The 47,442-nt window shown below is 68.7% G+C and carries 44 protein-coding genes and 1 tRNA gene; 9 read left to right on the plus strand and 36 right to left on the minus strand.

Features of this window, described 5'->3' with window-relative positions:
• Window positions 1-671: 671 nt before the first annotated feature.
• Window positions 672-935, minus strand: coding sequence for a hypothetical protein (locus tag ACWKZU_RS13870; RefSeq protein ID WP_449282921.1), 264 nt, complete (start codon window positions 933-935; stop codon window positions 672-674).
• Entirely contained in the window at window positions 932-1,180 is a 249-nt protein-coding gene (locus ACWKZU_RS13875; RefSeq protein WP_449282922.1) for a hypothetical protein, read from the minus strand. Before ACWKZU_RS13875 ends, ACWKZU_RS13870 begins: the two co-directional genes overlap by 4 nt.
• A 122-nt stretch (window positions 1,181-1,302) precedes the next feature.
• Between ACWKZU_RS13875 and tgt the strand changes: the two genes are divergently transcribed.
• Window positions 1,303-2,634: a tRNA guanosine(34) transglycosylase Tgt gene (gene tgt, locus ACWKZU_RS13880; RefSeq protein ID WP_449282923.1), complete on the plus strand. Its 1,332-nt coding sequence runs from the start codon at window positions 1,303-1,305 to the stop codon at window positions 2,632-2,634.
• Window positions 2,635-2,686: 52 nt separating this feature from the next.
• On the opposite strand, the gene ACWKZU_RS13885 is transcribed toward tgt, so the two are convergent.
• From ACWKZU_RS13885 to ACWKZU_RS13905, 5 genes are read right to left on the minus strand one after another with little or no spacing between them, the layout of a single operon-like run.
• Entirely contained in the window at window positions 2,687-3,475 is a 789-nt protein-coding gene (locus ACWKZU_RS13885) for a queuosine precursor transporter (protein ID WP_449282924.1), read from the minus strand.
• A gap of 58 nt (window positions 3,476-3,533) precedes the next feature.
• Window positions 3,534-4,526, minus strand: a complete 993-nt coding sequence (locus tag ACWKZU_RS13890; RefSeq protein WP_449282925.1) for an NAD(P)/FAD-dependent oxidoreductase — start codon at window positions 4,524-4,526, stop codon at window positions 3,534-3,536.
• Window positions 4,523-6,085: a glutamate--tRNA ligase gene (gltX, locus tag ACWKZU_RS13895; RefSeq protein WP_449282926.1), complete on the minus strand. Its 1,563-nt coding sequence runs from the start codon at window positions 6,083-6,085 to the stop codon at window positions 4,523-4,525. The genes ACWKZU_RS13890 and gltX overlap by 4 nt, the downstream gene beginning before the upstream one ends.
• A gap of 6 nt (window positions 6,086-6,091) precedes the next feature.
• The gene (locus ACWKZU_RS13900) at window positions 6,092-7,351 is read right to left on the minus strand and encodes an MFS transporter (RefSeq protein WP_449282927.1); all 1,260 of its coding nucleotides are present in this window, start codon (window positions 7,349-7,351) and stop codon (window positions 6,092-6,094) included.
• Window positions 7,348-8,298 (minus strand): LysR family transcriptional regulator, encoded by a 951-nt coding sequence (locus tag ACWKZU_RS13905; protein ID WP_449282928.1) that lies wholly within the window; start codon window positions 8,296-8,298, stop codon window positions 7,348-7,350. Before ACWKZU_RS13905 ends, ACWKZU_RS13900 begins: the two co-directional genes overlap by 4 nt.
• A 93-nt stretch (window positions 8,299-8,391) precedes the next feature.
• Between ACWKZU_RS13905 and ACWKZU_RS13910 the strand changes: the two genes are divergently transcribed.
• A complete protein-coding gene (locus ACWKZU_RS13910) occupies window positions 8,392-9,471 on the plus strand; it encodes an aminotransferase class V-fold PLP-dependent enzyme (RefSeq protein ID WP_449282929.1) in 1,080 nt (359 codons plus the stop codon).
• A gap of 224 nt (window positions 9,472-9,695) precedes the next feature.
• Entirely contained in the window at window positions 9,696-10,739 is a 1,044-nt protein-coding gene (locus tag ACWKZU_RS13915) for a hypothetical protein (RefSeq protein ID WP_449282930.1), read from the plus strand.
• 138 nt (window positions 10,740-10,877) lie between these two features.
• Here the strand turns inward: ACWKZU_RS13915 and rlmN are convergent, their stop codons facing one another.
• The 9 genes from rlmN to ACWKZU_RS13960 all read right to left on the minus strand — a co-directional run bounded on the left by rlmN (window position 10,878) and on the right by ACWKZU_RS13960 (window position 21,191).
• Window positions 10,878-12,179: a 23S rRNA (adenine(2503)-C(2))-methyltransferase RlmN gene (rlmN, locus tag ACWKZU_RS13920; protein ID WP_449282931.1), complete on the minus strand. Its 1,302-nt coding sequence runs from the start codon at window positions 12,177-12,179 to the stop codon at window positions 10,878-10,880.
• A 49-nt stretch (window positions 12,180-12,228) separates the two neighbouring features.
• Window positions 12,229-13,059 (minus strand): aldo/keto reductase, encoded by an 831-nt coding sequence (locus ACWKZU_RS13925; RefSeq protein ID WP_449282932.1) that lies wholly within the window; start codon window positions 13,057-13,059, stop codon window positions 12,229-12,231.
• A gap of 32 nt (window positions 13,060-13,091) precedes the next feature.
• Complete coding sequence (locus ACWKZU_RS13930) at window positions 13,092-13,601, minus strand: DUF779 domain-containing protein (RefSeq protein ID WP_449282933.1); 510 nt, start codon at window positions 13,599-13,601, stop codon at window positions 13,092-13,094.
• A 239-nt stretch (window positions 13,602-13,840) separates the two neighbouring features.
• Window positions 13,841-15,364 carry an acetaldehyde dehydrogenase ExaC gene (gene exaC / locus ACWKZU_RS13935; protein WP_449282934.1) on the minus strand — a complete coding sequence of 508 codons (1,524 nt, stop codon included), beginning with the start codon at window positions 15,362-15,364 and terminating at the stop codon, window positions 13,841-13,843.
• Window positions 15,365-15,503: 139 nt separating this feature from the next.
• Window positions 15,504-16,847, minus strand: coding sequence for a hypothetical protein (locus ACWKZU_RS13940; RefSeq protein WP_449282935.1), 1,344 nt, complete (start codon window positions 16,845-16,847; stop codon window positions 15,504-15,506).
• Between the two features lie 131 nt (window positions 16,848-16,978).
• Window positions 16,979-18,070 carry a carboxylate-amine ligase gene (locus ACWKZU_RS13945; protein ID WP_449282936.1) on the minus strand — a complete coding sequence of 364 codons (1,092 nt, stop codon included), beginning with the start codon at window positions 18,068-18,070 and terminating at the stop codon, window positions 16,979-16,981.
• Between the two features lie 118 nt (window positions 18,071-18,188).
• Window positions 18,189-18,977: a fumarylacetoacetate hydrolase family protein gene (locus ACWKZU_RS13950; RefSeq protein WP_449282937.1), complete on the minus strand. Its 789-nt coding sequence runs from the start codon at window positions 18,975-18,977 to the stop codon at window positions 18,189-18,191.
• Window positions 18,974-20,077: a branched-chain amino acid aminotransferase gene (locus ACWKZU_RS13955; protein ID WP_449282938.1), complete on the minus strand. Its 1,104-nt coding sequence runs from the start codon at window positions 20,075-20,077 to the stop codon at window positions 18,974-18,976. Before ACWKZU_RS13955 ends, ACWKZU_RS13950 begins: the two co-directional genes overlap by 4 nt.
• 49 nt (window positions 20,078-20,126) lie before the next feature.
• Window positions 20,127-21,191: a 3-isopropylmalate dehydrogenase gene (locus ACWKZU_RS13960; RefSeq protein ID WP_449282939.1), complete on the minus strand. Its 1,065-nt coding sequence runs from the start codon at window positions 21,189-21,191 to the stop codon at window positions 20,127-20,129.
• A gap of 602 nt (window positions 21,192-21,793) precedes the next feature.
• On the opposite strand from ACWKZU_RS13960, the gene ACWKZU_RS13965 reads away from it, so the two are divergent.
• On the plus strand, window positions 21,794-22,111 hold the full coding sequence (locus ACWKZU_RS13965) for an ArsR/SmtB family transcription factor (protein ID WP_449282940.1): 318 nt from the start codon (window positions 21,794-21,796) through the stop codon (window positions 22,109-22,111).
• A gap of 107 nt (window positions 22,112-22,218) precedes the next feature.
• Window positions 22,219-23,049: an arsenate reductase ArsC gene (locus ACWKZU_RS13970; RefSeq protein ID WP_449282941.1), complete on the plus strand. Its 831-nt coding sequence runs from the start codon at window positions 22,219-22,221 to the stop codon at window positions 23,047-23,049.
• Here ACWKZU_RS13970 and ACWKZU_RS13975 read toward each other — a convergent pair.
• The 11 genes from ACWKZU_RS13975 to trxB form a co-directional block, all read right to left on the minus strand.
• Window positions 23,046-23,735, minus strand: a complete 690-nt coding sequence (locus ACWKZU_RS13975) for a winged helix-turn-helix domain-containing protein (RefSeq protein WP_449282942.1) — start codon at window positions 23,733-23,735, stop codon at window positions 23,046-23,048. The genes ACWKZU_RS13970 and ACWKZU_RS13975 overlap by 4 nt on opposite strands.
• Window positions 23,732-24,505 (minus strand): phosphate ABC transporter ATP-binding protein PstB, encoded by a 774-nt coding sequence (gene pstB, locus ACWKZU_RS13980; RefSeq protein ID WP_449282964.1) that lies wholly within the window; start codon window positions 24,503-24,505, stop codon window positions 23,732-23,734. The genes ACWKZU_RS13975 and pstB overlap by 4 nt, the downstream gene beginning before the upstream one ends.
• Before the next feature lie 89 nt (window positions 24,506-24,594).
• Entirely contained in the window at window positions 24,595-25,509 is a 915-nt protein-coding gene (pstA, locus tag ACWKZU_RS13985) for a phosphate ABC transporter permease PstA (protein WP_449282943.1), read from the minus strand.
• Entirely contained in the window at window positions 25,509-26,465 is a 957-nt protein-coding gene (gene pstC, locus ACWKZU_RS13990; protein WP_449282944.1) for a phosphate ABC transporter permease subunit PstC, read from the minus strand. Before pstC ends, pstA begins: the two co-directional genes overlap by 1 nt.
• Before the next feature lie 25 nt (window positions 26,466-26,490).
• A complete protein-coding gene (locus ACWKZU_RS13995; protein WP_449282945.1) occupies window positions 26,491-27,444 on the minus strand; it encodes a PstS family phosphate ABC transporter substrate-binding protein in 954 nt (317 codons plus the stop codon).
• A 273-nt stretch (window positions 27,445-27,717) separates the two neighbouring features.
• The gene (locus ACWKZU_RS14000; protein ID WP_449282946.1) at window positions 27,718-28,128 is read right to left on the minus strand and encodes an arsenate-mycothiol transferase ArsC; all 411 of its coding nucleotides are present in this window, start codon (window positions 28,126-28,128) and stop codon (window positions 27,718-27,720) included.
• Window positions 28,125-28,553: an arsenate reductase ArsC gene (locus ACWKZU_RS14005; RefSeq protein WP_449282947.1), complete on the minus strand. Its 429-nt coding sequence runs from the start codon at window positions 28,551-28,553 to the stop codon at window positions 28,125-28,127. Before ACWKZU_RS14005 ends, ACWKZU_RS14000 begins: the two co-directional genes overlap by 4 nt.
• 3 nt (window positions 28,554-28,556) lie before the next feature.
• A complete protein-coding gene (locus tag ACWKZU_RS14010) occupies window positions 28,557-29,582 on the minus strand; it encodes a metalloregulator ArsR/SmtB family transcription factor (protein ID WP_449282948.1) in 1,026 nt (341 codons plus the stop codon).
• Window positions 29,579-30,685 carry an ACR3 family arsenite efflux transporter gene (gene arsB, locus ACWKZU_RS14015; RefSeq protein ID WP_449282949.1) on the minus strand — a complete coding sequence of 369 codons (1,107 nt, stop codon included), beginning with the start codon at window positions 30,683-30,685 and terminating at the stop codon, window positions 29,579-29,581. The genes ACWKZU_RS14010 and arsB overlap by 4 nt, the downstream gene beginning before the upstream one ends.
• The gene (trxA, locus tag ACWKZU_RS14020; protein ID WP_449282950.1) at window positions 30,682-31,008 is read right to left on the minus strand and encodes a thioredoxin; all 327 of its coding nucleotides are present in this window, start codon (window positions 31,006-31,008) and stop codon (window positions 30,682-30,684) included. Before trxA ends, arsB begins: the two co-directional genes overlap by 4 nt.
• Window positions 31,005-31,979 carry a thioredoxin-disulfide reductase gene (trxB, locus tag ACWKZU_RS14025; RefSeq protein WP_449282951.1) on the minus strand — a complete coding sequence of 325 codons (975 nt, stop codon included), beginning with the start codon at window positions 31,977-31,979 and terminating at the stop codon, window positions 31,005-31,007. The genes trxA and trxB overlap by 4 nt, the downstream gene beginning before the upstream one ends.
• Window positions 31,980-32,150: 171 nt before the next feature.
• Here trxB and ACWKZU_RS14030 point away from each other — a divergent pair, with 171 nt between their 5' ends.
• A complete protein-coding gene (locus ACWKZU_RS14030; RefSeq protein WP_449282952.1) occupies window positions 32,151-33,578 on the plus strand; it encodes an FAD-dependent oxidoreductase in 1,428 nt (475 codons plus the stop codon).
• A gap of 117 nt (window positions 33,579-33,695) precedes the next feature.
• Entirely contained in the window at window positions 33,696-37,154 is a 3,459-nt protein-coding gene (gene mobF / locus ACWKZU_RS14035) for a MobF family relaxase (RefSeq protein ID WP_449282953.1), read from the plus strand.
• A gap of 43 nt (window positions 37,155-37,197) precedes the next feature.
• Here mobF and ACWKZU_RS14040 read toward each other — a convergent pair whose 3' ends face one another.
• Window positions 37,198-37,902, minus strand: a complete 705-nt coding sequence (locus tag ACWKZU_RS14040; protein ID WP_449282954.1) for a hypothetical protein — start codon at window positions 37,900-37,902, stop codon at window positions 37,198-37,200.
• A gap of 119 nt (window positions 37,903-38,021) precedes the next feature.
• On the opposite strand from ACWKZU_RS14040, the gene ACWKZU_RS14045 reads away from it, so the two are divergent.
• Together ACWKZU_RS14045 and ACWKZU_RS14050 are read left to right on the plus strand one after the other, a co-directional pair.
• Complete coding sequence (locus ACWKZU_RS14045; protein ID WP_449282955.1) at window positions 38,022-38,234, plus strand: hypothetical protein; 213 nt, start codon at window positions 38,022-38,024, stop codon at window positions 38,232-38,234.
• Between the two features lie 10 nt (window positions 38,235-38,244).
• Window positions 38,245-39,372 carry a tyrosine-type recombinase/integrase gene (locus tag ACWKZU_RS14050; RefSeq protein WP_449282956.1) on the plus strand — a complete coding sequence of 376 codons (1,128 nt, stop codon included), beginning with the start codon at window positions 38,245-38,247 and terminating at the stop codon, window positions 39,370-39,372.
• A 65-nt stretch (window positions 39,373-39,437) separates the two neighbouring features.
• Here ACWKZU_RS14050 and ACWKZU_RS14055 read toward each other — a convergent pair.
• The 8 genes from ACWKZU_RS14055 to guaB1 form a co-directional block, all read right to left on the minus strand.
• Window positions 39,438-39,510, minus strand: a tRNA-Glu gene (locus tag ACWKZU_RS14055).
• A 147-nt stretch (window positions 39,511-39,657) separates the two neighbouring features.
• Entirely contained in the window at window positions 39,658-41,292 is a 1,635-nt protein-coding gene (locus ACWKZU_RS14060; protein ID WP_449282957.1) for a hypothetical protein, read from the minus strand.
• A gap of 31 nt (window positions 41,293-41,323) precedes the next feature.
• Complete coding sequence (locus tag ACWKZU_RS14065) at window positions 41,324-42,007, minus strand: ABC transporter ATP-binding protein (RefSeq protein ID WP_449282958.1); 684 nt, start codon at window positions 42,005-42,007, stop codon at window positions 41,324-41,326.
• Between the two features lie 11 nt (window positions 42,008-42,018).
• On the minus strand, window positions 42,019-42,429 hold the full coding sequence (locus ACWKZU_RS14070; RefSeq protein ID WP_449282959.1) for a phage holin family protein: 411 nt from the start codon (window positions 42,427-42,429) through the stop codon (window positions 42,019-42,021).
• Window positions 42,430-42,542: 113 nt separating this feature from the next.
• Window positions 42,543-42,701, minus strand: a complete 159-nt coding sequence (locus tag ACWKZU_RS14075; protein WP_449282960.1) for a hypothetical protein — start codon at window positions 42,699-42,701, stop codon at window positions 42,543-42,545.
• Window positions 42,702-42,803: 102 nt separating this feature from the next.
• Window positions 42,804-43,994, minus strand: coding sequence for an AI-2E family transporter (locus tag ACWKZU_RS14080; RefSeq protein WP_449282961.1), 1,191 nt, complete (start codon window positions 43,992-43,994; stop codon window positions 42,804-42,806).
• Between the two features lie 116 nt (window positions 43,995-44,110).
• Window positions 44,111-45,541, minus strand: coding sequence for a threonine synthase (gene thrC / locus ACWKZU_RS14085; RefSeq protein WP_449282962.1), 1,431 nt, complete (start codon window positions 45,539-45,541; stop codon window positions 44,111-44,113).
• An 86-nt stretch (window positions 45,542-45,627) separates the two neighbouring features.
• Entirely contained in the window at window positions 45,628-47,136 is a 1,509-nt protein-coding gene (gene guaB1 / locus ACWKZU_RS14090; RefSeq protein WP_449282963.1) for a GMP reductase, read from the minus strand.
• Between the last annotated feature and the right edge of the window lie 306 nt (window positions 47,137-47,442).

Here is a 47,442-nt window from a genome sequence, read left to right on the forward strand (position 1 = left end):
ACCACAAAAACTGCGATCAATGCCGGGGATTAAATAAATTGGCATATGACAATCAAGTGCACACTATTGAGTTCTCAAAGACCAGACACCACCCGTCACCCCCAAACCCAACGGCCTGAAAGCTCCGAACAGCAACCTGTCTAACTTACCACTGTGATTCGCTCTTCGCAAATCCGCTCCACTCGCAGTGAGTGAGCATGAGAAACTTGACCTCTTCGAGGAAGTATCTCAGTGGTGAGATCGAGAGTCCCACTTTACACACTCGGACAGGACTTTTCAAGTCCCTACCGGGGTGATCTTCGTGAGATCCGATTCGCAACCGATCCGGGCCGCTTTCGCGTCCCGCTCCGTCGCGCTGACAAGGGAATACATTACGCGGATCCTCGGGTGCCTGCAACACGGCCACGGATCCCGGGCGTGTCTCCGCATGATTCCGCCGAATCGGGATCTCAGCGTCCCTCCGCGACATCGCCTCGCATCTGCGGAGAAACGCGGGAAATCGGGGATTTCACCTGCGGAGACCGGTTTCCCGGGCGCGTCGTCCAAGCTTCACCGCGGGGTCGCGCCGCGGTGAAGCCACCGAGACGACCGCCCGGCGGCGAGGCCGCCGAGCATGCCGCCGGCCCCTCGCTGGACCGCCCGCCGCACCCCGCCCAGCACATCCCGCCGCTTCAGGCGGCGGCCGCACCCCGGCGGGCTCGCCGTCGCGCCCGCCGGGCCGGCGGCGCGTAGCCCCGAGGGGTGATCCCCCGCACCCGGAGGGGCAGCGCGGCGGAGGCCGTGCCGATCCCCCGCGCGCGCCAGCGCTCCGCCTCCTCCAGCTCCACCCCGTCGACGAGCCACTCGCGCGCCTCCACCAGCGTGAAGCCGCGGGCGAGCCACTCGCGATACTCCTCGGGGCCCGGTCCGCCCGCGGTCGCCAGAGCCGTCTTCACGATCCCGTTCCCCTTCTCCGCTCGAGCCGCGCACCCCGTCCGTACTTCTGATGCACGGCCTGCTTCGAGACGCCGAGCACCGACGCGATCGCGGCCCAGCTCTCCCCCGCGTTGCGGGCTCGCCGCACGAGCACCGCTTCCTGCCGCTCGAGCTCGCGCCGCATCCGCATTACCGCGTCGAGGGCGATGAGCGCGTTCTCGTTCTCGCTCGCGTCCGCGAGCTCCTGCAGCCTGTCGGGGTTCATACGTCAATGTTGATTGACCGCCTCTCGGAAGTCAAGCAGTATTGACGCTTGTCCGCTCCGGGCGAAGATCCCCGGTCCTCGCTCCAGCCGACCGCACACCCGGGGAGTGCTTAGATGGACGGGTGAACGAGAGCCCCGCACCAGTGCGCACCCTCCCCTCCCCCGCCGATTTCGGATTCGACGTCGACCACCGCCTCGAGCGCGGCAGCACCCGCGGCACCGCAGACCAGCCTCTCGGGCGCGCGGGCACGATCAGCACCCCGCACGGCGAGATCCGCACCCCCGCCTTCATCCCCGTCGGCACCAAGGCCACCGTCAAGGCGCTGCTCCCCGCCACGGTGCGCGAACTGGGCGGCCAGGCCGTCCTCGCGAACGCCTACCACCTCTTCCTGCAGCCCGGCAGCGACCTCGTCGACGAGGCCGGCGGGCTCGGCCGCTTCATGAACTGGGACGGGCCGACCTTCACCGATTCGGGCGGCTTCCAGGTCATGTCGCTCGGGGTCGGGTTCAAGAAGGTGATCTCGATGGACGAGAACATGCACCGGAGCGACGAGGTCATCGCCGAGAACAAGGAGCGGCTCGCCCACGTCGACGAGGACGGCGTCACCTTCAAGTCGTTCCTCAACGGCGACCGCCACCGCTTCACGCCCGAGGTCTCGATGCGCATCCAGCACCAGCTCGGGGCCGACATCATCTTCGCGTTCGACGAGTGCACCACCCTCTTCAACACCCGCGGATACCAGGAGGACTCGGTCGACCGCACCGCCCGCTGGGCCGTACGCTGCCTCGACGAGCACGCCCGCCAGACCGCGGAGCGACCGCACCGCCCCTATCAAGCGCTCTTCGGCGTGGTGCAGGGCGCGCAGTACGAGGACCTGCGGCGCAAGGCGGCGCGCGGGCTGGCCGGGATGACCGGCGCCGAGGCCGGCGAGCAGCGGTTCGACGGCTTCGGGATCGGCGGCGCGCTCGACAAGAACGAGCTCGGCACGATCGTGGGGTGGGTGAACGACGAGCTGCCCGAGGACAAGCCGCGCCACCTGCTCGGCATCTCGGAACCCGACGACCTCTTCGTCGCGATCGCGGCCGGCGCCGACACCTTCGACTGCGTGGCCCCGTCGCGCCAGGCACGAGGCGGCACCATGTACTCGAGCTCGGGCCGGATCAACGCGAAGGCCGCGACGCAGCGGCGGCGCTTCGAACCGCTGGACCCGGAGTGCGACTGCTACACCTGCGAGAACTACACGGCGGCCTACCTGCACCACCTCTTCAAGGCCAAGGAGATGCTGGCCTCGACGCTCGCGACGATCCACAACGAGCGCTTCATCGTGCGCCTGGTCGATCGCATCCGGCAGTCGATCATCGACGACACCTTCGTCGAACTGCGCGACGACGTGCTCGGGCGGCAGTACGGCGCGGAGTTCGCGCGGGAGGCCGCGGCTCGGACGCCACGATAGGCGGTTCGGGATCCCACACGCCCGGGATCCCGAACCGCTCGGCGGGCGGGTGCTAGGCCGCGGCCCGCTCCTCGGCGTCGCGGACGGCGCGGATCACCCGCGTCGTCACGGGCAGCAGTACGACCTCGGCGAGCACCTTGACCGCGTAGCCGAGCACGACGTACATCACGAAGTCGAGGCCGGTGATGATGCCGGCGAAGGCGATCGTGCAGAACAGCAGGGTGTCGATCAGCTGACCGGCGACGGTCGAGGCGATGAGACGGGTGCGCAGGAAGCGCCCGGAGGTGCGGCGGCGCATGCGGTCGAGCACCCAGGCGTTGAGCAGCTGGCCCGCGAGGAAGGCGATGAGGCTCGCCGCGACGATGCGCGGCACGAAGCCCAGCACGGCGGCGAAGGCCTCCTGATTCTCCCAGCCGTCGGCGGGCGGCGACATCTGCACCGCGAGGATGGTGAGCGAGGCCACCAGCGCCAGGGCGAAGGCGGTGAGAATCGCGCGCCGCGAGGCCTTCAGCCCGTAGACCTCGGCGAGCACGTCGCCGAGGATGTAGGCGAGCGGGAAGAGGAAGACGCCGCCGTCGAAGACGAGGGGAAGCGCGAAGTCACCGAACGCGATCGCGCCGAACGCGATCGGCTTGACCGCGACCACGTTGGAGATGAGCAGGATCCCGACGAACGCCGCCATGATGGTGGCGTAGCGGGCACCCGCCTGCGATGCGCGCACCGCGACGGGCTGGGGCTGGCCGGTACCGGCTGCCGGGTCGACGCCCGGCTGCCCAGACCCCTCGGCGTCCGGGCCGCGCCCGGCCTCTCGGTCCTCGGTCATGATGCTTCTCTCGTTCACGGTGGTCTCCTTCGGGATTCCGTTCGGCGGCGAGCGGATCCGGCCGGATCCGCTCGGGTCAGGGATCCGTCTGGCCGACGCCGAGGGCGCCGCGGATCATGTCCATGTTGAGCCTGGCCGCGACCCTGGCGCCGTTGCCGGCCGCGATGATGAGCTGCTGCGGCCCCGGCGGCACGATGTCGCCCACGGCGTAGACGCCGCGGATCGAGGTCTCGCCCCGATCGTTCACCACCACGAGTCCCCAGTCGTCGCGCTCGATGTCGAGGTCGCCGAGGAACTCGACCGGCGCGTGCCACCGCGGGCGCACGAAGCCGCCGACGCGCGGGATCACCTCGCCGTCGGCGAGCCGCACGCCCGTCATCTCGGCGCGCTCGCCCACGATGTCGTCGATCGGCCGCCGCTCCACCCGGATGCCGATCGAGGCGAGCTGCTGCTCCTGCGCGGGCAGCACGGTGTCGGCGCCGTTGGTGAAGACGATCAGGTCCGAGCTGAACCGGCTGATGAGCAGGGCCCGCGCGAAGACGTCGGTGGTCTCGCCGATGAGCGCGAGCGGCTTGTCGGTCTTCTCGAAGCCGTCGCACTCCACGCAGCTGTGGAGCGCGGTGCCGTAGTAGGCGCGGATCATCGGGAACGCCGGGAGCTCCTCGGTCAGCCCCGCGGCGATGAGCACCCGGCGGGACACGAACTCGACGTCGGCGGAGCCGCGGATCCCGGTGCCGCGCACGCGGAACCCGATGCCGTCGGGGAATCCCGCCGCGACCGCGTCCTCCCGGCTCAGCGGGGTCACCTCGCGTGTGAGTGCCTGCGCGTAGATCGCGGTGGGGTACGCCTCGAACTCCTCGCGGCCGAGACGGCGCAGTTCGAGCGGAGGCGCCCCATCTCGGGTCAGGAAGCCGTGGGACCGCAGCGTCGCCGAGTGCCGGGGGCGGTTGCTGTCGAGGATCGCGATGCGCCGGTTCGCTCGCACGAGCTGCAGGCCGGCGGACAGACCCGCCGGGCCGCCGCCGATCACGGCGACGCCGATCGGCGCGTCGCGATCCTCGGCCGTCATGCCCGCGGCTCCGCGCCCTCCGAGAGCTGCGCCTCGAGACGGCGCAGGCGCGCGAGCGACTCGTCGCGGCCCAGCAGCTCGAACGACTCGAAGAGCGGGGGCGACACGCGGCGCCCGGAGGCGGCGACGCGCAGCGGGCCGAAGGCGAGCCGCGGCTTGAGGCCCAGCCCGTCGATGAGGGCGGCCTGCAGCGCGGCCTGGATGTGCTCGGTGCGCCACGACTCCTCGGGCACGGCCTCGAGCGCGGCGATGCCGGCGGCGAGCACCTGCGGCGCATCGTCCTTGAGGGACTGCAGCGCGTCGTCCTCGATCACGAGCGCATCGGCGGTCGTGAACAGGAAGCCGAGCATGCCGACGACCTCGGAGAGCACCGTGATGCGGCTCTGCACGAGCGGCACGGCCGCTCGCACGATCGCGAGCTGCGCCTCGGACGGTTCGACCGGCAGCGCGCCGCCGGCGATGAGGTAGGGCAGGATCCGCTGCCCGAAGTCGTCCTCGGCGAGCAGGCGGATGTGGTCGGCGTTGATCGCGTCGGCCTTCTTCTGGTCGAAGCGCGCGGGGTTCGGGTTGACGTCGACGACGTCGAACGCGGCCACCATCTCGGCGCTCGTGAAGACGTCGCGATCCGGAGCCAGCGACCAGCCCAGCAGCGACAGATAGTTGAGCAGCCCCTCGGGGATGAACCCGCGGGCGCGGTGGTTGAGCAGGTTCGACTCGGGATCGCGCTTCGAGAGCTTCTTGTTGCCCTCGCCCATCACGTAGGGCAGGTGGCCGAAGCGCGGGATCGCCTGCTCGACGCCCAGCTCGACGAGTGCGCGGTGCAGCGCGATCTGCCGCGGCGTCGAGGAGAGCAGGTCCTCGCCGCGCAGCACGTGGGTGATGCCCATGAGCGCGTCGTCGACCGGGTTGGTGAGGGTGTAGAGCGGGGCGCCGTTGGGGCGCACCACGACGAAGTCGATCGTGGAACCGGCCGGGAACGAGATATCTCCGCGCACCAGATCGTCGAAGGAGAGGTCGCTGTCCGGCACGCGGAAGCGCAGCGCCGGCTCGCGCCCCTCGGCGCGGAACGCCGCCCGCTGCTCGTCGGTGAGATCGCGATCGTGGTTGTCGTAGCCGAGCTGCTTGGGGCGTCCGGCCGCCTCGTTGCGCGCGTCGATCTCCTCCGCCGTCGAGTAGCTCTCGTAGAGGTAGCCGGCGTCCTTCAGGCGGGCGGCGATGTCGCGGTAGATCTCACCCCGCTGCGACTGGCGGTAGGGTCCGTGCGGGCCGCCGACGTCGATGCCCTCGTCCCAGTCGAGGCCGAGCCAGCGCAGCGAATCGAGGATCTGCGCGTAGCTCTCCTCGCTGTCGCGCGCCGCGTCCGTGTCCTCGATTCGGAACACGAAGGTGCCGCCGGTGTGCCGGGCGTAGGCCCAGTTGAAGAGCGCGGTGCGCACCATGCCCACGTGCGGGGTGCCCGTGGGCGACGGGCAGAAGCGCACGCGCACATCACCGCCGGTGGCGGTCGAGAACGGGATGCCGGAGGCGGCGGACGACTGGGTGGAGACGATATCTGACATCAGCGTCTAGTCTACTGAGTCGCGCCGACCGCGCAGGAGCGCGGTGGCGACGACGCCGAGAACGATGAGCGCTCCGGCCACCCCGGCGAGCACGGGGAAGCCTCCGGCGGCGAAGATCGCCCCGGAGGCGGCGCCGAAGGCCGCGCCCGCCGCGTTCATGACGGTGTCGGACTGCCCCTGGCGCCTCGGCCGCACCTCGAGCGGGGTGACCTCGGTCAGCAGGGCCGATCCGGCGACCGTCACCATGCTCCACCCGATGCCGAGCAGCACCAGCGCCGTCTGGATCACCGGCATCGATTCGCCGCCGAGGCCCGCCCCGACGGCCGCCAGGCTCAGCACGCAGAAGCCGAGCAGCACCACCGGCAGCGTGCCGATCCTCCCCGCCAGCATGCCGAACACGGGCGAGAGCGCGTACATGCCGGCGATGTGCAGGCTGATGGTGAGCCCGACGAGCGTGATGCTGCCGCCGTGGTGCGTGATGTGGAGCGGGGTCATCGCCATGATCCCCACCATCGTCGCGTGGGCGAGAGCGATGAGCCCGATCACCAGGAACTGCGCGGTGCGGCCGCGCCCGGCTCGGGGCTCCGGCGCGGTCCGGCTCCGCGCGGCGTCCGCGGGCGCGGCGGCCTCGGCGAGCCGGCGCGATTCGAGCAGCGGATCGGGGCGCAGACCGATCCAGACCACGAGCCCCGCGGCGAGCTGGGCCCCGATGGTGAAGACGAAGATGCCCGCGAGGCCGGGCAGTCCGAGCGCCTCGCCCACGACCTCCCCGGGGGTGATGAGATTGGGGCCGATGACGGCGCCGATCGTGATCGACCAGACGACCAGCGAGAGGTCGCGCGCGCGGTTCTCGGGCACCGCGAGGTCCGTGGCGGCGAACCGCGACTGCAGCTGCACGGCGCTCGCGACGCCCAGCACCGCGAGACCGGCGAAGAGCAGGGGCGAGAAGCCCGCGGCCGAGGCGGCGATGATCGCGATCGCGCCGAGCACCGCGATGGCGCTGCCGGAGGCGAGGGCGACGCGGCGCCCGCGGCGGGCGGCGAGACGGGCGAGCGGCATGCCCGCGAGGGCGGCGCCCACCGCGTTCATCGTGGAGCCGAGGCCCGAGAGCGCATCGTTGCCGGTGATGTCGACGATGAGCAGCGCGCCGGCCGACAGCGAGGCCCCGACTCCGAGGCCGCCGAGCACGGTCGCCAGTGCGAGGATCGCGACGATGCGCCGCTGCGTGCGGTGCCCGGTCGGGCGCGGTGCCGTCGTCGTGCTCAAGCGACGGGCTCCAACCCCCACCGCGCACCGTCGACGCCCGCGAGCAGGCGCTTCGCGAGGCGCACCTGGGGGCTCTCGTTGGCGGTGACCATCGATACGATGCCGATCGTGCGGTAGCGCGGCGGATCGAGCGGCAGCGCGCGGGCGTCATCGGGCAGGGTCCTCGCGGCCGCGAGGGCGAGCCCGGGCACGAGCGCCACCGCGCCGCCGGCCGCGGCCATCGCGAGCATCGCGGGAACGTTGTCGGTCTCCTGGATGATGTCGGGCTCGAAGCCGGCCTCCGCGGCCGCCGCCAGCAGGTGGCCGCGGCACTTCTCGCAGCCCGCGATCCAGTGCTCGGCCGCGAAGTCGCCGAGGTGGGCGGTGTCCCCCACCGTGTCCCGCTCGTTCGACACCACCAGCTGCACCTCCTCGCGCCACAGCGGCAGGAAGGCGCTGCCCGCGGGCAGCTCGGCGGCGCCGGCGTAGTCGAAGATCAGCGCGCAGTCGACCTCGCCGTCGCGCAGCATCCCGGTCGCGGCGGGCGGCTCGGCCTCGCGGTACTGCAGGGAGACGTCGGGCGCCTCCTCCGCGAGCTCGCGCATGAGCGCCGGCACGAGCGTGGCGCTCGCGCTCGGGAAGCCCACCATGCGCAGCGTGCCGGCGCGCTCACCGCGCAGGTCGTCGATGGCGGCGATCGCCGCGTCGATCTCGGCGACCACGGTGCGCCCGTGGTCGGCGAGGATGCGCCCGGCCGGCGTCAGCCGGATCCCCCGCCCGCTGCGCTCGATGAGCGGCACGGCGAGTCGCGTCTCCACGCGCTTGATGCGCTGGCTCACGGCGGGCTGGCTCAGGCCCAGGCTCGCGGCGGCGGCGGTGAGCGAACCGGTGGTGGCGAGCGCGTGCAGGATGCGCAGCTCGGTCGAATCGATCGAGCCCAGCGGGTCGGCGGTGCGAAGCGTGGTCATACAGACGATGGTAACCGATGCATAACGCTAACTGAAGCAAAGCATAAGAATGATTCTGTTTCATTATATCCGGGGCTCTCCTAGCCTGGCCGCATGAGCGCATCCCACCCCTCCGGCTCGGCCTCCCCGCCGATCCCGCCCGTCGCCGACCTCGGTTTCGCCGCGGGGCGGGGATACCTCTCGGCGTGCACCGCCGGCCTGCCGGCCGCCGCGACCTCGGCCGCCATGCGCGCGTTCGTCGACGACTGGGCGCGCGGGGTCCTCGACGCTCGTGCGCTCGGCGAGCAGGGCCGTCGCTGCCGCGACCTCTTCGCCGGGATCGCCGGGGTCGGCCGTGACCGGGTGGCGCTCGGCTCCCAGGTCTCGCAGCTCGTCTCCGTCGTGGGGACCTCGCTGCCCGACGGCGCCGAGGTGCTCTGCGCCGCGGGCGACTTCGCCTCCCTCGCGCACCCGCTCGAGCAGCTCGCGCACCGCGGCGTCCGGGTGCGGTACGCCCCGGTCCACCGGCTCGCCGACGAGGTGTCCCCCGGCACGGCCCTCGTGGCCTTCTCGCTCGTGCAGTCCGCGAGCGGGGAGGTCGCCGACGCGGAGGCGATCGCCGACGCGGCCGCTCGCGCGGGCGCCCGCACGCTCGTCGATCTCACGCAGTCCCTCGGGTGGCTGCCCATCGGCGCCGCGGCCTTCGACTTCACGGTCTGCCACGCCTACAAGTGGCTGTGCGCGCCCCGCGGCACCGCCTTCCTCACCGTGCGCGAGGGGCTCGAGGGCGAGCTCGTGCCGATCGCGGCCGGCTGGTGCTCGGCCGACGACGTCTGGGGCTCGTGCTACGCCGGGCACACGCCGCTCGCCGCGGGTGCCGGGCGCTTCGACGTCTCCCCCGCGTGGCCCGTGATCGGAGGCACCGAGGCCGCGCTGCGCGGCATCGCATCGCTCGACCCGCACGCCGTGCACGCGCACGACCTGGCCCTCGCGAACGCGGCGCGGCAGGTGCTGGAACAGCTCCCCGGCGACTCGGCGATCGTCACGTGGGCGGATCCCGACGGCGGCGATCTGGCGGCGCTGACCGCCCGCGGAATCGTCGCATCGGGACGCGCCGGCAACGCGCGGATCTCGTTCCACCTCTGGAACACCGCCGAGGATGTCGAGCTGCTGGCGCGGGCCCTCGGGCGCTGAGCCGACCCGCTCATCGAGCCCGCGCGAGCCACGGCTCTCGAATTCGGGGCCCGTGTGCTGCACGATCGCGGTGATAGTGCAGCACACGGGCCCCGAATTCGGTGAGGGGGCGCGGGGATCGCGATCGTCGCCCACAGCTGAGCATCAGGGCGACTGTCTCAGCAGTTGTGCACCGATTCCGCACCAGGGCGTTCCGGGGTGACGGATCTTGCGAAGATTCGAGCATGACCCGACCGCCGTTGCCCCTCCCCGCCTCGCTCGGCCCGGTGTTCAGTGCAGCGGAGGCGAGGCGCGCCGGAGTGTCCGCCCGGCGCCTGCGGCAGACCGATGTCGTCCGGTTCGGCCCCGGGGTCTACCGGCGCCGCCCCGAGACTCCTCCGAGCGCCGAGGGAGCGCACCCCGGTCAGGTCTGGCGCGACCTGCAGATCGCGCTGGCGCGCACCCTCGCGCCGACCCTCGCGGACGGTCAGTTCTACGCGGGGTTCACGGCAGCAGCGATCTGGAACTTGCCGGTGCCGCGCCCGATGCGTCATGCCGATACCGGCACCGACCACGACCCCAGCCGCGGTTCCCGGACACCGTGGGAGCCCGACGACCGGCTCACGATCGGCTGCTGCACACCACGGCGGATCAGTCGCAGGCGAGGCCATCGCGCACTCACCCTCTCCCCGCGCCTGGCGACCGTCGTCGAGCACGATGGCTTGCCGGTCACCGATCCGGCAACGACGTGGGCCGTGGTCGCTCCCCTGCTGCGACGAGATGACGCGGTGGCCCTCGGCGACGCGATCATCCGCGATCACCGGATCCCCGGCACCGCAGGATTCCGCCGCCCGCAGCTCGCCACCGCGGAGGAGCTCGAGATCTCCTCCGCACTGCGATACCGCAGGCATTCCCGCGTGCTCGAAGAGCTGCTGCCGCTCCTCTCGCCTCACAGCGCCTCACCGCCCGAGTCGCACCTGCGCCTGCGCATCCGGGAGTGGGGACTGCCCGAACCCGAGCTCGACTACGACGTGCGGGCTGCGAACGGGGCGCTGCTCGGGTGCAGCGAGTTCGCCTGGCCCCGCTATCGGCTCGCGGCGGAGTACGAGGGCGATCACCACCGGACGGAGGGCCCGCAGTGGAATCGCGACATCGAGAAGTACCACTATTACGAGCGGCACGGCTGGGAGACCGTCCGCGCGACGTCGCTGCTGCTCTACCGTCAGCAGCCCGAACTGAGACACCGCCTCACAGGAGCTCTCCGCGACCGCGGCTGGGAAGGCCGATGACCGGCGATCCGGACTCATCGCGATGCGGCGTCGAACTCCCCGGAAATTCGAGTCCCTTCCGCTGCACTACTCGCTGAATGCTGCAGCGGAAGAGACTCGGATTCGCGAGAGGACGCGCCGTGCGGGCGCCGGTGCCCCTCACGACGCGGCGAACGCCGCCGCCTCCGCCTTGTCCTGCTCGGTGGCGACGAGCTGCCCGCACGCGCCGTCGATCTCCTTGCCGCGGGTGTCGCGCAGCGTGGTCGGGATCCCGGCCGCGTTCAGGCGGTCGACGAACTCGCGCGTGACCTCCCGCGTCGACGACGTCCAGATGGAGCCGGGCGTCGGGTTGAGCGGGATCGGATTCACGTGCACCCAGCCGCGGCCGCGCGCGTTGAGCTTCTCGGCCAGCAGATCCGCGCGCCAGGCGTGATCGTTCATGTCCTTGATGAGCGCGTACTCGATGGAGACCCGGCGACCCGTCGTCTCGTAGTAGTGGTACGCCGCGTCGAGCACCTCCTCGACCTTCCACCGGCTGTTGACCGGGATCAGGTCGTCGCGCAGCTGGTCGTCGGGCGCGTGCAGCGACAGAGCGAAGGTGATGGGGATGTTCTCGTCGGCGAGCTTGCGGATCGCCGGCGCGAGCCCCACCGTCGAGACGGTGATGCCGCGGGCCGACATGCCGAGTCCCTCGGGCGACGGCGCGATCATGCGGTGCACGGCGTTCATCACGCGCTTGTAGTTGGCGAGCGGCTCGCCCATGCCCATGAACACGATGTTGTTGACGCGCTCGGGCTCCGCCCCGTTGCCGGCCTCGCGCTTGCGCCCCAGGCCGCCCTCGGCGATCACCCGGTTGGCCTGCACGATCTGGTCGAGGATCTCGGCCGTCGACATGTTGCGGGTGAGGCCCGCCTGGCCCGTGGCGCAGAACGGGCAGTTCATGCCGCAGCCGCACTGGCTTGACACGCAGAGCGTGATGCGGCCGGGGTAGCGCATGAGCACCGACTCGACGAGCGCGCCGTCGAAGAGCCGCCAGAGGAACTTGATCGTCGCACCGTCGTCGGTGACGAGGCGCTTCACCTCGCTGAGCAGCGGCGGGAAGAACGCCTGCGCCAGCTCCTCGCGGCGGTCCTTCGGCAGATCCGTCATCTGCTCGGGATCGGTGGTGCGGTGCTCGAAGTAGTGCTTCGAGATCTGCTTCGCCCGGAACTTGGGAAGGCCCATCTCCACGACCTTCGCCTCGCGCTCCGCGAGCGTCATGTCGGCGAGGTGGGTGTCGGGCTGCTTCACGCGGGGCGAGGCGAACTGCAGCGTCGGCCGCCCGTCGGGGCTCGTGATCTGCTTCCACCCCTCCGCCTTGGGGCGCACCTGCGGACGCGCCGAATCCCCGCCTCGCGGTCGGGTGCGGACCAGCTTGCCCTCGGCAGGCTGCGCGTCATGGTTGAGCTTGTTGGGATCCATCGCACACCATTGTCTCATCCCCGGCTGAGCGCGCCGCGACGGGAACGGTTCAGAACTCCTCGTAGCGCGCCGGATCCTGATCCTTCAGCCGTCCGTCGGGGCGGCCGAGCGCGGTGATCGCGTCGACCTCGTCGGCGGTCAGCACCACGTCGGCCGCCGCGAGGTTCTCGCGCTGACGGCCGGGATCGGCCGACTTCGGCAGCGGGACCACGCCGCGCGCGACGTGCCACGCGAGGATCGCCTGCACCGGCGAGATCCCGTGCGCCGCGGCGATCTCGCCGATCACCGGCTGCTCGGCGATGTCGTTGCCCCGACCCACCGGGCTCCACGCCTCGACGATGATCCCGCGCTCGCGGTGGTACTCGACGGCCTCGCTCTGGGGGAAGTACGGGTGCAGCTCGATCTGGTTGACGACGGGTCGCACACCGGTCTCCGCCTCGATTCGCTCGAGGTGCTCCGGCAGGAAGTTCGAGACGCCGATGTGCCGGACGAGCCCGCGCTCGCGCGCCTCCACCAGCGCGCGCCAGGCCTCGACGTAGCGGCCCGTCGTCGGGTTCGGCCAGTGGATCAGGTAGAGGTCGATCGCGTCGAGGCCCGACCGGAACACGCTCTCCTCGATCGTGCGCAGCGCGGCGTCGTGCTCGTGGTGCCGGCCCGGCAGTTTGCTCGTGAAGACCAGCGAGGATCGCTGCGCCCCGGAGTCGCGCGCGCCTCGACCGACGGCGCCCTCGTTCTCGTAGTTGAACGCCGAGTCGAGCAGGCGGTAGCCGCCGTCGACCGCGGATCGCACCGCCGCGGCGCCCGCGACGCCGTTCAGCCGATAGGTGCCGAGCCCGATGGCCGGCAGGGTGAATCCGTCGTGCGCGCGCTGTTCGATCATGCCCACAGCCTACGCCGGGCGCGGCGTCGACGTCAGAGCAGCCGGGAGCGGATCAGGAAGCGCATGCCCTCGGGCGCCTCCAGCGAGAAGCCGGACCCGCGACCGGGCACCGCGTCGACCGTGAGGTGCGTGTGCGACCACACCCCGAACTGCTCGCGCGACATCCAGAAGCCGATCTCGCGCTTCGCACCGGCATCGCCCGGGCGGCCGGCGCCTCCCGCGCCGCCAGCGCCGGCGACCGCCGGCGGCAGCTCGAGCGTGCCGAGCAGCACGTCCTGCCCGCCCGTTCGGAACTCGCCCTCCTGGTAGCACATGGGCGAGCTGCCGTCGCAGCACCCGCCGGACTGGTGGAACATGAGCGGGCCGTGCATCGCCCACAGCCGGTCGATCAGCTCGAGCGCCGCGGGCGAGAAGGCCAGCCGGCTCTCGGTCTCGCCCTCCACCTCGGGCCTCGCGTCGACGCTTCCGGGGATCGGCTCGCTCCCGGAGGGGGTGGGCGGCGCGGCGGTGAGGTCGCAGGCGTCCGCCGTCTTCTCGTTCATCGTTCTCACCTCTCTGGAAGAACCGGGTATCTCCAGGGTACGCTCCCGGGTTCCGACTCCGCTGCGCTCGCTCGACCGGCGGGTTCCGGGCTCCGAATCCGCGCTCCGCTCGACCGTCGGTACCTCGTCGTTCCGCGCGCGCGGCGAGGCCGGTCGTGCGGCACGAGCGGAGCGAGCCGCAGTACGCGGAATCCGGGGGTGGATCCCGCGACTGCGCGCCGGATGACATCGAGCCCCTCCTAGAAGAAGCCGAGCGCGTTCTCGCTGTAGCTCACGAGCAGGTTCTTGGTCTGCTGGTAGTGATCGAGCATCATCAGGTGGTTCTCGCGCCCGATGCCGCTCGACTTGTACCCGCCGAACGCCGCGTGCGCCGGGTAGGCGTGGTAGTTGTTCACCCAGACGCGACCGGCCTGGATCGCGCGCCCGGCCCGGTAGGCGGTGTTGCCGTCGCGGCTCCACACCCCGGCCCCGAGCCCGTAGAGCGTGTCGTTGGCGATGCGGATCGCGTCGTCGAAGTCGGTGAAGGTCGTCACCGACACCACCGGTCCGAAGATCTCCTCCTGGAAGATGCGCATCGAATTGTCGCCGCGGAAGATGGTCGGCTGGATGTAGAACCCGCCGCCGAACTCCCCGCCGAGGTCGTGCACCTCGCCCCCGGTGAGCACCTGCGCGCCCTCCTGCCTGCCGATGTCGAGGTACGACTTGATCTTCTCGAACTGGTCGTTCGAGGCCTGCGCCCCCACCATCGTGTCGGTGTCGAGCGGATTGCCCCGCGTGATGCGCTCGGTGCGCTCCACGACGGCATCGAGGAAGTCTCCCGCGATCGACTCCTGGATCAGCGCCCGCGACGGGCAGGTGCAGACCTCGCCCTGGTTCAGGGCGAACATCGCGAAGCCCTCCTGCGCCTTGTCCCAGTAGGCGTCGTCCCGCGCCATCACGTCCTCGAAGAAGAGGTTGGGGCTCTTGCCGCCGAGTTCGAGCGTGACGGGGATGATGTTGTCCGAGGCGTACTGCATGATGAGGCGGCCGGTCGTCGTCTCACCGGTGAAGGCGATCTTGCGGATGCGCTTGTTCGAGGCGAGGGGCTTGCCGGCCTCGGCGCCGAAGCCGTTCACGATGTTGACGACGCCCGGCGGCAGGAGATCGCCGATCAGCTCGAAGAGCACGAGGATCGATGCCGGCGTCTGCTCGGCCGGCTTGATGACCACGGCGTTGCCCGCGGCGAGCGCCGGGGCGAGCTTCCAGGTGGCCATGAGGATCGGGAAGTTCCAGGGGATGATCTGTCCCACGACCCCCAGGGGCTCGTGGAAGTGGTACGCGACGGTGTCCTCGTCGAGCTGCGAGAGGCCGCCCTCCTGCGCGCGGATCGCGCCCGCGAAATAACGGAAGTGGTCGATGGCGAGCGGCAGGTCGGCGTTCAGGGTCTCGCGCACGGCCTTGCCGTTGTCCCAGGTCTCCGCGACCGCGAGCATCTCGAGGTTCTCCTCGATGCGGTCGGCGATGCGGTTCAGGATCACCGCGCGCTCGGCCGGGCTCGTGCGGCCCCACGCGGGCGCGGCGGCGTGCGCGGCGTCGAGCGCCGCCTCGATGTCCTCGGCGGTGCCGCGGGCGATCTCGCAGAACGCCTTGCCGGTCACCGGCGTGACGTTCTCGAAGTACTGCCCCTTGACGGGCGGCACCCACTCGCCCCCGATGTAGTGCTCGTACCGGCTCTTGAAGCTCACCAGCGCATCCGGCTGGCCCGGGGCTGCGTATACGGCCATGATGGCTCTCCTTATTGACGTCGTTGTCGGGGCCGGCCCGCCGCTGCGGTCCGGCGATCCCGACGCTACGCCCCGCACCGTTGCACGGAGGTTGCACGGAGGTTTCGGGAGCGGGTCGGCCGCGTCGGCGCGCACCGGCTCAGCGCTCGCGCGCGAGCTGCTCCAGCCGCGCGACGACGCGCGCCCGCTTCGGGGAGAGCGGCGGCAGCACCTGCAGCAGCGTCTCCCAGACCTGCGCGTCGTCGGGAGCCCAGCTCTGCGCGTAGTCGAAGAGCGGCTCGGCAGCCGCCGACTGCAGCATCGCCTCGCGCAGCGTCGCGTCGACCTCGGCGCGCAGACCCTCCACCGCCGGCGCCGCGGACCCCGGCAGCACGGGCCCCTCGTAGGCGGCCAGGGCGAGCCGGTGCGCACCGCGGCCGAGCGCCTCGAGCGCCTCGAGGGCGTCCACCCGCAGCTGCCGGCTCAGGCGGTACGGCCGCGACAGCAGGTCGATCCCGGCGCCCTGCTGGGCGAGCCATCTGCGCAGCCGCACCAGCTCGGGCCGCAGCGTGTGCTCGGAGCCCGCGGCGCCGTACACCTGCTCGGCGAGCGCGGCCGCGCCGAGTCCCTGCGGCGCGGCGGCGAGGGCGAGCAGGATCTCGGCGTGCCGACCGGACGCGACCGCGGAGCCGCGGTCGTGCTCGAGGAGCGCCGGCTCGCGCCCGAGCACGACCAGGCGCGGCGCCCGGCGCCGCGGATCCGGCGCCACCGCCCGCCCCGGCCGCTCGGCCTCGATGAGGGCGCGCAGCGATTCGAGCTTCAGCTCGGCCTCGACCGCGGCGAGCGTCGCCTCGACGAGCGGGAGGATGTGCGGCGAGGCCGCGGCGTCGCCGCCGGTGACGTCGATGACGCCGATGATGGCCCCGCTCGCCGGGTCGTGCACGGGAGCGGCGGTGCAGCTCCACTGGTGCACGGCGCGGTTGTAGTGCTCGGCCCCGAGCACCTGGATCGCGTGGTCGAGGGCCAGCGCGCTGCCGGGTGCGCTCGTGCCCACCGCCGCCTCCGACCAGTCCATGCCCGCGCGGAACCCCATGTCCTCGGCCCGCGCGCGCAGCCCCCGATCCCCGTCGAGCCACAGCAGCCGTCCGGCCGCATCCCCCACGGCCACGATGAGGCCCGAGTCCCCCGCCTCCTCGAAGAGGAGCCGCTGCACCACGGGGAGCACCCGCGCGATGGGGTGGATGCGGCGCAGCTCGGCCAGCTCCTCGTCGCTGAGCGCGGGCTGCTCCGGCGCGCGGAACGGATCGATCGTGCGCTGCTGCGATCGCAGCCACGACTCCACGACCACCGGTCGCAGCTCGGCCTGGGCCGCGAATCGCTCGAGCGAGCCCGGATCGTCGGCCGACACCGCCCCCGCGACGAAGGCCTCGTGCGCCTGCGCGAGGCGCCGACGCCGTTCGCGCGCCGACTCGCCGCTGCGCAGTGCGCGCCACTCGCTCGCCACTCTGGCTCCTCCTTCGCAGCCGCGTCCCCGCTTCCTCCGAGAGTAGCCGAGAACCGCTTCGGCCACGAGGGTCGGGGGCGACGGATCGTGTGCGCGCCCGACGCCCCGGAGCCGCGGGCCGGCACGCGGTGCTACGACCCCGAGCGGTAGAGCGCCAGGAGGCCGTCGATGCCGCGCGCGTCCCAGGCCTCGAGCTGCCGCTCGGCGGGTCCCCGGTCGCGCCGGCGGCGCTCGACGAAGCGGGTCACGAGCTCCGCGTCCCCGGCGGCGGCCAGCTCGTCAGCGGCGTGCCCGATCATGGCGTCGACCAGCTCGAATGCCGGTCGCGGCTCCCCCTCGATGGGATCGAAGAGCTCGCCCGAGACGCCGTCGCGGGCGGCGCGCCAGTGCGCACCCCGCAGCAGATCGGGCTGCGGATGGGCCGGGGTCTCGCCGAGTTCGTACTCGCGCAGCGCGCGAGCGGCGAGGGCGCGGAAGATCAGCGCGAGCGCGACCGCGTCCTCGGAGTGCAGCTGCGTGTCGGCGGTGCGCAGCTCGATCGTGGGGAAGCGCTCCGAGAGCCGGATCGCCCAGTTCACGAGCGCCGTGTCCACGAGCGCGCCGGCGTGCACGAGGCCGCTCACCACGCGCTCGTACTCAGCGCCGTCGGCGAAGGCCGGCGGATAGCCCGATGTGGCCCACTGCTGGGTGAGCAGGTAGCGCCAGCTCGCGTAGCCCGTCCGCTCTCCGAGGTGGAGAGGCGAATTCGCCGCGAGCGCCGCGAGCACGGGCGACCAGCGGGCGAAGCGGGCGATCACCTGCACCCCGGCATCCCGCGACGGCACCTCGACGTGGATATGGGCGCCGGTCGAGTAGTACCGGGAGACGGACCCCCGCACCGCTTCGGCGATCTCGAGGTAGCGGGACTTCCCGACCACCCGGCCCGGCGCATCTCCCCCGATGGGCGGCAGGCCCGTCCCGGCGAGCACCAGTCCCGCGTCCTCGGCCGCGGCGGCGGCCGCGGCCCGGAACTCCCCGAGCGACTCGAGCGCCTCGTCGGCCGTCGCGCAGACGGGCGTCGCCGTCTCGAGCTGGCAGTGGAAGAACTCGTGCTCGGCGCGCAGACCGGGCAGAGCGGCGATCAGCTCGTCGGCGCCGTCGCGGGGAAGCCCCGTTCCGGCGTCGAGCAGCATGAATTCCTCTTCGACACCGAACCTCGGCGCGCGGGTGGAGTCTGCGGCCATTCCGCCACCTGCCCTTCTCGCGGGGTTCCAGTGTGGCACAGTCCCGCTGCGCGACACGCCCTGTTACGGCGAACGACCGGGGACGCGGATCCCGGGCCCCGAGCCCGGCCGTCCGGGGTCAGAGCACCGGGTTGCGCAGGATCCCGATCCCCTCGATCTCCACCTCGACCGTGTCGCCGGCTTCCAGGCGGCCGACTCCCGCCGGCGTGCCCGTGAGGATCACGTCTCCCGGCAGCAGCGTGAACGCCTGCGAGGCGTGCGCCACGATGCGAGCGAGCGAGTGGATCAGCTGAGCGGTGCTGCCCTCCTGGCGCACCTCGCCGTTGACACGCGTGATCACGAGCGCGTCGCTGAGATCGGGATCCGTCTCGATCACCGGCCCCAGCGGGCAGAACGTGTCGAAGCCCTTGCCCCGGGTCCACTGCCCGTCCTTGATCTGCAGGTCGCGGGCCGTGACGTCGTTGGCGCAGGTGAACCCGAAGACGTGCTTCAGCGCGTCCTCCTCGGGCACGTCCTTCGTCACGGCTCCGATCACCATGGCGAGCTCGCCCTCGTGCTCCACGCGATCCGAGATCGCGGGCCGCACGATCGGCTCCCCCGGACCGATCACCGCGGTGTTCGGCTTGAGGAAGAGCAGCGGCTCCTCGGGGGTCTCCCCGCCGGTCTCCGCCTGCATCTCCTCGACGTGATCGGCGTAGTTCTTGCCGACGCAGACCACCTTCGAACGCGGGATCACCGGGGCGAGCAGCCGGGCGTCCTCGAGCCGGATGCGCCGGCCGGTCGTGTCGAAGCCGGCGATCATGGGATCTCCGGCCAGCTCGACCAGCTCGACGCCGTCGCCGCTCTCTGCCCGATCGAGGACGCCGAAGGAGATCTCGCCGTCGTACTGGAAGCGCGCGACCTTCACGCCGCCGCCTTCGCGCCGACGAGCACCTCGAGCCAGCCGTGCCGGTCCTCGCGGATGCCGCTCTGGATGCCGGTCAGCTCCTCCCGGAGCGACATCGTCAGGGCACCGGGCGCGCCGTCGCCGAAGTCGATGTCGAGCCCCTCGCCCTTCAGCCGGCGGATCGGGGTGATGACCGCGGCGGTGCCGCAGGCGAACGCCTCGGTGATGGTGCCGTCCGCGGCGCCCTCGCGCCACTCGGTGACGGTGAGATCCCGCTCCTCCACCGCGTGGCCGCGATCCTTCGCCAGCTGGATCAGGCTGCGCCGGGTGACCCCGTCGAGGATGTTGCCGTTGAGCTGCGGAGTGAGCAGCGTGCCGTCGGCGCGCACCAGGAACAGGTTCATGCCGCCGAGCTCGTCGATCGTGTCCGCCGTCGCGGAATCGGTGAACAGCACCTGCTGGCAGCCGTTCTCGGCCGCGACGCGCTGCGGCAGCAGCGACGCCGCGTAGTTGCCGCCGCACTTGGCGGCGCCCGTGCCGCCTCGGCCCGCACGGGCGAGATCCTGCGACAGCCAGATCGACACCGGCTTCACGCCACCGCTGAAGTAGGGGCCGGCCGGGCTCGCGATGACGAGGAAGCGGGCGCGCTCGGCCGCGCGCACGCCGAGGAAGTTCTCGTCGGCGATCATGAACGGACGCAGGTAGAGGCTCTGGTCCTGCCCGCTCGGCACCCAGTCGGCGTCGACGCTCACGAGCTCCCGGATGGCCTGCACGAAGACCTCCTCGGGAAGCTCGGGCAGCGCGAGCCGGTGGGCCGACTCGTTGAGGCGGCGCGCATTGGCCTCCGGGCGGAAGGTCACGATCGAGCCGTCGGGCCGGCGGTAGGCCTTGAGCCCCTCGAAGATCTCCTGTCCGTAGTGCAGCACGGACGACGCCGGGTCCATGGGGATCGGCCCGTACGGCACGACCTCGGCGTCGTGCCACCCCGCGTCCTTGGTCCACACGATCGAGATCATGTGATCGGTGAAGTGGTTGCCGAAGCCGGGATCGCGCAGGATCGCGTCGCGCTCCGCGGCGGGCAAGCGGTCGGCTTCGGTGCGGGTGAAGGCCAGGTCAGTCATGGGTTCGCTCTCTTGCGTCGGAGGGTTCTCGAGGTGGAGTGCCGGGCGCTCAGGCGCCGCGCGGGGGCAGCTGCGCGATCACGGCGTCGCCGATCTCGGCGGTGGCCCGCCGGGCGTCGCCGCGCGAGGCGCGGTCGGCGCGCACGGCGTCGCGCACGCGATCGCCCTCGGTCGCGAGGCCGAGGTGGTCGAGCATGATGGCCGCGGAGAGGATCGCCGCGGTCGGGTCCGCCTTCTGCTGCCCCGCGATGTCGGGCGCAGATCCGTGTACGGGCTCGAACATGCTCGGGAACGAGCCGTCGGGATTGATGTTGCCGCTGGCCGCGAGCCCGATGCCGCCGCCGATGGCGCCGGCCAGGTCCGTGAGGATGTCACCGAACAGGTTATCAGTCACCAGCACGTCGAATCGCTCGGGATCCTGCACCATGAAGATGGTCGCGGCATCGACGTGCATGTAGTCGACCGCGATCTCGGGGTACTCGGCGGCGACGGCCTGCACGATGCGCTGCCAGGTGGCGCCCGCGTGCACGAGCACGTTCGTCTTGTGCACCCAGGTCAGCTTCTTGCGGGGCCGCTTCTGCGCGGCCTCGAAGGCGTAGCGCACCACGCGCTCGATGCCGAAGGCCGTGTTGACCGAGACCTCGGTCGCCACCTCGTTCGCGGTGTCGGGGCGGAGGCGCCCGCCGTTGCCCGCGTAGGGACCCTCGGTGCCCTCGCGCACCACCACGAAGTCGAACTCTCCCGGATTCCGGAGGGTCGACTCGACGCCGGGGAACAGCGTGCAGGGGCGCACGTTCGCATAGTGCTCGAAGTCGAAGCGCAGCTTCAGCAGCAGCCCGCGCTCGATGTTGGCGTGCTTGAGGCGCGGATCGTTGGGGGCGCCCCCGACCGCGCCGAAGAGGATCGCGTCGTGCGCCGCGATCTCGGCCTGCTCCTCGGCGGGCAGCGTGTCGCCGGTCTCCAGGTAGCGCTCCGCGCCGAGCTTGAACTCCGTGCGCTCGAGCGTCGTGTCGCCGCCCGCGAGCACCGCGTCGAGCACACGATTCGCCTGCTCGATCACCTCGGGTCCGATGCCGTCACCCGGGATGACGGCGAGCTTGATGGTGCGGGTCACTGAACGCTCCTCTTCGTGCTGGGACTGGCCGTCTCCAGCTTACTCGGGCGGTGGCCCGCCTCGGACTATCGACCAGCAGGTGCGGACGGGATCCTGTTGCAGCCGCTCCAGGCGCCGGATCGCGCAGCTCGGGCGGCCCGCCCGCGTTCGCGCGTCAGTAGATGTCGCTCAACCGGAGGCGAGGCAGCAGCTACTGACGCGCGCAGGGAGGGGTACCGGCGGAGAGGCGCGCACCCTCCGAAACGCACGCTCCCCGAAACGACAGAAGCCCCACCCGAAGGTGAGGCTTCTGTTTCCGGTGACCCCAGCGGGATTCGAACCCGCGTTACCGCCGTGAGAGGGGAATCAGCTCTCCCGGAACGGCGTAGCCGACCCAGTTTCGGCCTGTGGTTTCAACGATTCCGAGTGCGTGACGTGCGACGCTAACAGTCTCGTTGTCAGCGTTCGTTGCCAGAATGTTGCCACGTTACCGCCGTCACGGAACTTGTTCTGGCAACAAAACTGCGGACGCACGGTAGCCTGCTGCCCTATGTGTTCCTTACCTCTGATGCCAGTGCCATGCGCCCCATTCGCACAACGTCAACTCGTATAGACTATCTTCTATGGTCGAAAGCGCAGCTCTGAATGATTTTGGTGGTTTACCGCTGCGCAGAGAATCCGCCGAAGACTTGGCACGTTCGCTTCGCGCAGTAGCCGACCCAACGAGATTGCAGATCTTGAGTGCGGTGCTCAATAGCCAAGACCAACGACTGACAGTCGGGCAACTCGCGGAACTGCTGGATCTGCGTCAGCCGACTGTCACGCATCACGTTCACATTCTTGTGGCGGATGACTACTTGGAGAAATCGCCTGACGGGAAACTCGTATGGCTTTCGATTTCGGAATCCCGACGAGCCGCGATCGAAGACCTATTGCAATGACAGAGTCGGGCTCAGTACGACGCATTCGCCTACCGCTCGACGTCAACTCGGCAAATGAGCGCGCACGACAGGCAGCAGTGCTGAGCGATCCAGTGAATCTCCGGATCATGAGCGATCTCGCCGCAGACACGAAGCCGTCGATGCTTCCGGCACTACTTGGTGTCGAGTCAACCGAGCTCGGCCAAAGAATCGGCGTGCTCGTGGCCGCGGGTTTGCTTATTGAGATTGATGCCGGGGAACCTCATTTGACAGCCGACGCGTGGGTGAGGTTCGGGCGGCTTCTTTCCGGTCAGTTGCCACCGGCACAGGCAGACCCCACCCCTCCCTTGGTTGCGCTTCCACCGGCCGTTTCGACGATCATCCAAGACCTCGCCTATCGGTTTCAGGGCACTTTCAATCCGGAAACGGTGTCGAGGTATGTGGTTGAGAGTTTCCTTCTATTGAGCGAACGCGCCAACGTCCGTACGCACCTGATGATTCTGACCGCACGGTACGCGGCGGATCGTTTAGAGGCACTCGCTTCCGTTCAGGGGCTCAGATTACACAGCTCGCCTGAGGTACTTTTTGTTTGCGTGCAGAACGCTGGCAGATCGCAAATCGCTGGAGCCTTCCTCAGGCATTTAGCGGGAGATCGTGTGCACGTCCGAACGGCAGGATCTGCCCCCGCCTCTGAAGCGCATCCTCGTGTCATAGCAGCCATGGACGAGATTGGAATCCCCGTCTGGGGCGAGTTTCCAAAACCACTCACCGATGAAGTTGTGCGCGCTGCCGACTATGTGATCACGATGGGATGCGGGGACGCATGCCCGGTATTTCCCGGTCGGAGATACCTTGAATGGGAGTTGGACGACCCGCTGACGCTCGATGAAGTGGGGCTTCGCCGCGTTCGCGACGAGATCGGCGACAGGGTCAGGTCGCTTCTCACTGAAATGGGCTAAGCAGAGAGGGTGTAGCCCGCGAACTGCACCGTTTGGATGAAGTCCGCCGCCGGATCGATCTCTCGCAACTTTCTCCGCAACCGGGCGATCGCCTGGCGCACTGTCGCTCGTCGGTCGCTCTGGGTCTCTCCGTAGGCCGCTGCGAGCATTTCTAGCGAAACGGAATCTGGATATGCGCGAGCAATGTGCCAGAGCAGGGTGAACTCCGCAACCGCCAACGTCAGTGAGGTTCCCTTCCAACTAATTCTCTGCTCGTCCAGATGTACGACGAGGTCACCGAAGTGTACCTCACTGCCCGAGTCAATAATGGGCTGGGCAGAAAGTGCAAGGTGAAGGGTTTTCGGCGTGAGGGGAAGCGGCAGGAAACCATGCACTCCAGACCGCACGGCTGCCGTCGTGAGTCGCCGGGGTGAGCCATCAAGCACTCCCAGGAACACAGCACGGCCTGGTATTGCACAGGCCAACTCCAGCAGCCGCTCCGTATGGTCACAATCGTCGTCGCGCTCCGCCACAACGATCATTGCTGCATGCGGGTCATGCGCGAGATCCGTCAGCGCCTCAAGCGGGTCTTCATGGCGGGTGATCGGGAATCCGAAATGCAGAAACTCGGAACGGGTACCGCGAACTTGCTTTGGATCGCTAGCCAACACTACGAAACGGGTAAGGCCATGCTCGACGACACTCATCCGAACTTCCCACTGATGTAGTCCTCGGTTCGTGGGTCTGCCGGGTTATCGAACAGCCGAGAGGTGCGATCGTATTCCACCAAAACCCCGGTTCGGTCACCAGTGGTGTCGTCGGCGAGCGCGGTGAAGAACGCAGTACGGTCTGCGACTCGGGCCGCTTGCTGCATGTTATGCGTCACGATGATGATGGTGTAGTCACGCTTGAGCTCGTTCATGAGGTCTTCGATACGGGAGGTCGCGATCGGATCCAGCGCCGAGCAGGGCTCATCCATCAGAATCACGTCGGGCTGCACCGCGATGGTCCGGGCAATGCATAGGCGCTGTTGCTGACCACCAGAGAGCCCGAATGCAGATTGCTTGAGCTTGTCTTTGACCTCGTTCCACAAAGCCGCATGGGTAAGCGCTTCTTCGACCAGATCATCCATCGAGTCGACTTTCATGCCGGTGACACGGGGGCCGTAGGCGATGTTGTCGTAGATGGACTTCGGGAACGGGTTGGGCTTTTGGAAGACCATGCCGATGCGGCGGCGAACTTCAATCGGGTCGACGTCCTTCCCGTACATGTCTTCGCCTTGGAAGAGGACGCTGCCTTCGACACGTGCTCCGTCAACGAGATCGTTCATGCGGTTGAGGGAACGCAGTAGCGTCGATTTTCCACAGCCGGAAGGTCCGATCAGTGCGGTGATCTCATTCGGATGGAATTCGAGATTGACACCGGTCACGGCTCGAAAATCCCCGTAATACACATTGACGTCCTGGCAGCTAATGATTCCTGAATCATCAGCGAGCGGGTCGGGCGCTTCCTGAACAGCATGCTGGATATGGATTGTGGCAGATGTTTGAGCATCAGTAGTCATGATTACCATCGCTTCTGGAACTTGTTGCGGATGAAAATGGCGAGGCCATTCATCAAGATGAGAACGAGCAGGAGGAGCACGCTGGTGGCACCAGCGAGTGCATGGAAGCCTTCTTGAGGTCGGCCAGTCCAGTTGAAGATCTGAATTGGCAGCGTCGTGTAGCCACTGAGCAATCCATTCGGATCGAAAGTGATGTAGACAAGTGCACCGAGCACGAGCAATGGGGCCGCTTCTCCGAGCGCCCTCGAGAGCGCCAAGATCGAGCCCGTGGCGATACCGGGCACCGAGGACGGTAGAACCTGCCGCCATGTTGTCTGCCAAGGTGTCGCGCCCAAAGCTAGCGATCCCTGTCGAATTTCCTGAGGAACTGCTCGAAGCGCTTCGCGAGTGGAGATGATGATCACCGGGAGGATCAAAAGAGTCAGTGCCAGCGCGCCGCCGATAACGATGTTCTTGTTAGTAACTCCGAGCAACGTGAGAAACGACAGTGCCAGGAGTCCGTACACGATCGACGGGACGGCGGCGAGATTCTGCACGTTGAGCTCGATCAGCTTGTTGTACCACTTCTTGCGATCCGCAAATTCCTCAAGGTGAACTGCCGCAGCAATACCAATCGGCAGCGTCAGCACTGCGGTCGTGCAGATTACCCAGATCGAACCGAGAATGGCCGGCCTCGCGCCTGCTGTCTCTGGGTCTGCCGAGGGGAAGGCGGTGAAAAGGTTGCTTGTGAACTTCCCCTGCCCTGAGATCACAATCGTGACCAGCAGAGTGGCGAGTACAGCAAGAGCGACGAACAGGGCGAGCCAGATAAGGAGCAGAAAGGCCAGTGCGGTGGGGCGCAGCTCGCCGTTCTTCCCAGTTGCTAGCGGGCGATGAGTCGCGGAACTAGCACCGGCTGTGACGTTGGTTGCCTTCATTAGTAGGCCTCCCGGAAGCGTTGGACAATGCGATTGCTGATGAAGTTGATCAGCAACGTAATGAGGAACAGCAGCAGACCGACTGCGAAGAGCGTGTTGTACTCGATGCTGCCGACACGTGAGTCACCGAGTGCTGCATTCGCGATGAAACCAGTCATCGTCTGGCCTTGGTCGAGCGGGCTAGTGACCATTTGCGCCTGGCTACCGGCAGCAATTGCGACAATCATCGTCTCGCCGACGGCGCGTGAAATGCCGAGCACCACAGCGGCAACAATGCCTGAAAGCGCTGCTGGGAAAACTACTCGGAGCGTGGTCTGCATCCGATTCGCGCCGAGTGCCGCGCTGCCTTGCCGGAGGCTGTTCGGCACGGCCGACATTGCATCCTCAGATATGGATGCGATGGTCGGAATGATCATGACACCCATGACGAGGCCCGCGGCCAGCACGCTGAATGCTCCAGTCGGTAGGTGTAGCCACTCACGGAACACGGTGGTTTGCACAAACTGCAGCGCGAAGAAGCCGTACACCACGGTCGGCACCCCCGCGAGCACCTCAAGAACTGGCTTCAGTACCTTGCGCATCGTGGGTTTGGCGTATTCAGAGAGCAGGATCGCTGCACCTAGCCCGAAAGGAACTGCGACGGCTAGCGCGATCACGGTCGTCCAAAGCGTCGCCGTGACGAGCGGGAGCACGCCGAAGGATGCGTTCGCGAACCTCGGTGCCCACCGGGTGCCGAAGAGGAACTCGACGATGGGCACTTCGGCAAAGAACTCCAGCGAGGGAACGATGAGCGCGACGAGAATGCCGAGTGTCGTGATGACGGTGAGTGCCGCAGCAAGACGCAGCAGCAATCGTATGACCAGTTCGCCCGGACGGGAGCGCCGGGCGAACTGGCTCGACGCACGGGGAGCCTCGCGAATGCGTAGGCTCCCCGGCTTCTCAGTAGTGAGAGTCATGAAGGTATCTTCTTCAGCGCGAGGTCTAACCGAGCGACGCGAGTTCTTCCGTTGCCGTCACAACCTGATCCTCAGTGAGAGGAACGAACAGTGCACGCTCTGAGATCGCTGCAGAGTTCTCGACGTAGAAATCAACAAACGACTTCACAGCGGAATTTTCGAGGTATGCCGCATTGTTGACGTAGATGAACAGCGGACGACCGAGGGGCGTGTAGGTTCCGTCCTGCACCGTCTCGGTGCTCGGCATGACACCGTCTACTGCGGCTGCTTTGATAACATCCGCGTTCTCTTCAACGTAGCTCAGACCCAAGAAGCCAATGGCACCGACATCGCCGCTCACGCCCTGAATGGTGATGTTGTCATCTTCAGAAGGGCTGTAGTCGGTACGAATTGCGCCCTCTTCGCCGTTGATCGCGTCGGTGAAGTAGTCGAAAGTTCCCGAATCGGTGCCTGCGCCGAACAGCACGAGAGGCTGGTCGGGGAAGCTGGGATCTACCTGGTTCCAGTTCGTAATCGTGCCTTCCGACTCCGGAGCCCAGATCTTATTGAGCTGCTCGACCGTCAGGTCGTCCGCCCAGTCGTTCTCAATATTGAGAATCACCGAAAGGCCGTCGTTCGCGGCGATGATCTCGGTGTACTCGATACCGGCATCTGCACAAGCGGCAGCTTCTTCGTCCGAGATCGCGCGCGACGCATTCGAGATGTCGGTTTCACCCGCGCAGAAGGTCTGGAACCCACCACCGGTGCCCGAGGTGGCGACGGAGACGTTGATGTCGGGAGCTTCCTCACGGAAGAGGTCGGCTGCGGCTTCCGTCAAAGGCGCTACAGTCGACGAACCATCCGTATTGACGGCGCCAGCTGCGCTACCGGATTCGGAGTCCCCACCTTCGTTGCCGGTCGGCTGGCCGCCGCATGCGCTGAGCGTCAGTGCCGTAGCGAACGCTGCCACTACGAGCGCGGTGCGCTGAATGGATTTCATCTTCACGATTCCACTTTCCTTCGAGATTTCGAGCTTCGGGTATTGGTCGACGTGATCTTCCAATCACTCATAGATAGACGATCATCTATCTACATATCCATAGAAACTCATCTATGTGAACGAAGGGTGAACCGGGAAGGAATATCTGACGCAGTTTTGAAGGGGTAGGCGCTAAAAGAGCGTGAGAACACGAATAGCCCCGCACCTCCTCCTGGTCTGTGCCAGGATCTTTGGAGGGCGGGGCTGCGGTCGAACTGAAGTCGTAGGTCGTGACTATTTCACGAGTTGGTCGTAGAGTGCGCGAACATTCTCGTTGAGTTCGTCTCTGATGAGACGCATTCGAGCTTCTCCTTCGATACCGCGGGTGGAAGGCTCGTCGGTGTGCCAGGTTTCGATAGTGCCTCGCATACCAGGCACAGTTTCGACCACCGCTTCGTTACCGATCACGATCACTCGGTCGACGGCGCGGAGCAATTCGCCGTCGATCGGCTTCGGATACTCGCCAGTCATCGTTGCACCCATCTCGACGATGGAGGCTTCGGACAGGGAGTTCAGCGCCTCTCCGGGGGCGGTACCTGCCGAGTACACGTCAACGGCGTCGCCGGCCAAGTGACGCATGAGGGCGGCGGCCATCTGCGATTTGCCGCCATTCTTCTTGCAAACGAAGAGCACCGAAGCGGTCATGCGCTGGCCGCCTCATCTGTCACGAGGTCGAGTGAGGCGATGAGGGTTTCGATACGGCGTTTGATCTCGTCGCGGATCGGACGCACCGCTTCGATGCCCTGACCAGCAGGGTCGTCGAGTTTCCAGTCTTCGTAGCGCTTGCCGGGAAAGAACGGGCAGGCATCGCCGCAGCCCATGGTGATCACCACGTCTGAGGCTTGCACAGCCTCGGTGGTCAACACCTTCGGCTGTTCGGCGGTGATGTCGATACCGACCTCACGCATCGCCTCGACGGCGACGGGATTAATCTGTTCGGCAGGGATCGAACCTGCGGAGCGCACGTCGATGCGGTCGCCCGCGAGGTGCCGCAGGAAGCCCGCGGCCATCTGGGAGCGGCCAGCGTTATGGACACAGACGAACAGCACGGTGGCATGAGGTACGGTCATGGTCTAGTTCTCTACTTTCGTGTTATCAGCCTGAAGTGTGGCGAGGAGATCACGCACACGGTTCTCGATGTCATTGCGGATCGCTTTGACGCCCTCTGGAGAGGCAAGTGCGGGATCCCCGACCGCCCAGTCCTCGTACTGTACGCCCGGAATGATCGGGCATACGTCTCCGCAGCCCATGGTGATGATGACGTCAGCTGCGCGCACGGCGTCGTCCGTGAGCGGTTTCGGGAACCTGTCCTCTGCTCCGTCACCTTCGATCTCGGTAAGGATCGATCGGACATGCGGGTGAATCACTCCGGCCGGAGCCGACCCTGCGGAGCGCGCGACCACGCGACCCTCAGAGAGGCGGTTCACCAGCGCGGCGGCCAGCTGCGACCGTCCGGCGTTAGCGACGCATACGAAGAGGACTTGTGGCTTATCGACGGCACGATCGCGCGAGATGTCCGCGAGTCGCTGCCGAGCGAATCGTTCCGTCAGTGGGATCAGGTGCTGCGTCACGCGTGCAGTACGAGCCAGGCTTGCGTGAGATTCCCGAACTACGGCAAACACCAAGTCACGGTCGAGATCGGGCTGCTCGTCCGCCAGCTCCTGCGCGAGGTGAGTGACTCGCGTATCGAGATCGCTCTTCGCTTGGGGATCAGCGTCAGCATCAGAGGCTCTGAGGTCGGGGTGCACGGCGGCGGGTGCGAACCCTTCCATGAGTGAGAGCACCGCCTGATGGCGAGTCGGATCGACTCGGTAGTACACCCATGTGCCACGCCGTTCGGAGAGGAGGAGCCCAGTCTCCTTGAGCACCTTGAGATGATGAGACACCGTCGGTTGAGAAACGTTGGCGAGTTCTGCGAGGTCGCACACACACGATTCGTGGCTAGGGTCGGTCATGATCGCGGAAAGCATGCGGAGCCGCAGCGGGTCTGCAATCGCTTTCAACGTGGCAGAGATCGTCGTTGCGGCCTCGGCCCCCATTGCGTGCGAGTTGCCGGGCGGGCAGCTTCGGTCGGTCAGCATTGTCTCGGTGTTCGTCATGACGTCCTCGCTTCGATGGGAGTGGACTGGGGAGCGTAGGGATCAGTCTGGAACCACTTGCGGGCGGCCCAGAGCGAGACATAGACGAGACCAACCAACACGGGCACTTCGATGAGCGGGCCGACAACACCCGCAAGAGCCTGGCCACTCGTTGCACCGAAGGTGCCGATGGCGACAGCGATGGCGAGCTCGAAGTTGTTGCCGGCCGCAGTGAACGCGAGGGTGGTTGAGCGGGCGTAGTTCAGGCCGATGCCCTTGCCGAGGAGGAGGCCGGCGAACCACATGATCGCGAAGTAGGCCAGCAGCGGCAGGGCGATGCGGGCGACGTCCCACGGCTGCGAGGTGATCGCCTCACCCTGGAGCGCGAACAGCAGCACGATAGTGAACAGCAGACCGTAGAGGGCGAACGGGCCGATGACGGGGATGAACTTCGCCTCATACCAGTCGCGGCCCTTCGCCTTCTCCCCGAAGAAGCGAGTGAGGAACCCGGCCGCGAGGGGCACGCCGAGAAAGACGAGTACGTTGACGGCGATCTGCCCGATCGAGACGTCGAGGCCCTGCGAGTCGAGGCCGAGCCAGCCCGGCAGCACGGTGAGATAGAACCATCCGAGCAGCGAGAACGCGACGACCTGGAACACCGAGTTGATGAAGACGAGTACGGCGGTGGCTTCGCGGTCACCGCAGGCGAGGTCGTTCCAGATGACCACCATCGCGATGCAGCGCGCGAGCCCCACGATGATGAGCCCGGTACGGTATTCGGGCAGGTCGGGCAGGAAGACCCACGCGAGCACGAACATCACAGCAGGCCCTGCAATCCAATTCAGGACGAGCGAGGAGACGAGGAGCTTTTTGTCGCCCGTGACGGCGGCTACCTTGTCGTACCTCACCTTCGCCAGCACCGGGTACATCATGATCAGCAGGCCGAGGCCGATCGGCACCGAGATGCCGCCGACTTCCATGTGCGCGAGCACGTCGGAGAGCGCGGGGATGAACCGGCCGAGGAGCAGGCCCGCGACCATGGCGAGGCCGATCCAGAGGGGCAGCCACCGGTCGAGGGTGGAGAGCTTCGCCGGCTTCGCGCGAGTCTGTGTTGCGGTGCTCATGCGATCAGCTCATCGATCTTGCCCGCGATCACGGGCTTGGGGTTCGCCCCGATCAGTACGTCGACGCGTTCACCTGCGCGGTAGAACCCGAGGGTCGGGATCGACGTGACCCCTGCAGCCATCACAGTCTCGGGGTTCGCGTCCGCGTCGAGCTTCACGATCTTCACCTGGCCGTCGTACTCGCGGGCGAGGTCTTCGAGGATCGGGGCGATCGCCTTACACGGGCCGCACCAGGTCGCCCAAATGTCAACCACAACGGGAATCTCGGACTGCATCACCTCGGCCTCGAACGTGGCGTCGGTAACGGTGATGGTCGCGCTCATGCGGATACCTCCAGAAGTTTGGTCTCGGTCTCGTCGGCGGAAAGGCCGGCGAGGAAGTGTTGGGCGTCGAGGGCGGCGGCACAGCCGGTTCCGGATGCCGTGATTGCCTGACGGTAGCGGCGGTCGACGAGATCACCTGCGGCGAATACGCCCGGCAGGTTCGTCGCGGTGGTTGGATGATTGACGAGCACATATCCTTCGTCGTCGAGATCGACCTGACCGGTCAGCAGCTCCGAGCGCGGGTCGTGGCCGATCGCGACGAACACACCGGAGACCGGAAGAATGCGCTCAGCACCGGTGATCGTATCTCGCAGCCGAAGCTCTTCGACAGCGTTCTCACCAATGAGTTCGGCGACCTCGCTGTTCCAGGCGACCTCGATCTTCGGGTCGGCGAGCACGCGCTCGGCCATGATCTTCGACGCCCGGAACTCGTCGCGGCGATGCACGATCGTCACCTTCGACGCGAAGCGCGTGAGGAACAGCGCCTCTTCCATCGCGGAGTCTCCGCCGCCGACGACCGCGATCTCCTTCTCGCGGAAGAAGAAGCCGTCGCACGTGGCGCACCACGACAGGCCATGACCGGAGAGGCGCTCTTCCTCGGTGAGGCCGAGCTTGCGGTAGGCAGAACCGGTGGTAAGGATCACGCTGCTGGAGCGGAACGTCTCACCCGAGCCAGTCTCGATCGTCTTGACCTCGCCTGCGAGGTCAAGACTGGTCGCGTCGTCGTAGAGGATGCGCGCGCCGAACCGCTCAGCCTGCGCCCGCATCGCCTCCATCAAGTCCGGACCCTGCACACCATCGGTGAAGCCCGGAAAGTTCTCCACCTCAGTGGTCGTCATGAGCGAGCCGCCGGCGGTCACCGCGCCGGCAATAACAATGGGAGCAAGCCCCGCCCGGGCCGCGTAGACCGCGGCTGTGTACCCTGCCGGGCCGGACCCGACGATCACGAGACCGACACTGCTTGTAGTCATTTCCCTGAAACTCCGACCTGCTTGAACACCACTAAGTGTTGATTCGATGATTACCTATATTGACATTATTCGATACAACGGGCAGGCTTGCAAGTGGAACACATCACGCGACGGACGAGTTCATCGAACGTTCACCGAGCCCGACCCGCGCGCCGCTAGGAGGAAGCCGTCATGCCCGCACCATCCGCGAACCATCCCGTTGTTGTGATCGGTGCAGGCCCGGTCGGGCTCGCTGCCGCTGCACATCTGATCGAACGCGGCCTGACACCGCTCGTGCTCGAACGAGGAGCGCAGGTCGGTGCCTCAATCCGCGAGTGGGCTCATGTCGCCCTGTTCTCCCAGTGGGAGTACAACATCGACGCTGCTTCGCGGCGTCTCCTCGAACGCCACGGCTGGGAAGCCCCAGCACTGGATGCGAACCCGACCGGTGCTGAACTCGTCGCCCGGTACGTCCAACCGCTCGCCCAGACGCCAGACCTCGCGCCGCATATCCGCACGGGTGCGCGCGTGACCGCGGTCACTCGGCAAGGCATCGACAAGATGCAGACCCTCGGACGCACCCGGCACCCGCTCCTCGTTCGTGTCGAGACTGCGACTGGTGTCGAGGACATTCCGGCGGCAGCGGTCATCGACGCTTCTGGCACCTGGACAACGCCAAACCCGCTCGGCGCGAATGGACTCCCGGCTATCGGAGAGGATGCCTGCGCGCTGCATCTCGCAGGCGGGCTCCCTGACGTGCTCGGCAAGGATCGCAACCGCTTCGCAAGTAAGACCACCCTCGTAGTGGGGATGGGGCACTCCGCCGCGAATACTCTGCTCTCCTTGGTCACCCTCGCTGAGAATGAGCCTGACACGCAGATCATCTGGGGCATCCGGGGGCGCTCGGCACGCAGGCTCTTCGGCGGCGGTGCTGCCGACGAACTCCCCGCCCGTGGATTGCTCGGCACTCGATTGAAGGAAGCCGTCGACACCGGTCAGATCACTTTCCTCAAGGACTTCACCATCACCCGGCTCACGCCCGAGGGTGACCAGGTGCGCGTCGATGCTGACGGCTCCAACGGCACGCAGAGCGTGGTGGTTGACACGATCGCAGCGGCTACCGGGTTCCGCCCCGACCTCGCGATGTTGCGTGAGATGCGCCTTGACCTCGACCCCATCACCGAAGCCCCGGTAAAGCTCGGCCCGCTGATTGACCCGAACTCCCATTCCTGCGGCACCGTGCCCCCACACGGAGCCGCCGTGCTCGCGCACCCCGAACCAGACTTCACGATCGTCGGCATGAAGAGCTACGGACGCGCGCCGACCTTCCTGCTTGCCACTGGCTACGAGCAGGCACGTTCCGTGGTCGCGGCGATCGCTGGCGACCACGAGGCCGCTACCCGTGTCGAACTCTCCCTCCCCGAGACCGGCGTCTGCTCCACCGACGGCGGCTCATGCGAAGCACCCTCGCAAGGGCTCGCGACCGGCATCGAACACGGGAAAGCCGGAGACGACGCAGAGGCCACCTCGTGCTTCACGCCGCCCGCAACATCAACACCGGCCATGATCGAGCTTCACCCAACGCAATCCTGCTGCACCCCTGAACCAGCCAACCTCTAGCATCCCCAGATCAACGCACGTATCACCACAACGCGCACGCTCTCGCCCCCACAGCCCCCTTCTCTTCCGAATGGACGTATGCTACGATGACAGCAGTCATCTTAGATCGGAGTTGAAATGCAGGGCGGTGTGGTTCTGTTCCGTGGTACCGGGGCCGATGCCATGCGCTATGTCGAGGCCGACCGCTCTCGCGCGGACGACTACTACCTTGGCGACGCGACGGACATCAGCTACACCGTGCTCGACGCGAGCGGGGTGGCGATCAGCCGCCGCGACCTCTCTTCGGAGGAGTACGCGGGATGGGTGGATTGGATCAGCCCCGACACCGGAGAGCAGATGGGCAGGCCGCGCGTACCGGGGCCGGATCGTCGGGGGTCGCCCCGGTTCGCGGAAATGGTCATCAACGCCCCGAAATCCCTCTCGATAGCCGCAGCGCTCCACCCGGAAATCTCCGACGCGCTCGACGCTGCCCAGCAAGATGCCCTCTCCGAGATTCAACGCTGGCTCGCCCAGCACTCCGTCACTCGCGTCGGGCCGCGCGGGAAACAGGAAATCGTGCCGGTTGAGCAAATGCAGGTCGTCGGGATCACGCACCGCACTTCCCGAGCCGGTGACCCCCACCGGCACATCCATATGCAGGTCGGCACGAGGGTGTGGGCGGCTGGGAGGTGGTGGGCGCTGGATACGGCGGCGATCTTCAAGCAGCAAGGCGCGATCCGCGCCCTCGGCACCGCCGTGATCGCTGCGAGCCCCGAGCTTGCGGCAGTGTTGGATCGGTACGGCCTCACCCTCGACCCGGTGACCGGTGAGGCTGCCGAGCTTGAGCAGTTCAACGATCTGATGAGCAAGCGCGGCCAACAGGTGCGCAAGCACCTGGAACGACTAGAAGCGGAGTGGGAGGCTGCGCACCCTGGTGAGGCGATGGGGCCGGTCGTCTCGTCGCGGTTGACGGCGAAGGCGTGGGCGTACGAGCGGCCCGCGAAGAAGCCCACGACCCTGCGCGAAGAGGCCGCATGGCTGGCCGAGTTGCGCGAGGCCGGCTACGACCCCGACCAGCTCGTGCACACGCCCGTCAGTGCGCCGGCACGCTCGGATGATCTTTCGGTGCAGGAGATTGCATCGCGTGCACTGGATCGTTGCGCTGCTGCATCGTCGGCGTGGACGCGCCACGACGTGCAAGAGCACGCAACCCGCATCATCACCGAGCATGGGTTGCGCGGGGCCCCGGCAGAGGTGCGCGAACTGGTACGGATGGCGACGGCGCTTGCACTCGAGGACTGCTTCTCGATCCTCCCACCTGGTGCGCCGACGCCGGAGCATGTGGCGCACTTGACGAGCGTGCGCGTGGTGCAGGTGGAAACCGAGTTGCGCGATCTGCTCACGACGCATACCCCGGATCGGGAGCGCGGCTACCCGGACGTGGCCTCGGTCGCCGCTGGGCTGGGGCAGCGGCTCGACCCCGGCCAGCTTGATGCGGCGGCGGCAGTCGCGTCCAGCGATCCGCTGGTGATCGTGGAGGGTGCCGCGGGCGCGGGCAAGACCACGATGCTCGCGACAGCGATAGCGGCGGCGCGGGAGCGGGGCCGCAGAGTACGGGTGCTCGCGCCGACGAAGCGCGCCGCGCAGGTCGCGCACGACGAGCTCGGCGTACCGGCCGCCTCCGTCGCAAAGCTCGTCCACACTTACGGCTACCGCTGGAATGACGACGGCGCATGGACGCGCCTCGCCGTCGGTGACTTCGACCCGGAGACCGGCGCGGCCTACAGTGGCCCGTCGCAGGCGGCAAGGTTGCGCCGTGGTGATCGGATCCTGGTCGATGAAGCGGGGATGCTCGACCAAGACACTGCACTCGCTCTCCTCACAGTCGCGAAAGAGACAGGCGCAACCGTCGCGCTCGTGGGCGACCGTGCGCAGCTCGCCGCTGTCGGGCGCGGCGGGGTGCTCGAGATGGCGGCACAGATCAGGGGCCGCACCTTCGATATGGCCGAGGTGCACCGCTTCACCGATCCCGAGTACGCCGACTTGACGGTGCGGATGCGCGACCGACGCAACCCCGGCGAAGTGTTCGACCAGCTCGACCGGCTCGGGCTGATCCGTCTGCACGCGGACGGCGACGAACTGCGCGAGCACCTAGCGAAGAACACCCGCGAGGGCGAAGCGATCACGGTCGCATCCAACGAGGACGCGGCGCAAGTGAACGACCGCATCCGCGCGGAACGGCTCACGCAAGGCCTCGTCGACGACGCGACGACTACGACCGGCAGCGACGGGCTGAGCATCGGGGCGGGTGACCTGATCCAGACCCGCAAGAACGACACCGCGCTGGGGGTCGCGAACCGGCAACAGTGGATCGTGCAGCACATGGACGCCGACGGCACCGCATGGGTGCGCGACGCCAACGACACGAGAAGCCGCGAGCACACGCGCCGTCTGCCCGCCGACTACATCCGCGAGCACGCGCACCTGTCCTATGCAGCGACCGCCTACGGCGTGCAGGGCATCACTGCTCCGGCATCGCACACGATCCTCGCCGACGGGATCGACGGCGCAGCCGTCTATGTCGGCATGACCCGAGGCAAGGGCGAGAACTCCCTGCACATCATCGCCGACAGTACCGAGGACGCGCGAGCGTTGTTCATCGAGGCGATAGAACGCGACCGGGCGGACCGTGGCCTCGCGGACGCGACCGAACGGGCGGCGGAGGCCGTGCGCGGGCTGGTGAACGACGGCCCTGTGAAGCTCGTGAACACTCGCGTCGCGCAACTCGTACAGGACGCGGAGAAAGCCGAACGTCGGGCGGCGGCCTGGGAGCGCATCGGGCAACGGCTCGACCAGCAGCAGGCTCGCCAGCAGGCCGAGAGCGACGAGCAAGCCGCCGTGATTCAGGCCACGACCGGCACCGTCGAGCGGGTACGCGCCGAGGTTCAAGGGCCGCTCGTCATGCTCGCTCGGAAGGAGGGTGCTGACCATCTCGCGACCATTGGCGGAGAAGCCGCCGCCCGGCATCGGCTCAGCACGGTTGGGAGGCTCGGAAAGCGTGCCGCGCGCAAAGAACACCGTACCTCGAGCGAACGCGCGGACGAAAGCCGCACCAGGATTAGCACCCGCTGGGGCGCGCTCCTCTACACGAGCAGCGAACTGCCCGCGTGGGCTACCCGCGCAGCCGAACGGATCACCGAGCAAGACCCGCGCGTGGTCGAAGCGCAGCAGGCCGCCCAGACCGCGCAAGAAAACGGAGCAGTTCTGGAGCAGCGCCACCGTCAGGAGCGTCGCGGACTGCTCGCCGACATCCTCGGGGCCGAGCTCGTGCGGCGCGACCCGCTACGCTACGAACTCACCCACCCCGACCGCGAGGCCGCACAAGCTGCCAACACCGCAGCCAAGGCACGCCGTGAAGCCGCTCGCCTGCGCGAGCTACCGGTGCAGGAGGCCGCAGCGAGGATCAAGGCGCAGCGCGAAGCGGCAGAACAGGCGCGCCTCGCCCGCGAGGAACGCGCCCGAAAACTCAGCAGCCCTTCGCGCGGCCCCCTCGACCACAGCACACCTCATCGCGACGGCCCAAGTCTCGGGTTGTAACTCTCAACAGAATGGCACCGGGGCACGTCCAGCGCGCTTCCCGCTAGCCTCGGCGACCGGGAGGCAGCAGCCCCCGAGCGCGGGTGCGAACCAGCCAGCCCTGCGCGGTAGCGTGCGCGACGCCGTTGATCTTCGCCATCGTGACCGCTGGAGCCTCGTCACCCTGAGCGGCGAGCCTGCCGTATTGGAGAGCGACGAGTTCGTAGAAGTCCGGCGTCTGCTTCGGGTTTCCCAGTGGCTTGAGCAGATCCCGCTCGCTGATCTTCCTGCCGGATGGCAAGGCGATTTTCCCGCCCGCAATCGTGACCGTTCGCTTCATGGCGAACAGACGCTCGTTGATGGCCGCTTCGATCCGAGCCGTCGGAAGCGCCCGGAGGTCTTGGCTAGAGATGGGATCACCCGGTCGCCACGGCAAGTACACGACGCCGGTGATCTTCACTTCCTCCGGCACGGCGAACTGTTGACGTTGCAGGCGGATGAACACGCGCGTCGCGGTAGCCGAGTGCTCGATGTAGCGCCAGCGACCGTCGATCGTCTCGTTCTGCTCCGAGTCGAGCTGCGCCTGCCGGTCCTCCGCAGTCATTGTCTGATCGTTGTAGCCGAGTGCTTCGTCCAGGAACGCGCTCGCATCGTCGGCCCGCTCCCCCGGAAAGCGATCAGGCAGATACCAGCCGTCGGGCAGGTCGTCCTGCACGATCAACCCGTCGTAGGACTGATCGCCGGGGCGGTGACCGGAGGAGGTGGACATATCCCGATTCTAGCGAGCAAGACGAGCAACTAAAACACTTGCTGCAATCGGCGTGTTGTGGTTTAATCTAAAATACTCGCTGCAATTGCAGCTGTAGTTTGAGCTACTCGGAGGTCGCGATGAGCAAGCACACCGCTCCCGCAGAGGATCAGGAGCACGCTCCGCTGTTCTACTCCGAGGAAGAAACAGCCTCGCTGCTCGGCATCCACCGCACGACCCTGCGCACTCTCGCGCTCTCAGGACAAGCCCCCGTGGAGCCGATCCCCCTCACGAGGCACAAGCGCGTGTACCGCCGCATTGACGTGCGGCGTCTTGCTGGTTTGGAGAAGTAGGCGAAGGATCATGGGAAGCATAGAGGCGTACGAGACTGCGAAAGGCCGCCGTTATCGTGCCCTCTATCGCCGCCCCGACAAGAAGCAGACCCAGAAGCGCGGCTTCACGACGAAGAAGGCAGCTGAGCTGTTCCTGGCGAAGACCGAGGTCAGCATCTCTCAGGGCCGCTACCTCGACCCTTCGCGCGCGAGGGTGACCGTCGCCGAATGGCTCCAAACCTGGCTCGCGGCGCGAGGAGACCTGCGCGCGACGACACGCAGCCGCGTCGAGAACATCATCGACAAGCACATCACTCCCGAACTCGGCAGCACCGCCATCGGCAACCTCACCCGGCTTCAGGCGCAGGAGTGGGCGTCGGCGCTACCGGGTGCCCCTGCGACGGTACGGAAGATCGTGAACGTACTCTCGGGGGCACTCCGGTTCGCGGTCGAAGACGAGCGCCTGGCGTCGAACCCTGCCGAACGACTCAAGCTCCCCAAACTGACGAAGACCCGCAAGCGGTATCTCTCGCACGATCAGGTCGCGGCGCTCGCGCAGACGATAGACGAGATGAAGGACGGTCGAGACTACGGCTACGGCCTCGTGGTGCTCGTGCTCGCATATTGTGGCCTGCGCTGGGGCGAACTGTCAGGCCTGCGAATCTGCGACCTCGACCTCGACGCAAAGAACCCACGCTTGGCTGTCGAGCAGACCGTCGTCGCCGATAAGGGCTATCAGCGGATCGAGCCACCGAAGGACTACGAACACCGCAGCATCCCGATCCCCGCGTTTCTCGTCCGCCTGCTTCGCGCCCAGGTCGCCGGACGCGATGCCGATGCTCCCGTGTTCTATGGCATCCGCACCGGCACCTGGCTGCGCAATCACGTCTACCGCGTCGGCTGGTTCGATGCAGCCGCGACCTCAGTTGGACTCAAGGGCCTCACTCCCCACGAGCTGAGGCACACGGCGGCATCGCTCGCCGTCAGCGCCGGGGCGAACGTGAAGGCCGTTCAGCGGATGCTCGGGCATGCTTCGGCAGCGGTGACCCTCGATGTGTACGCCGACCTGTTCGATGACGACCTCGACAGTGTTGCCACGGCGCTCGACTTGGCGGCGATGCAATCGGATGTTGCCAATATGTTGCCAAAAGCCGCTTAGCGCCGTTTCAGCACCCAACCCGAAAAACAAGAAAACCCCCGCCTGAGCGGGGGTTTTCTCTCCGGTGACCCCAGCGGGATTCGAACCCGCGTTACCGCCGTGAGAGGGCGGCGTACTAGGCCGCTATACGATGGGGCCGGACGCTTCCAGGCCTCGGGATTCTCACCCCGCTGCCGTGGCAACTCATATATCTTGGCACACCTCCGCGCCTCACGCCAAATCGAGGCGCGCATCCCGGGTGTGTCCCGCCTGATTCCGGGCCGCGGAGACACGCGCGAGGCGGGATCACCTCGCCTGCGCGCTCGGGGCGGCCCGCGCGAGCGCCCAGGCCAGCAGGCCGGCGAGCAGCAGTAGCGACACGATCGAGGCCGCGACGGGCCATCCGCCCGCAGCGATCCCGAGCCGCCAGAGCGCCCCGAGCAGCGCGCCGACGAGCGCCGCGTTGATCGGCCCGTCGAAGCTCCAGAGCAGCACGTTGAGGCCGGCCATGTCGCCCATCGGCGTCGGCACCGGCGCGAGCAGCTTCATCGGCAGCGGCCCCTTGAACGCCGACAGCACGCGCAGCAGCAGAGCGGTCGCCACGAGGAGCAGCCCCGTGAGCGGGAGCGCCCACCCCGGGATCTCCGCGGTGCTCGCCGGGGCGAGCCCGGCCGGGACGGTGCTCCCCCAGAGCGCTCCCCCGAGATACGCGGCGCCCGCGAGCAGCGCCGGCACGATCAGGTGCCGTGCGGCGAGCCCCGCGGGCGCGGCCGGAAGGAGGGGCGCGGATCCCGATCCGGCCGCGGCCGCCGCGAGCCCCCGGCACCAGGGGGCCGCGGCGACGAAGGCGAGCAGCAGCGATCCCGCCCCGAGCAGGCCTGCCGGCACCGGGCCGTCGGCGGCGAGGCCGAGGCCCCACAGCGCGCCCGCGAACACGACCCCCGCGAGCGCCGCGAGACTGCGCGCGGGAGTGCGCGCGATCCCCAGCAGATCGCGGCGCACGATGGACGCCGCGAGACCCCGAGCCGGACGCAGCCGCCATCGGCGGCCGGTGCGCACGGGGGCGCCCAGCCTCGCGAGTGCGGCTCCCAGATCGCCGGAGACCGCGAGCACCCGCACCACGTCGGCGCCGGCGGCCTGCTCGCGCAGCGCCTCCCAGCGCATGCGGCTCACGAGGACGGGCGCGAGCGCGGCGAGCGCGGCTCCGGCGAGCAGCGGGATCGCCGCGAGCCCGAGCGGGGAGTCTGGGAGACCCCCGAGACCGACCGGCCGCTCCGCGCCCGCCACCGACCCGAGCAGGCGGGCGACGGCCGACCAGGGGTCGGGCGGCGTGCCCGCACCCCACTGGATCAGCGCCAGGACCACGAGCGACATCGCGAGTGCGGCGCGCACGCGCCGGCCCGCCTGCCCCACGAGCATCGCACCCGCCGCGAGCGCTCCCACGCCGGTGCCGGCGAGCAGCAGGGCGGCGGCGAGTTCGACGTCGAGCTCGCCGCGGAGCGCCCGTGCCGCGGCCACCAGACCGGTGAGCAGCGCACCCGCCGCGGCGCCCGCGGCGAATCCGCCGCGGACGGGCGCGGCGAGGAGACGGGCGCGCGAGATCGGGGTCGTGTGCAGCAGGTCGAGTTGCGGCAGGGTGGCGTGGACGGGTCCCCCGTGCGCCGCGGCGAGCACGAGCAGGGCGGTGAGCGCGGTGAGCGCCGCGGCGACGAGGGATCCCGGGGCGCCCGCCGCGCCCGCCGTCGCACCGGAAACCCCGCCGGTCAGGGCGTCCCGCAGCCAGAGCACGACGCCCCGGACCGCCGGAGCGCCGACGATGATGGCGAGCATCACCGCGAGATAGATGCGGTACGAGACCTCGGAGACCCCGATGCGGTCGCCCCGGCGTCTCAGCACGGCGCGGATCTCGCGCACCTCGGCGCGCCCCGTGCCCGGGTTCATCGGCCGCTCCGCGGCGCGTCCCCCATGGGGCTCACTCCGCCCCCACCAGGATCTGATCGTCGGCGACCCGCGCCACCAGTTCGGCGTCGTGCGAGGCGCAGGCGATGGCGGCGCCGGCCTCCGCCGCGACCAGCAGGGCCTCCGCGACGAGAGCGCGGCGATCCGGGTCGAGGCGCTGCTCCGGCTCGTCGAGCAGCAGCACCGAGCAGGGACGCGCGAGGGTCACGGCGAGCGAGACCAGCTGTCGCTGCCCGCTCGACAGCTCGTGGGGGAAGCGGTCGGCGAGCGCCCCGAGGCCGAAGCACTCGAGCGCTTCCTCGCCCAGCCCGCCCCAGGCCGGCGCGCCATCGCCGCCGCGCACCGCGCCCCAGGCCGCGTCGATGAGCGCGAGCTGATCGCGGACGGTGAGATCGGGATAGAGCGTCGGGGGCTCGATGAGCGCGGCGACGTGCTCGCGCACCTCGCGTCTGCGCTCGTCGAGCACGTCCGCACGGCCCGGCAGTACGAGGCGGGCCGAGCCCCTGCTCGGCCGCAGCCGCCCCGCGAGCACGCGCAGCAGCGTCGTCTTCCCCGCCCCGTTCGGCCCGCGCACGGCCAGGCATCGACCGGGCGAGAGCTCCACCGAGGTCTCCGGCAGCAGCACGGCGCCCTCGAGCTCCACCGCGACGCGCTCGGCCAGCAGCACCGCGTCGCGGCGAGCGGCGGGGCGCTCCACCCGCCCGGGCCTCAGGGCTTCGCCTGCCGCATCACCTTCTGCGCGGCCCGGCGCTTCAGCCACTTGTCGATGACGAAGGCCATGAAGATCCAGCCGCCGAGCGCGGTGATCACCCACACGATGATGGGGGCGAGCACCCACGTCTCGACGCCGTGGATCTCGATGCCGCCCTGGAACAGCGAGGCGATCCACAGCGCGAGCAGCGTCGCCACGAGGCCGACGCCGCCGGCGAGCGGCGCGGCGTAGCGCTGCGCGAGGTTGAGCACGAAGGGACCGAGCACCGCGTGGGCGACCGTGAAGACGCCGAGCGCGGTGAGGAAGCCCCCGACGTGCAGCTCGAAGCCCGGGAGCGCGAAGTGCACGACGATCAACCCGATCGCGGCGAGCACCACCTGGGAGATGATCTGGAACAGCAGACGCATGATTCGCTCCTCTCACCGGATCGGCGGGGACGGCTGCGCCCTCGCTCGGCTGCTCTCAGCGTAGCGCAGAGCGCGCGGACGACGGCCCCCGATTCAGCTGCAGCGGCCGGCACTCATTCGAACTGCGCGCGGAGCAGCAGCGCCGCTGCGACCGACACCGCTGCGGCCGTCGCCGCCCCGGCGGCGACCGTGATCACGACGCGCTGCAGGTCGCCCGAGATCGCCCCGCTTCCGTCGAAGGTCAGCAGCACCACCGACACCGTGACCGCCACCGCGTACCCCCAGTGGGGTGCGCCGGCGAGCAGCAGCCGACCGAGGCGACGGCCGCGGTCAGCCCCACCGCGACCAGCAGCGATCCCCCGCGCTCGCGGGTCCTAGGCGAGGTCGTCGCCCGGCTTGGGCCGGAAGGCCCTCGCCGGCAGCCCCGGCCCGTCCCACACCTGGATGATCCCCCAGGCCACGGCCGCGATCGGCACGGCGAGCACCGCGCCCAGGATGCCGCTCAGCACCGTGCCGATGGTCAGGGCGAGCAGGATCACGAGCGGGTGCAGCTTGAGCGCGCGCCCCATGAGCACCGGTTGCAGGAAGTTGCCCTCGAGCTGGTTGACCAGCACGACCACGCCGACCACGAGCACCGCGCTCAGCGGGCCGTTGGCCACGAGCGCCACGAGCGCGGCGAGGATCCCGGCGATCGTGGCGCCGACGAGCGGGATGAACGAGAGCACGAAGACGAGCACGGCCAGCGGGAGGGCCAGCGGCACCTGCAGGATGAAGAGGCCGATCCCGATGCCGATCGCGTCGACCGAGGCGACCGCCGCCGTTCCCCGCACGTACGATCCCAGCGTGGCCACCGTCTTCTCGCCGGCCCGCTCCGCGCGTGCGAGCGCCTCGCCCTCGAATGGGCGCAGCAGGAAGCGCCAGATGCGCGGCCCGTCCTTCAGGAAGAAGAACAGCACCACGATCATGAGGATGAGGCCCGTGACGAAGCTCGTCACCGCCCCGACTCCCGCGAGCGCGCCCGAGCCGAACTGCGAGCTCGTGACGAAGTCGGTGAGGAACGCGACGCTCTGATCCCACCACTCCTGCAGCTGCGCGTCCTCCGGCAGGAAGGGCAGCGTATGCGCCCAGTCGATCACCTGCGTGAAGCCCTCTTGCGCCTGGGTGGAGAGATCGTCCCACTGATCCCTGACGGCCCACACGATGAGCCAGCCGACGCCCGTGAGTAGCAGCACGATCGTGAGCAGCACGAGTACGGTCGCGAGCGCCGCCGGCACCCGTCGGGCCCGCATCCACGCCATGACCGGCGAGAACGTGCTCGCGAAGATGAGCGCGAGCAGGATCGGGATCACGACCGTCGACAGCGTGCGCATACCGATGACCGCACCGGCGGTCAGCACCAGCACGATGATGATCTGCAGCGATCGCGTTGCGAGCAGGCCGAAGCCGTCTCCCCAGACCCGCTTCGCCCGCACGACCTCCGCCGCGGCGCGCGGGCCCGGCGTCTCGCGGGCCTCGAGCCGTGCGACGCGATCCTCGATCTCGCGTCTCCCCCACCATCCGAACATCTCGGACCTCCGTTCGTCGTCACCCAGACTAGGAGCTCGGACCGGCTTCCGGGTGGATCCCGCACGGCTCGTCGGCGAGGCCGCCCCGCTCCGGCGGGGCGCCCGCCGCCCGGCGCCTACCGCTGCACCGCGCGATCCGCGATGAACGCCCGCAGCTCCGCCTCGTCGTCGGCCATCTCGGTGACGCGCTGCGGCAGCTCGAGCAGTCCCGCGAGGTGCTCGGGGATGCCGATGCGCTCCCCGGTCGCCTCGAACACGATGTCGGGGAACTTGGCGGGCTTGGCGGTCTCGAGCACCAGCATCGGCACACCCGGCTCCACGCGCTCGCGCGCCACCTTCACGCCGTCGGCGGTGTGCGGATCGATCAGCACGCCGTTCCGCTCGAACACCGAACGGATCGTCGCGACGCGATCCGCGTGCGTGCTGGTGCCGCTCTGCAGGCCGAACTCGGCCTCGAATCGGGGCAGTTCGGCGGTGAGGTCGATCCGGCCCGTCTCGTCGAGCTCGCGCCAGGCGGCGGCGAGGCGCTCGGGATCCCGGCCCAGCAGGTCGAACACGAAGCGCTCGAGGTTCGAGGCCTTCGAGATGTCCATCGATGGGCTCGACGTCGCGAAGGTGTCGGCCGCGCCGCGGGGCGCGTAGACGCCGGTGCGGAAGAACTCGTCGAGCACGTTGTTCTCGTTGGCCGCGAGCACCAGGCGGCGTATCGGCAGGCCCATCGCGCGCGCGAAGTGTCCCGAGAGGATGTTGCCGAAGTTGCCCGAGGGCACCGTGAACGAGACCTCGAAGCCGGCCCGATCGGCCTCGGGCAGCGCGTCGGTCGCCCGCAGCCAGGCCCAGAAGTAGTAGACCATCTGCGCGCTGATGCGGCCGAGGTTGATCGAGTTGACGGTGCCGAGGTGATTGGCCCGCTTGAACTCGAGGTCGCCCGAGAGCGACTTCACGAGTTGCTGGCAGTCGTCGAAGACGCCCGCGACGGCGATGTTGTGGATGTTGTCGTCGGCGAGGGAGTACATCTGCGCGCGCTGGAAGTCGCTCATGCGGCCCTGGGGCGAGAGCATGAACACCGCGATGCCGTCCTTGCCGCGCAGCGCGTACTCGGCGGCCGATCCGGTGTCGCCGGAGGTGGCGCCGATGATGTTGAGCGCGCGATCGCTGCGGGCCAGCACGTACTCGAGCGACTGGCCGAGGAACTGCATCGCCATGTCCTTGAACGCGAGCGTGGGCCCCTCGGACAGGCCGACGAGCGCGATCCCGTCCTCGAGCGGCGTGAGAGGCACGATCTCGTCCGCCACGAAGCTCTCGGCGCGGTAGGCGGCGCGGCACATCGCGGCGAGGTCGTCGCGCGGGATGTCGGTGGCGTAGAGGCTCAGGATCTCGGTGGCGAGCTCGGGGTACGCGAGGGATCGCCAGGCCTCGATCTGCTCCGCCGGCACCTGCGGCACCGTCTCCGGCACCACGAGCCCGCCGTCCGTGGCGAGCCCCTCCAGCAGGATCGCGCTGTACGGCGCAGGCTCCATGCCGCCGCGGGTCGAGATGTACTTCACCGATGCTCCTTCGTCGAGGCCAACCCGACCATTCTATTCGCCCCGCATATTCCCGTATCCCGGCCGGCGGCCGCCGGGGAGCGCGGCTACCAGCTCACCGGCAGCGCCTTGCCCTCCTCGTAGCCGGCGGCCGACTGCAGCCCGACGTGGGCGCGCAGGTGGAACTCGCGCAGGTTCTGGGCGCCGGCGTAGGTGAACGACGAGCGCACGCCCGAGGTGATCATGTCGATGAGGTCCTCGACGCCCGGCCGCTGCGGGTCGAGGTAGATCCTGGAGGACGAGATCCCCTCGGCGAACAGCTCCTTGCGCGCCCGCTCGTAGGGGTCGAGCGCGCCGAAGCGGTCCTGCACCGCCTTCGTCGAGGCCATCCCCCACGACTCCTTGTACTGCCGCCCCTCCGCGTCGGTGCGCAGTTCGCCCGGAGACTCGGCGGTGCCGGCGAACCAGGATCCGATCATCACCGACGCGGCCCCGGCGGCGAGCGCGAGCGCGACGTCGCGGGGGTAGCGCACCCCGCCGTCGGCCCAGACGTGGGCGCCGAGCTCGCGCGCGGCCTGCGCCGTCTCGAGCACCGCCGAGAACTGCGGGCGGCCGACCGCCGTCATCATGCGCGTGGTGCACATCGCCCCCGGGCCCACGCCCACCTTGAGGATCGAGGCGCCCGCGGCGACGAGGTCGCCCGCGCCGTCGGCGGTGACGATGTTGCCGGCCACGATGGGCAGACCCAGGTCGAGCTCCGAGATCGCGCGCAGCGTGCGCAGCATGCCCTCCTGGTGGCCGTGCGCCGTGTCGACCACGAGCACGTCGGCCCCCGCGGCGGCGAGCGCCCGCGCCTTCTCGACCGCGTCGCCGTTGATGCCGACCGCGACCGCCACGGCCAGCCGGCCGTCGCCGTCGAACGCGGGCCGGTAGAGGGAGCGGCGCAGGGCGGAGCGCTGCGAGAGCGTGCCCACGAGCACCCCGTCGGACACGACGCAGACGGCCTCGGCGCCGTGCCCCTCCGACCCCGCGCCGGTCACCGCCGCGACGGCGTCGAACGCCGCGCGGGGCTCCTCCAGCTCCGCGGCGTCGAGCACCGGCGCGACGCCGTGCACGAGATCGCCCAGGCGCGCATCCGCCGGCACGGAGGCGAGCCTCGCCGCCGAGAGCACTCCCCGGATCGCGGCGGCGGGGATCCGGTCGCCCGCGCCGGACGGGGCGCTGCCGGCCCGCTCGCCGTCGACCACCACGACGGCCTGGCCCTCCGCTCGGGGGATCAGCCCCAGCGCATCCTCGGCCGTGGCCTCCGCCGGCAGCACGAGCGGCGTGTCGAAGGAGCCGGGCTGCTCCTTCACCCAGCGGATCGCGCGCACGGCGTCGTCCCGCGACAGATCCTGCGGCAGCACGGCGAGACCGCCGCGCCGCGCGAGCACCGCCGCGAGGCGCGGCCCCGTGACCGAGTTCATGTTGGCCGCGACGAGCGGCAGCGTCGCTGGGGTGTCGTCGGTGGGCGCGAGATCCACCCCGAGACGGCTTCCCACGTCCGAGTGCCTCGGCACGAGGAACACGTCCGAGTAGGTGAGGTCAACCGTGGGCATCGCGCCGATAAACTCCATAGCCCCCACGCTACTCCTGCCGAACGGCCTTGCCGGCCTCATCCGATGAACACATAGGATTGCAGCGCGGGGGTCGTTCGCGGTCCGCGCGTGGAGAACACCCGGATCCATCGCTCGCCTCCGAGCGCAAGGCCGGGATGCCGACAGGAACAATCGAGGAGCACACCGGCCATGTCCGATCCGAACGCACCCGGCAGCGAGACCCCCGAGCAGCCGACGGCTCCGCTGCCGCCGTCGCAGCCGACGCAGCCCCAGCAGCCCCAGCAGCCCGAGTGGCAGCAGCCCGCGGCGGCGCAGCCCCCGCAG

The sequence above is a fragment of the Leucobacter sp. genome (assembly GCF_053528595.1).

What these genes read in the sequence shown, in the direction of transcription:
- ACWKZU_RS13875 (WP_449282922.1), bottom strand. Translation starts at nt 1,180, where the DNA reads ATGAACCCCGACAGGCTGCAGGAGCTCGCGGACGCGAGCGAGAACGAG.
- ACWKZU_RS13890 (WP_449282925.1), bottom strand. Translation starts at nt 4,526, where the DNA reads ATGACGGCCGAGGATCGCGACGCGCCGATCGGCGTCGCCGTGATCGGC.
- gltX (WP_449282926.1), bottom strand. Translation starts at nt 6,085, where the DNA reads ATGTCAGATATCGTCTCCACCCAGTCGTCCGCCGCCTCCGGCATCCCG.
- ACWKZU_RS13905 (WP_449282928.1), bottom strand. Translation starts at nt 8,298, where the DNA reads ATGACCACGCTTCGCACCGCCGACCCGCTGGGCTCGATCGATTCGACC.
- ACWKZU_RS13910 (WP_449282929.1), top strand. Translation starts at nt 8,392, where the DNA reads ATGAGCGCATCCCACCCCTCCGGCTCGGCCTCCCCGCCGATCCCGCCC.
- ACWKZU_RS13915 (WP_449282930.1), top strand. Translation starts at nt 9,696, where the DNA reads ATGACCCGACCGCCGTTGCCCCTCCCCGCCTCGCTCGGCCCGGTGTTC.
- rlmN (WP_449282931.1), bottom strand. Translation starts at nt 12,179, where the DNA reads ATGGATCCCAACAAGCTCAACCATGACGCGCAGCCTGCCGAGGGCAAG.
- ACWKZU_RS13925 (WP_449282932.1), bottom strand. Translation starts at nt 13,059, where the DNA reads ATGATCGAACAGCGCGCGCACGACGGATTCACCCTGCCGGCCATCGGG.
- ACWKZU_RS13930 (WP_449282933.1), bottom strand. Translation starts at nt 13,601, where the DNA reads ATGAACGAGAAGACGGCGGACGCCTGCGACCTCACCGCCGCGCCGCCC.
- exaC (WP_449282934.1), bottom strand. Translation starts at nt 15,364, where the DNA reads ATGGCCGTATACGCAGCCCCGGGCCAGCCGGATGCGCTGGTGAGCTTC.
- ACWKZU_RS13945 (WP_449282936.1), bottom strand. Translation starts at nt 18,070, where the DNA reads ATGGCCGCAGACTCCACCCGCGCGCCGAGGTTCGGTGTCGAAGAGGAA.
- ACWKZU_RS13955 (WP_449282938.1), bottom strand. Translation starts at nt 20,077, where the DNA reads ATGACTGACCTGGCCTTCACCCGCACCGAAGCCGACCGCTTGCCCGCC.
- ACWKZU_RS13965 (WP_449282940.1), top strand. Translation starts at nt 21,794, where the DNA reads ATGGTCGAAAGCGCAGCTCTGAATGATTTTGGTGGTTTACCGCTGCGC.
- ACWKZU_RS13970 (WP_449282941.1), top strand. Translation starts at nt 22,219, where the DNA reads ATGAGCGATCTCGCCGCAGACACGAAGCCGTCGATGCTTCCGGCACTA.
- ACWKZU_RS13975 (WP_449282942.1), bottom strand. Translation starts at nt 23,735, where the DNA reads ATGAGTGTCGTCGAGCATGGCCTTACCCGTTTCGTAGTGTTGGCTAGC.
- pstA (WP_449282943.1), bottom strand. Translation starts at nt 25,509, where the DNA reads ATGAAGGCAACCAACGTCACAGCCGGTGCTAGTTCCGCGACTCATCGC.
- pstC (WP_449282944.1), bottom strand. Translation starts at nt 26,465, where the DNA reads ATGACTCTCACTACTGAGAAGCCGGGGAGCCTACGCATTCGCGAGGCT.
- ACWKZU_RS13995 (WP_449282945.1), bottom strand. Translation starts at nt 27,444, where the DNA reads ATGAAATCCATTCAGCGCACCGCGCTCGTAGTGGCAGCGTTCGCTACG.
- ACWKZU_RS14000 (WP_449282946.1), bottom strand. Translation starts at nt 28,128, where the DNA reads ATGACCGCTTCGGTGCTCTTCGTTTGCAAGAAGAATGGCGGCAAATCG.
- ACWKZU_RS14005 (WP_449282947.1), bottom strand. Translation starts at nt 28,553, where the DNA reads ATGACCGTACCTCATGCCACCGTGCTGTTCGTCTGTGTCCATAACGCT.
- ACWKZU_RS14010 (WP_449282948.1), bottom strand. Translation starts at nt 29,582, where the DNA reads ATGACGAACACCGAGACAATGCTGACCGACCGAAGCTGCCCGCCCGGC.
- arsB (WP_449282949.1), bottom strand. Translation starts at nt 30,685, where the DNA reads ATGAGCACCGCAACACAGACTCGCGCGAAGCCGGCGAAGCTCTCCACC.
- trxA (WP_449282950.1), bottom strand. Translation starts at nt 31,008, where the DNA reads ATGAGCGCGACCATCACCGTTACCGACGCCACGTTCGAGGCCGAGGTG.
- trxB (WP_449282951.1), bottom strand. Translation starts at nt 31,979, where the DNA reads ATGACTACAAGCAGTGTCGGTCTCGTGATCGTCGGGTCCGGCCCGGCA.
- ACWKZU_RS14030 (WP_449282952.1), top strand. Translation starts at nt 32,151, where the DNA reads ATGCCCGCACCATCCGCGAACCATCCCGTTGTTGTGATCGGTGCAGGC.
- mobF (WP_449282953.1), top strand. Translation starts at nt 33,696, where the DNA reads ATGCAGGGCGGTGTGGTTCTGTTCCGTGGTACCGGGGCCGATGCCATG.
- ACWKZU_RS14040 (WP_449282954.1), bottom strand. Translation starts at nt 37,902, where the DNA reads ATGTCCACCTCCTCCGGTCACCGCCCCGGCGATCAGTCCTACGACGGG.
- ACWKZU_RS14045 (WP_449282955.1), top strand. Translation starts at nt 38,022, where the DNA reads ATGAGCAAGCACACCGCTCCCGCAGAGGATCAGGAGCACGCTCCGCTG.
- ACWKZU_RS14050 (WP_449282956.1), top strand. Translation starts at nt 38,245, where the DNA reads ATGGGAAGCATAGAGGCGTACGAGACTGCGAAAGGCCGCCGTTATCGT.
- ACWKZU_RS14060 (WP_449282957.1), bottom strand. Translation starts at nt 41,292, where the DNA reads ATGAACCCGGGCACGGGGCGCGCCGAGGTGCGCGAGATCCGCGCCGTG.
- ACWKZU_RS14070 (WP_449282959.1), bottom strand. Translation starts at nt 42,429, where the DNA reads ATGCGTCTGCTGTTCCAGATCATCTCCCAGGTGGTGCTCGCCGCGATC.
- ACWKZU_RS14080 (WP_449282961.1), bottom strand. Translation starts at nt 43,994, where the DNA reads ATGTTCGGATGGTGGGGGAGACGCGAGATCGAGGATCGCGTCGCACGG.
- guaB1 (WP_449282963.1), bottom strand. Translation starts at nt 47,136, where the DNA reads ATGGAGTTTATCGGCGCGATGCCCACGGTTGACCTCACCTACTCGGAC.